Source organism: Bacteroides sp., from assembly GCF_030151085.1.
In the GTDB taxonomy this organism is placed as follows: Bacteria; Bacteroidota; Bacteroidia; order Bacteroidales; family Bacteroidaceae; genus Bacteroides.
In genome coordinates, this window is the sequence record NZ_JASLER010000018.1 from 1 (window position 1) to 57,671 (window position 57,671).

Sequence of the window (57,671 nt, forward strand, 5' to 3'; positions counted from 1 at the left end):
CCTGCGTGCGGGTAACAGTAGAAATGAGCAAGCCTAAAGCCAATGACACAAAGATGAAGAGCAACGACACAATGATAAGCCAGAACAAACTGCCCGCTACGGGAACATCGAGCACATAGACCGAAAGCAGCAATATAGTGACAAGATTGACAAACGACAATACAAAATAAGGTACCGCTTTGGCAAGAATAATGAAAATCGGTTTTACTGGAGATACCAGCAGGATTTCCATTGTTCCCGTCTCTTTTTCGCGCACAATGGAGATAGAAGTCATCATGGCACAAATCAGCATCAGTATCAAGCCCATGACGCCGGGCACGAAATTATAGGCACTCTTCATCTGAGGATTATAGAGCAGCTTGATTTGTGGTATGATTGTAGTTGCACGTACTCCCGGTGGAAGCATTTCCTGGCCGACCATAGAAATGATATTCGTGGCATATCCTGCCTGCATAGTAGCCATATTGGGATCGGTAGCATCTGAAATAACTTGCAGGGCAGCATCACCCGTATACAAATTGTCTGAAAAACGTTCGCTAAAGACAATTGCCATATCGACATCTCCTCGCTTGAAAGCATGTTCCACCTCATCCGGAGAATGCAGGCGACTGGCAATCGTAAAATATTCGCTGGCGTCCATACGATCTATGATCCGACGGGTAATCACATCGTTAGATGGGTCGAGAACGGCAACACGCACATTCTTGACTTCCGTAGTGATGGCAAAACCAAACAGGATGATCTGAACAATGGGCATACCCAAAAGGATCAGCATCGTGCGACGGTCGCGGAAGATGTGAAAGAATTCTTTTCGGACAAAAGCGATAAATTGTTTCATTTTTTCTTTATTTTAAACACAGATTACACGGATTACATGGATTCTTAGTCAGCTGTTCGCACTGCTTGGCGAGCTAGTTGTTGAAACACATCGTCCATTGTAGTAGCGTTAAATCGTTTTTTCAATGCTTCAGGGGTATCGAGGGCACGGATTACGCCGTCTACCATAATGGAAATACGGTCGCAATACTCCGCTTCATCCATGAAGTGGGTGGTGACAAAAACGGTGATACCCTGGTCGGCAGCCTGATAAATCAGTTCCCAGAACTGGCGGCGGGTAGCAGGATCGACCCCTCCGGTAGGTTCATCCAGAAAAACAATCTTAGGATGATGGAAGATGGAAACGGAAAAAGCTAGTTTCTGCTTCCAACCCAGTGGAAGACTTTTCACCAATGTATCACGTTCTTTATCTAATCCTAAACGAAGAAGCAGTTCATCTGTCTTAGGAGCTATTTCCGCTTCGGGCACACCATAGATTCCGGCAAAAAGGCGGATATTCTCCCAGACTTTAAGATCTTCATAGAGGGAGAACTTCTGACTCATGTAGCCGATATTCTTCTTCACTTCCTCGGTTTGGGTGGTAACATCGAATCCCGCTACATACGCCTTGCCTTCAGTGGGGTGACTTAATCCGGTGAGCATTCGCATAGCCGTAGTCTTACCGGCACCATTAGCACCCAGAAAACCAAAGATCTCACCTTTATGCACTTCAAAGGATACATGATCTACGGCAGTAAAATTTCCGAAACGCTTGGTCAGTCCTTCTACTTCGATCACATTGTTATCCCGGTTCTCAACTTTATCATGCTGCAAGCCCAGAGGACAAAGAATATCAGAGAATTGTTCCAGAATGCGGTCGGGACTATCAATCCCCAGTATTCGCCCTTCATTGATAAAAGCAATACGGTCGCACTGGCGGGCCTCGTCGATAATAGGAGTCGATGCAATGATAGTGATACCTTGTTCCCTCAGGCGACGAAGCATTCCCCAAAACTCTTTGCGGGAAACAGGATCCACACCCGTAGTAGGCTCGTCCAGAAAGAGCACATCCGGTTTATGGATAAGGGCACAACTAAGGGCAAGCTTCTGTTTCATACCACCCGACAATGCTCCGGCACGACGTTTGCGAAACGGTTCTATCTGTTGATAGATATCCTTCACCAAATCGTAATTCTCTTCGATGGTGGTATGGAATACGGTTGCGAAGAAGTTCAGATTCTCTTCCACCGTCAAATCCGGATAAAGGGAAAAACGACCGGGCATATACCCCACTCTGCAACGTATGGCTTTATAATCCTTCACTACATCCAGTCCGCAAACAGTAGCCGTGCCACTATCAGCCACCAGCAAAGTAGTAAGAATACGGAAAAGCGATGTCTTCCCTGCCCCATCTGGACCGATAATCCCAAAGAGCTCACCGGGGCGAACAGAAAAGGAAACTCCTTTCAGCGCTTCAACCTTGCCATAACACTTGAAGACATAATCTACTCTAACTGCATGTTCCATAAACAAATCACTTATCACTAATCACTAAAATCCGCTCCCCCATACATTCCTATCTTCAGCATACCATCGTTCTTAACGGCTATCTTCACGGCATACACCAAGTTGGCACGTTCATTCTTCGTCAGGATTGTTTTAGGAGTAAACTCGGAAGTCTCAGAAATCCACGTCACAACGCCGGGATATTCTTTACGTATATCATCACCATAATCGGCATAAACAGTCGCTTTCTGTCCTAATTTCACATTGGCCAGTTGCTCAGAGGTAATATACGCCCGCAAGTAGATTTGCTCCATATCGGCCACTTTGAAGAGAGGTGTTCCCGGTGCAGCAAGTTCACCGGCTTCGGCATACTTGGCAAGTACGGTTCCCGTTAGTGGTGAGGTAATGTGGCATTTACTCAACTGATCTTCAATCTGCGCTACTTGTATGCCTACAGAGGAGCTTTGCCACGTCAAGCTTTGGTCACTGTTCTTTAAAGTAGAATTCTGGGCTACAAGTTGCTTTTGAAGTACCTCAAGTAAAGACTCGGCATCATCAAGCTGTTTCTGATTGGCGGCACCTACCCGTAGGAGGTTGGCTACACGGTCACGTTCCCGTTTGGCCTGCACAATCTGTTCTTTAGTAGCGGCAACCTGCTTTATAATATCGGGACGCTGACCTTCGACCGATTTGACACTGGCCTCCAATTGAAGTTTCTTCAGATAGAGTTGAATAGTATCGATGATACCTACTTGTTGTCCGGCTTTCAATGCGGCACCTTCTTCGATATCGAAACTAAGCAGCTTGCCCGAAGCCTCAGCAGAAACAATCACATCGGTAGCTTCGAAAGTTCCTGTTGCATCGTATTTCGGAGTACCACTGGAGCAGGCGGTGAGTAACAACAAGAAAGGGAAAAATTTGATTGGCTTCATAATATCTATATTTAATATTTTCAATGACTTAATTCTTATTTGAAAGGTTCAATGTATTTTTCAACTGCTCTATGTTCATCAGCAATTGCACTTCGTGCAACGCTTTCGTTTGACGAGCCAAATTTTCATTCGTGATTTCACGCAGCATATCCGTAACAGTCAATGTTCCATTTTCAACCTTAGCCTCAGCAGCACGGCGGATATTCTCACGCAGACGAATGATCTCATCATCATCTTTCATTTGCCGGCGCATGGATACCACGCTTGCATCTTGTTGTGTAGCTTCCAATTGAGTATTAAAGAGGAATACATCCCGGTTCGTCTCCACCTTCCGGCGTGAATTGTCTATCCGGCGACGGTCGTTCTTAAATGTATATAAGCTGCCGAAGTTCCATGACATACGAACGCCTGCCAAATAGTAGGCACTGAATTCATCTTTCAGCATATTAAGTCCCGGATTACCGTATGCCCCTTGTACAAACAATCCAAAGCGGGGCATGAGCCTGGTATTCAACGTGCTTTCTTGTACTCTCAACTGCTCACCCTGAGCGTCGAACCAGCGAAGTTCCGGACGATTATTTCTTCCTTCGTTTACACTACTCACTTCTTCATCTATTGGTTTCAGTAAAACGGTTTCCTGAGAAATACCTTTGCCTACAAAAGCAGAAAGCATGTTCAGATATGCCTGCCGTGAGTTTTCCAGTTCAATGCGCTTCTGTTTGGTATTCAGCAATTCCACACTGACGGCATCAAGATCACTCTGGCTGGCTATACCATTGGTTATATAGTTGGAAACTTGTTGGTGAGTACGTCTCAGATCGTCTTGTAGCAATTGGTTCTGTTTTAGCTGCTCGTCCAGTAAGAGGATGCCGAAGAAGAGTTGATTCACCCGGTTATTCAAAGCATACATATCTACACTCTGTTTCTCTAGTTCCACATCCGAGGCTGCACGAGTCAGGCGTTTTTTAGAATGGATATCTCCACCATCCCATATCGTTTGCTGTAACTCAAGCATTACTTGATATTGATCTTTAGGAGCAGTTTTCACATCTACTCCCGGGATCTTTACAGGTAGTTCCGTAATGTCACTCTGATAAGTTGCTTTGCCCGATAGCGAGAATTGCGGCAGGTATCCTTTTCCGGCATTGGAAAGATCGTACTCTAGTGACTTTTCGATGAGTCCGTATTGACGTACCAGCGGATAATTTACTTTTGCCCTACTTTGGCACTCATCCAATGTAAGTTGAGCGTATGTCAATGTCGCTCCAAGAAGAAGGGTAAAAGAAAGAATAGTTCGTTTCATATCCCAAAAATTTCGTTATTTGATTAACACGATGCAAAGATAGAGCATAAAGCTACACAAATACTTTCTATTAATCGAATGAAATGTTCTATTTGTTCGATAAGCAAACTAAAAATAGTATAAACAGGTGAATTTTCTTATCTTTGCCACAGAATTACATCGTAAATAAGAAGCAAACAGATATGGCAAAAAGCAAACCACAAGAACTGGCTCTTGAATTTCTGAACGATCCTAAGGTTGTAGTCAACGCAGAATATCGATTCATCAATCATGAAATAGGAATCATAAATAATTTCTTTCTCATGAAAAGTGATTTCTTTAATTTAGGACAACCTTATCGTGCCAAAGAAGGCAGGATTATTCGTGGGTTAAGTGGCGAAGCCGTATTATCCATCAATCTGATAAAATATACCGTATCAGCTCAAATGATGGTTATCATCCCTCCCAACTCAATAATCGAGCTTATCAGCATAACACACGATTTCAATTTTCAGGCTATAGTGCCGGACAATAATTTCTTACCGGAACTGTATCGCAAATCTCTGGCAAACTCTTTTCCCAACCCTCACTTCATTATTCCCCTAACAGAGGAAGAATGGCTGCAGACCGGCCGATTCTTTTCACTGATATGGGAAGTAGCAAATTGTGTTCCCTTTCGTCGTGAAGCAGTACAGTATCTGATTACCGCATTGGTTGAAAACGTGTGGTTTATTCAAAACAACAAACAGAATTCCCCCTCGGTATCTCTCACCAGGCAAGAAGAAACCTTTCGTCGTTTCATTGCACTAGTGAACGAACATAGCAAACAAGAACGGAACATCAGCTTCTATGCCGATAAACTCTGTCTGACACCACACTATCTAAGTACGATTATCCGTGAAGTCAGCGGGCAAACTGTGATGCAATGGATCAACCAAGCTATTATACTCGAAGCAAAGGTATTGCTCAAACATAGTGATTTATTAGTCTTCCAGATATCAGATGAATTGGACTTTCCTAATCCTTCGTTCTTCTCGAAATTCTTCAAAAGAATGACGGGAATGACACCGGCAGAGTATCAGAAACGGAAATAAATACAATAGAATATAAAAAATAACGTACCTTTGTATCCTAATCTTATATGCTAATGGACTTACCCTCTTTAAAACAACTACTGAATTCAGTTACGAATAATACGCGCGATGCCAAAAATATACTTACCTATTGGGAAGTGTTGGAGTACTTTCAAGAAATTACCTTTCCCAATCTACCCCAAGGGAATAATGAGGAAAAAATAAAACCAAATGTCACCTCAGATAAAGAACTGAAAGATTTTGTCCAATCGGCGCGAAATGAAAAAGATATCATTCGTCTTTATATAGGTGCAGTACCTAAATATGATTTACTAAAAGAACTATATAAATGCGTTCCGGCCGATGAAGTAAATAAACGTTTCAGAAAACTTTTAGAGAGAGATTATAAAACCAGCGTACTTTATACTCTAGAAGTTACCCAGGATGGTAAATACGTTGAAGGATCATTTCAACTTTCTTCATATATCTGGGCTATCAGCTGTCTACTGTACAACTATACCATCAATGAAGACAATCTGGAACCTTTCTTGGAAGCAGGAAACGAGTTTTTTCAAGGAGATCTTTCTAACGGACTATACGGACGGTTATTGAAAAAGACTGATTTGCTATTAAAAGAACTTCGTATCTACAAGTTATTCGCTCCAACCAACGCCAACCAGCAAAAAAAACTGGAAAAAGTCTGTATACGCATATTTTCGGAGAATGAAACCGATCTGAATCAGAGTTTTTACACTAAAGATTTGAATCGCATACACAAAAGTTTGCAAAATGAGGGACCTACACGGTTGTTGCTTGATTACATCAACGCTCCTCTAAAAACCATTGAAGAACGCCGAAGCATCTGCTCAATAGATAATTATAAGAAATGGTTGCAACCGGACAAATATCCGATGGGGCGTTGGCCTTCGGAATTCCCCCCCGCCCTGATGCAACAAATGGCAATAAATATCGCCTTGGCGGATGAACGTCATGGCGGACGTGGCATATTCTCTGTAAATGGCCCTCCGGGAACCGGTAAAACAACATTGCTAAAAGATATTATTGCCGAATACATTGTGCGCCGGGCACACATTTTAGCCAATCTGAATGAACCGGACGACGCTTACGACAATAAACCTATTTACAGTAAACTAATTGAAGGTAACAGGTTCCCACAAAAAACACATTCTTTTAAAGAAGGATTAGGACTGGATGATTATGGCATTCTAGTAGCCTCTTGCAACAATACTGCGGTAGAAAATATAACCTTCGAACTTCCCGAAATGAGCAAACTGCCTAACGCCGAAGCCATGAAAAAGGCAGGACATACGCTACTGTTCAATGAAGAAAAAGAGCACTTCTTTGGAGAACTTGCCGCCAATATGTTGAACGACTCAATAGACCCCAATCAACATACTAAAAAGGCTTGGGGATTGATATCTGCACGTTTGGGCAAAAGTGACAACATCCGCTCTTTCAAAGAGAAGGTTCTTGATCAGTTTACCGATAAAATCAGCAGTAAATATGGTAATGAAAAGAACACTGCTAAATTCAAAGAACCTTTTAAAGATTTCAAAACGGCTAAAGACGAATTTTTGGCACAATATCAACTTGTAGAACAAATACGCAGGAAACTATCTTGCAATGAAGCTATTTTTGAAACCCTAAACGAAAAAATGCAATCAACCAATCCGTTGATAAATGCAGAGTTTGATAAAGCAAGAGAAGAATTATTTTATCTGGCACTCAAATTACATGGTTCGTTCTTATTCAGTTCCAATATTTGGAAACGTAACCTCTATTCATTGAAATATCTTTGGGAAGGAAAATACAACACTGAAGAAAAGAAATTGATTTTCCCCCACCTGCTTAACAGCCTCTTCTTTCTTGTCCCTGTAGTCTCCACCACCTTTGCTTCGGTACAGAAAATGCTGGAATATGTAGGTAAGGAACAATTAGGCTTACTGATAGTAGATGAAGCCGGACAAGCCTCTCCACAATATGCCGTCGGTGCCTTATGGAGAGCAAAGAAAGCAATCATTGTAGGCGATCCTAAACAAGTAGAACCGGTTGTGACAACGGATGAAACATTAATGAGTATCTATCAAAAGAAATGTAGAATCGACTCTTTAAAGGCATATATGTCTAAATCTCATTCCGTTCAAGGCTTTGCTGACTTGATTAATCCCTACGGGGCATGGATTGGGGATACATGGGTAGGATGCCCGTTGGTGGTTCATCGTCGTTGCATCAATCCTATGTTCGGCATTTCCAACCGTGTATCTTATGACGAGACCATGATCTTAGGAACAAAAGATGAAGTGAAAGAAGACGAACAAAAAGAATTATTATTCCGCCATTCACTTTGGATAGATGTGCCTGGAAATAAGAATATGCATGCACAGGGAAATAACCATTATTTACCCGAACAAGGAGAACTTTGCCTTCGAATTATCCTATCCTGGATGAAGAAGCATTACAAAAAAGGAGATAACCGGAAACTCTACGTCATTTCACCATTTACCACTGTAATCAGTGGAGTGAAAGATTCTGTAAAAAAGGCATTACAGGTAAAAGAGAATGAATATCTCCAATCCAAATATAAATCCTGGGCAAATACCAATTGTGGAACCGTCCATAAATTTCAGGGCAAAGAAGCGGAAGAAGTAATCTTTATATTGGGATGCCAGCCCTCTTCCGGAGGAGCTATTAGCTGGGTAAACAGTAATATTCTGAATGTAGCCGTAACCCGTGCCAAGAAAAGGGTTTATTTTATAGGTGACTACGAAGTATGGTCACAAAAGAATGGAAACTTTAATACTCATAACATCCAGTTCTCAGATGAAGATACCGGACTACATCGATTAAATTACACCGAGTTACCTACTTTTGAAGAGGAAACCGTAGAAACAAATACCGAATGTACAGATATGGAAGAACCAATCATTGAAGAACCTACTGTAGACGAATCGGATATAGATGTGGAGGAGGACTATACGGACAATCCGGAGCAGGAGATAAACCCCATTCCCAAGTATTCATTTCTGACCGGTCCCGGTTACCGTAGACGGCATAACGTGATTTACTCACACCCTTACCAATTGATTTATGAGGTTCTGACCAATGACCCTTCAGAATCAATCTCAGATTTACCCTACTCTCGTTATCAGAAGATATCGGATAATCCTGATTTATGGATATGCTTGATTTATCCTGCCAATACAGATTTCACGGAGGATGAACTGCGTACAGAACTGGATGAAGTAATAGAATGGTATATGAGTGAAGAGTAATGACGCAGCTTAATAAAGCAAATGACGCACCTCATTGTCCGTGAAATGCGTCATTTTATTTATTGAACTGTGTCATTGCAGACACTAAGCTACGTCATTTACTTTGCTTAGCTGCGTCATTGCAGACGCAATCTTCAGTCATTATCTAGCGAATCCTTTAAATACTCCGGCTTCACTGTAAGGCAATAGCTTTCCCCTCAACGTAATTCTGTTGGAATGGAAGTTCGGATTGACTTCTACAGATGCTTCGTTACTTCCTTTAAACAACGTAATGCGTACCGAAGCTGAGATACCTACTCCTGATACATGCATCGAGAAATATACAGTACCTTTCTTATCGGTTTTGATATTCATTCCCGAAGCACGTCCCTCAACAGTGATACCGCCTAGACCATTAGGTCCGCCACCTCTGTAAGACGCCACCTGTACTACAGCCATACCGTCCGACAAGGACACAAAGTTCGTTGAAGAAGAAACAAAGGCACTTCTGCCACGTTTAAACTGCAATTGGTCAGCCGCCAACACAAAATCCATATTCTCCAAAGCATATACAGCTTTCACATGATTGATGGAATCCTGAATGGCTTCCAAACGTTTCTGCTCCTTTCGCCGGGCATCTCTCTCCGCTTTCGTTTGTGCGCTGGCAGCTATAGCCACCAGCAGCACAGTCATTATAACAATAAGTCTGTTCATTTTCACGCTTTCTTAATTGGTTAATTTTATTCTTGTTCATTTTAGAATGCTTCAATATAACAGACTCAGGCAGAAGATGTTTAGTGAAATTATTATAATGTTATTTATATTCTGACCACGACTTAATAGCCAAATCATCGGGCGTCATCGTACAGAAGGCTTGGATAAAGGCACTCGCTAACCGGGCATTCGTTATCAACGGTATATTCAGGTCAATCGCAGCACGACGAATCTTATAACCGTTGCTCAATTCACCGGTAGTCAGGTTCTTAGGGATATTCACCACCATGTCTATTTCCTTATGGTGCAACATGTCAAGAGCTTGTGGAATAGACTCGGTTCCATCAGTCCCCACCTCACTAGGCCAAAGCACGCGGGTGCATTCGATACCGGCATCAGAAAGCGCCTTGTAGGTACCCCCTGTTGCAAATAGCTTATAATCTTTACGTACCAACATACGAGCTGCATCCATCATATCTACTTTCTGTTTCAATGAACCCGTAGAAAGCAAGATATTCTTCTTCGGAATGCGGTAGCCTACGGATAGCATAGCTTTCAGTACCGCACAGGAAGTATCACTGCCGATACAACCCACTTCACCCGTAGAAGCCATATCCACACCCAACACCGGGTCAGCCTTTTGCAGACGGTTGAAGGAGAATTGACTCGCCTTGATTCCTACATAATCCAAGTCGAAGAGGTTCTTATCCGGCTTTTGCACAGGGATGCCAAGCATTACTTTTGTGGCAAGCTCGATAAAGTTTATCTTCAATACTTTGCTGACGAAGGGGAAACTTCTTGATGCACGCAAGTTACACTCAATCACCTTGATATCGTTGTCTTTTGCCAGATATTGGATATTGAACGGACCGGAGATATTCAGCTCGCGGGCAATCTCGCGGCTGATACGTTTGATACGACGCACAGTTTCCACGTATAGTTTCTGCGGAGGGAATTGGATTGTAGCGTCACCGGAGTGTACACCCGCAAACTCTATGTGTTCACTGATAGCGTATGCAATGATTTCACCGTTTTGTGCTACCGCATCCATTTCCACCTCCTTGGCATGTTCGATGAACTGGCTTACAACTACAGGATGCTTCTTCGATACATTAGCTGCCAGTTCGAGGAAACGTTCCAGTTCTTCCTGATTGGAGCAAACATTCATAGCCGCACCACTCAATACATACGAAGGGCGAACCAACACAGGGAAGCCGACTTTGGCAACGAATGCATTGATATCTTTGAGTGAAGTAAGAGCACTCCATTCGGGTTGATCTACTCCGATACGGTCGAGCATAGCGGAGAACTTATCCCGGTCTTCGGCATTGTCAATACTCTTGGCACTTGTTCCCAGGATGGGCATGTTCTGTGCATCGAGGCGCAAAGCAAGATTATTCGGAATCTGACCTCCGGTTGATACAATTACGCCATGAGGATTCTCCAGTTCGAGGATATCCATGACACGCTCGAAGGTAAGTTCATCAAAGTAAAGACGGTCGCACATGTCATAATCGGTAGATACGGTTTCAGGGTTATAGTTTATCATAACACTACGATACCCCTCCTTGCGAATAGTATTCAAAGCTTGTACTCCACACCAGTCGAATTCTACAGAAGACCCGATACGGTATGCACCGGAACCGAGAACAACGATACTCTTCCTATCTCCCAGGTACTTCACGTCATTGGCAACGCCGTTATAGGTAAGATACAGGTAATTGGTTTGAGCGGGATATTCGGCGGCAAGCGTATCTATTTGCTTGACTACAGGCAGCATGCCTATGCTTTTGCGATGATTGCGAACATAGAGTATTCCATCTTCCATATCGCCTTCAAAACCGATGGCACGGGCTATCTGAAAGTCGGAGAACCCTTGGCATTTGGCTTTACGAAGAAGTTCGATAGGTATCTTAGCAATTTGTTTGTGGTTCTTGCTCCATTGTTTCAGTTCTTTGCTGGTGTGCATAATGTTCATCAGCTTTTCAAGGAACCATTTATCGATTTTGGTCAGCTCGTGTACCTGATCTACGGTATAACCGGCACGGAAAGCTTTAGAGATTACAAAGATACGCTTATCAGTAGGTTCGCGCAGGGCTTTGTCGATGTCGGCAATAACAAGTTCCTTATTTTCTACAAAGCCGTGCATGCCCTGACCTATCATGCGAAGTCCTTTTTGGATGGCTTCTTCAAAAGTACGACCGATAGCCATTACCTCTCCTACAGACTTCATGGAAGAACCGAGCTCTTTGTCTACCCCATGGAATTTGCCTAAATCCCAACGAGGAATTTTGCAGACTACATAGTCCAGTGCAGGTTCAAAGAAAGCGCTTGTAGTCTTGGTTACTGAGTTTTTCAAATCGAACAAGCCATAGCCCAAGCCTAGTTTTGCAGCAACAAATGCAAGTGGATAACCTGTTGCTTTAGAAGCTAATGCAGATGATCGGCTCAAGCGGGCATTTACTTCGATAACCCGGTAGTCTTCGCTCTCGGGGTCGTAAGCATACTGCACGTTACATTCACCTACAATACCGATGTGGCGAATAATACGGATGGCAAGTTCACGCAATTTATGATAATCGCGGTTACTCAAAGTTTGTGAAGGAGCAATAACGATGGACTCACCCGTATGGATGCCCAGCGGGTCGAAGTTCTCCATGTTACAAACGGTGATGCAGTTGTCGAAACGGTCGCGAACCACCTCGTATTCTACTTCCTTCCAACCTCGCAAGGACTTTTCCACCAATACTTGCGGAGAGAAAGCAAAGGCTTTTTCTACCAGCACGTTCAGTTCTTCTTCATTGTCGCAGAAGCCGGAACCCAGTCCGCCCAAAGCGTATGCGGCACGTACAATAACGGGATACCCCAGATGGGCAGCGGCACGACGTGCGTCCTCTACATTCTCTACGGCTTCACTTTGGATAGTCTTTACATCAATCTCATTCAGTTTATGGACGAATATCTCACGGTCTTCGGTGTCGATAATGGCCTGTACGGGAGTACCCAGAACTTTTACATTGTATTTTTCGAAGATACCTTCTTTGTAAAGTGCCACACCGCAGTTCAAAGCAGTCTGTCCACCAAAGGCGAGCATAATGCCGTCAGGTTGTTCCTTCTGGATTACCTTCTCTACAAAATAAGGGGTTACGGGCAGGAAGTATATCTGATCGGCCACTCCTTCCGAAGTCTGAACCGTAGCGATATTCGGATTGATAAGAATGGTTTGGATACCTTCCTCCTTCAATGCTTTCAGTGCCTGGCTACCTGAGTAATCAAACTCTCCTGCTTCACCGATCTTCAGTGCACCTGAACCTAGCAGCAGGACTTTCTTTATATTGTCTTCTTTCATCTGTTGTACTTTTAAATAGTTGATTACAGCAATTTCACGAACTCATCAAATAGAAATTCCGTATCTGTAGGTCCACTGGCAGCTTCCGGATGGAATTGTGCCGAGAACCAAGGATTGCGTTTATGCTTGATACCTTCATTCGATCCATCGTTCATATTGATGAACAGCGGTTCCCAATCTGCGGTCAGCGTATTGTTATCTACCGCATAACCATGATTCTGAGAGGTAATGAAACAACGTTCCGTACCTACCATACGTACCGGTTGGTTATGACTACGATGTCCGTATTTCAACTTATAAATCTTCGCCCCACCAGCTTTTGAAAGCAATTGATTGCCCATACAGATACCGAAGATAGGCAATTTGTCATTCGTCATTACCTTACGGATATTCTGTACTGCTACATCGCATGTGTCCGGGTCACCGGGACCGTTGGAGATGAAAAGACCATCAAACTCCAATCCACTATAATCATAATTCCAAGGTACACGAATCACTTCCACATCCCGTTTCAGCAGGCAGCGAATGATGTTGGTCTTTACACCGCAATCCACAAGTACTACTTTCTTTTTCCCTTCACCTTCATTGTAACGGATTACTTCTTTACAACTCACCTTATCCACATAATTCACACCCTCGTATATTGCTTCGGGAATATTGTCCGGTTCATCGTCAAAGATAATCTTACCCATCATTACACCATGTTCGCGCAACACTTTGGTCAATTCGCGTGTATCAATACCCGTAATACCCGGTACTTGTTCACGTTTCAACCAGTCGCTGAGACTCTCAGTAGCATTCCAATGGCTATAGTTCCCGGAATAATCACTTACGATAATCGCTTCTGCATGGATTTTTTCGCTCTCCATAAAAGTAGCCAAACCATTCGGTTCGATTGTGAAAGGAGGCACGCCATAATTGCCTACCAACGGGTAAGTCAGCGTCATTAACTGTCCGGCATACGAAGGGTCTGTCAAGCTCTCGGGATAACCCGTCATGGCTGTGTTGAAGACCACTTCCCCCGCTACCGGTTTCTCGTAACCAAACGACTTACCGTGAAAGCGGCTCCCGTCGTCGAGGAGTAATGTTACATTTCTCATAATAAAAAAAGCAGTAAAACTAGTAATGAATTATTAGTTATAACTAAAATTGATATCCTTGTTCTATAAAATCAATAAATGCTTTGTTCAATAACTTCACGCCACCCGGAGTGGGGTAATTGCCACTGAAATACCAGTCACCCTGATGTTTGGGGCAAGCTTCGCGTAAGCCCTCTAGAGGTTGATATACGATTTGTACCTTTGCCTTCGTTCCCTTGGGAGTAAGTAGTTCGACCATTTTGGCAGAAATTTCTTCAGCAGTAAAGGGAGCATATATGTCCTTTACATAATTCACCATTTCTTCTTTGGGCAATCTGACTTGTTCTTTGGATTTACGATAGGCAGCAGCAATTACATCCCGCATATCACGATCTTTCAGCAGTTCGATGGCGGCTTTGAAAGCGATGAATTCACTCATCTTTGACATGTCGATGCCGTAATAATCGGGATAACGTACCTGTGGAGAGGAACTTACAATAACTATTTTCTTCGGATTGAGACGGTCGAGGATGCCAATAATACTTTGTTTCAAGGTGGTACCACGCACAATGCTATCGTCGATGATGACGAGGTTATCCACACCCGGCATAAGGCTCCCATACGTGATGTCGTACACGTGGGCGGCAAGGTCGTTACGGCTATGGTCTTCGGCAATGAAAGTACGCAACTTGATATCTTTGATGGCTACTTTCTCGCTCCTGATCCTACGGGAGAGAATACGTTCCAGCTCCTCATGATTGGGATTATGACCTAAAGCAGCGATCTGCTGTATCTTCTCCTGATTGAGATAATCGTCCAAGCCTTGGAGCATTCCATAGAAGGCGACTTCGGCTGTATTGGGGATGAATGAAAACACGGTATGATCAATATCATTATCAATGGCTTTCAAGATGTTAGGCACTAACTTCTCACCTAATTGTTTACGTTCTTTGTAGATGTCCACATCACTGCCACGACTGAAGTAAATACGCTCGAAAGAACAAGGTTTCACTTCACGGGGCTTATTGATTTGTACGGTTCGAAGTTTTCCTGCCTTATTGATAAGCATCGCTTGTCCGGGCTGTAACTCCTTGATAGATTCGGCAGGGATGTTAAAGGCGGTTTGGATAACAGGACGTTCACTGGCAAGTACCGCCACTTCATCATCCTGATACCAGAAGGCAGGACGTATGCCCCACGGATCACGTACGGCAAAAGTCTCTCCGCTACCGGTCAGTCCGCACATTACATAACCTCCGTCCCACTCTTTGCTGGAGGTACGTAGCATGTTGGCTAGGTCAATATGATCTTCGATGTAATGCGTAATATCCATTCCGGTGAGTCCTTCGGCCTCAGCCAGATTGAATACCCGCTCTACTTCACGATCGAGGCGATGGCCCAGTTGTTCCAACATGATATAAGTATCGGCATACTTCCGGGGATGTTGTCCGATGGCAGTGATACGTGCGAAGATTTCATCTACATTCGTCATGTTGAAGTTACCACAGAGGGCAAGGTTCTTGGCACGCCAGTTATTCCGGCGGAGGAACGGATGCACGTATGAGATGCCGGACTTGCCGGTGGTGGAATAACGAAGATGCCCCATATAGACCTCTCCTGCAAAAGGCAATACTCGTTTGGCATATGCTGCGTCGTGCAATTGCTCCTTCGTCAAGTCCTTGTAGTTGCTTTGTATCGCACCGAATATCTCGGTGATAGCTTCCGAACCGAGCGCACGTTCACGGAACATATATTCTTCACCCGGATTGGCTTCCAGCTTTACGCAAGCCAGCCCGGCACCTTCTTGTCCACGATTATGCTGCTTTTCCATCAGTAGATAGAGCTTGTTCAGCCCATACATCCAAGTACCGTACTTTTCTTCATAGTACTCCAGTGGTTTCAACAGGCGTATCATCGCAACGCCACATTCATGCTTTAATTGTTCCATCTATTTATTATTCTACAGTTACCGATTTCGCAAGGTTTCTTGGCTGATCTACATCCATACCTTTGCATACTGCAATATGATAGGCAAGCAATTGCAAAGGTACCGTAGTTATTAACGGATCCAGGCATTCTATTGTTTCCGGCAACTCGATACAAGTATCAGCTATTTTACTGATAATCGTATCACCCTTCGTAACAATAGCGATTACTTTACCCTTGCGTGCTTTGATTTCCTGTATATTGCTCAGTACTTTTTCATATAGTCCGTTCTGCGTAGCGATGACTACCACCGGCATTTCAGCATCCACTAGCGCAATAGGTCCGTGCTTCATTTCGGCAGCTGGATAGCCTTCGGCATGGATATAGGAAATTTCTTTCAGCTTCAACGCACCCTCTAAAGCTACGGGGTAAGAATATCCGCGTCCCAGGTAGATGAAGTTATGAGCGTATGTGAATATCTTTGATAATTCGGCAATGCGGTTGTTCAATGTCAGCACTTCTTTCATTTTGTCGGGAATACGTCCCAACTCCTTGACAATTGCGAAATACCGCTCTTCATCAATTGTATTCTTTCCCCTGGCAAGGGTGAGTGCCAACATAGTAAGCACTGTAACCTGCCCCGTGAAAGCTTTGGTAGATGCTACGCCTATTTCGGGTCCTACATGGATATAAGAGCCTGTATGCGTGGCACGTGGTATGCTGGAACCAATCGCATTACATATACCATAAATAAATGCTCCTTTACTCTTGGCAAGTTCCACGGCAGCAAGCGTATCGGCAGTTTCGCCACTTTGCGAGATGGCAATCACCACGTCGTTGCTGTCAATCACCGGATCACGGTAACGGAATTCCGATGCATATTCTACTTCTACCGGAATACGGCAGAAACTTTCAATCAGATGCTTGCCGATAAGTGCCGCATGCCAGGACGTGCCGCATGCAACAATCACAAAACGCTTGGCAGCCAGCAAGCGCTCTTTATAATCAATCACTGCGGAAAGTACCACATTCGTACCCTCCACGTTGATGCGTCCACGCATGCAATCGTGTATGCAATCCGGTTGTTCGAAGATTTCTTTCAGCATGAAGTGAGGATAACCACCTTTCTCCAGCTGACCGAGATTGAGCGATACTGTCTTCACTTCATGCGGACACTCTACATTCTTCAAATTCACCACTTTCAGCTGTTCACCCCGATGAATCACAGCTATTTCTTCATCTTCCAGATACACCACCTTATCGGTATATTCCACAATCGGCGTTGCATCCGAAGCCAGAAAGAATTCATCTTCACCAATACCCACTACCAGCGGACTACTCTTGCGCGCTGCTATTATCTCGTCGGGATTATCCCGGTCGAGTACTGCAATAGCATACGCACCGATCACTTCCTGCAAAGCCAGCTGTACAGCAGTCAACAAATCGATATGATTCGTCACCTGAATGTATTCTATCAGTTGAATCAGTACCTCTGTATCAGTACTACTTTTAAATGTATAGCCTTTAGCTTGAAGTTTTTCTTTAAGAACGGCGTAGTTTTCGATGATGCCGTTATGGATGAGAGCGAGTCTTTCGGAAGAGGAATAATGAGGATGGGCATTTGCTGAACAAGGTTCTCCGTGAGTGGCCCAGCGGGTATGTGCAATACCTATGTTACCGGAAATATCTTTTTGAGTAACGAAAGTTTCCAGTTCCGAAACCTTGCCTTTCGCCTTATACACGTTCAGCTGCCGCTTGCCACTGATTAATGCTACCCCTGCACTATCATATCCACGGTACTCTAACCGCTTCAGACCTTTGATAAGGATGGGGTAGGCTTTTCTTTGACCAATATAGCCTACGATTCCACACATAATGTCTCTATTTTTATTTCGGCTGCAAATATACAAATTTATACGACATAAAGATACGTCTTACGTTTTTATTTTGACAAAAATATATTAAAATTTCATTTTTGCAGCAAAAAGACATTGTTACTACAAATATAACAGACAGATAAATAGAAATATACGGAATTGAAAGTTTTAAAGGCTAATTGTCGGATAGTCTTATCATCACCTATCCGGCATAAAACCCCATATATTAATTCTTGCTATTTTGTTTATACCATGTTTTATAATTTATTCCATTGGACTTCACCCAATTAACAAAAGCAGGATAATCTTCACTGATTACATGCTTCTCAGTAGGTGGAATAAATTGTTTGTAGGTAGCATCAAAAGGAATACTCAATGCAAACGGATATTGTATCGAGTTCTTATCCGGATCGGAAATATACCAAACAGTACTAGTCGAAGCATCATCCCCTTCCCCCAATCCTCCTGCCAAAGCAGTAGGTTTATATATCTTAGGTAAGTGTACTTCCAAACGTCCCTGACCTGAGTTTTCATTGCTCCGTGAAACTATAAACGGATTGTAAGGCGGGTACATCACCCCAGTGCCCAACTTGATAGCAGTTGTACTCTTTATTTTTATAGTTACTACTATTTCCTTATTCAACGCATCTTTATGATTGTTGAACAACATAATCACAGACTTATCCTTCTGACCCACTTCCAGTCCTTTACTATCTGTTACAAAACTTGAAGCAACACCTTTGCGATCTATCGTTATCGATTCTATAGCATCGGGCGAGATACCCAGTTCATATCCAAAACCATTGTCATAAGAAGCACCATTATTCACTACTGTAAAGTGGTCTACAAGTTGTGTTACATTATTCTGAGCATTTATAGTAACTTCACTTACATAGTTTACAATAACATCGTTCATATCATAATCCCCCTTCAGTGGCCAATTATCTTCAAAGGCCAATGCACCACTATACGTACTCTTCACTGGGTTCTCAACTGTCTGTTGCGTCACTGCCCATCCGGGATTGATAACTCCGGGTGTAGCTTCCACATAAAACAGCATGTCCTGATAGCTCCGCAAATCACCATCTTCAAAACCGATAACGATTGTATTGGAAGTCTCGTCATACAGAGTGATACAACCCGGAACCTTGTTCGTATTAAATTCTTCATTAGAAAAGACATAGGGCAAATGATTCGGATTTCCATAAATTGAATTAGGACGACCCATGGTATAACTGCCTCCCATATAAGTCTGATGGGTTTTGTTTCCCAAAACATCACTTTCAAGATAGCCATTGATATTGCTCTTTGTAAAACTACCTTTTTCAGCCGTATAGAATGCATCGGACATCATCATCCAACCTACTACTATATCTTTCGGAAAAACCGTGGTACCGGGTTGGTCATAATTAGGACCATAATACTTAAGTGCCACCGCAGAACCTTCCAACAATGGGATGCAACCATAATCGGGTCTATAGGCAGCATTTGCATTACCCGCATAGCGCTCGTCCCACGACACATTAGGAAAGACCAGGTACTTGGGTAATTGTTTGAATGTCGCTTCGGTCAATAGGGTATTTTTGGGATAATAGTAATATCCTAACACATTGTGATAACCTGCAAACTCCCAAAGGAACTTTACCTTCATTTCCGTACCTCCTTCTATTTGTCCGGTTGCAGGATTAAAAACTGTTTCTTTATAAGTAACCAGATTCGTAAACTCCTTTCCTTTAGCGAATGCTGAATTATTTCCGGTTGGTGGTGCTATTTTCTGCACTCGTGCCGTCAATCCTTGAATAACAGTACTTGTAGTCATAGCTTCTATTTTCCCTGTTGAATTCCACTTACCAAGAGGAGAACTTACATAATAAGGATTTGCAGCACTCCCGACCGGATAAGTAAAGTCAAACGAGTAACTGTCAGATCTGGTTTGGGCAGTAGTTGCAGAAAAATCTTGTGTCAGTGTAATTCCACCTACCGTCACGGGTACCTCATACACTGAAGGCATGCCAAAACCTTCGGTCAATACATAAACTTTATCGAGACCGGAAGGAACCTTAATATCACCTTCAAAATGACTGTCCCAATCTGTATATCCGGAGAATAAAGGGGCTACATCAGCAATTGTATAATGATAATCATCGACCATTGTCAACGGATTTATATCGTAAACCCCAAACTGCACACGATGATCTTTTACATTATAGTTTATGGTCAATGGATGAACATCGGAAGTAGCAAAGTCGAAGTAGTCCACAACAGGGTTATCAACTGGCGGGTCATTGGTTGGATCGTACACGCTTTTTTGACACCCCGACAAAACCAACATTGATAGAGTAAAAGCTACCAGCTTTCTTGTATCTTTCTTAAAAAAAAGAGTTGTTCTCATAATGAGGGACTTTAATATGTTTATATATAAAACGAAAGATAGCTCTCCTTGTTCATAAAAACTCTTGTTTTTTCATAAACCGGTGAACATTTTCATAGAAATAATTGTAAGTCTCGAATTCAAAACTATATTTTATCGAAACAAGATATATAAATTACAATTTATCACATAAAGCCTATATAAAAAATCAAAATAGTAATATACACAAGCAAATATATTACATTTTATCACTTCAGATCAGTTCATACTTATTTTGTGAAAAACAAACCATACAAAAATATATCATAATTAAAGTATTTGTCTACTTTTGTCGAACATTTTGCCACAAATATTCATTCATAAGCATAAATAAGAAAAACAACAATGAAGAAAACCAGTCTTTTTAACAGTGACAACGAAACAACCTCTTATCAACAGAAACTTAAAAAAGCAGGTCTGTATGATCCTTCTTATGAGCATGATGCTTGCGGAGTGGGTATGTTAGTAAATATTCATGGAGGGAAATCACACGAGCTAGTGGAATCAGCACTAAAAATCTTGGAAAACATGCGCCACCGTGGAGCTGAAGGTGCCGATAACAAGACTGGCGATGGTGCGGGGATTATGTTACAAATACCACATGAGTTCATTCTGTTACAAGGAATTCCTGTACCAGAAAAAGGGAAGTATGGTACAGGTCTGCTTTTCCTCCCCAAAGATAAGAAAGACCAAGCTGACACACTAAGTATTATCATCGAAGAGATTGAAAAGGAAGGACTCACTTTGATGCATATACGTAATGTGCCCACTTGCCCCGAAATACTTGGCGAAGCTGCACTTGCTGCCGAACCGAATATCAAACAAATCTTCATTACCGGATTTGCCGACAGTACGACTGCCGACCAAAAGCTCTATTTGATAAGAAAAAGAATAGAAAACAAAATACGCAAGTCTCCCATACCTAGTCATGAAGACTTCTATATTGTATCGCTCTCTACGAAGAATATTATATATAAAGGTATGCTTTCTTCGATACAACTGCGCAACTACTTTCCTGATTTGACAAACAACTATTTTACGAGTGGTCTGGCACTGGTACATTCTCGTTTTAGCACCAATACATTTCCCACATGGGGATTGGCACAGCCTTTTCGTCTATTGGCACATAATGGTGAGATCAATACCATACGTGGCAACCGTGGTTGGATGGAAGCTCGCGAAAGTGTACTATCCTCTCCCACTCTGGGTAATATAAAAGAGATAAGCCCCATTGTACAGCCGGGTATGAGCGACAGTGCTTCGCTGGATAATGTGCTGGAATTTCTTGTCATGTCCGGACTCAGTCTGCCACATGCCATGGCTATGCTTATACCGGAATCTTTCAACGAAAAGAACCCTATCAGTGAAGACCTGAAAGCTTTCTATGAATACCATTCTATCCTGATGGAACCGTGGGATGGTCCGGCCGCCCTATTGTTTAGTGACGGACGCTTTGCAGGAGGAATGCTCGATCGTAACGGTTTACGTCCGGCACGCTATCTCATTACCCACAATGACATAATGATAGTAGCAAGTGAAGTTGGCGTTTTAGACTTCGAACCGGGAGATATCAAAGAGAAAGGACGGCTGCAACCCGGAAAGATACTATTCATTGATACCGAAAAAGGTAAAATCTACTACGACGGAGAATTGAAACACCAAATGGCCGAAGCTAAACCTTACCGTACATGGCTTGCTACCAATCGTATAGAACTGGACGAACTGAAAAGCGGACGCAAAGTGTCACAAAGTGTCGAGAACTATCATTGTATGCTTCGTACCTTTGGTTATTCAAAAGAAGATATAGAGCGACTGATAATTCCGATGTGTACCACTGGTGCCGAACCCATTCATTCAATGGGTAATGACACTCCATTGGCTATCCTCTCTGATAAGCCTCAACTTCTCTATAATTACTTCCGCCAACAGTTTGCCCAAGTTACCAATCCGCCCATCGATCCGATACGTGAAGAGTTAGTGATGTCGCTGACTGAATACATCGGTGCTGTGGGCATGAACATCCTTACACCCAGCGAAGACCATTGCAAAATGGTACGCCTCAATCATCCAATTCTCAGTAATACACAATTGGATATCTTGTGTAATATCCGCTATAAAGGCTTCAAAACAGTAAAGCTATCCATGCTTTTCGAAGCAAAAAAAGGGCATACCGGTCTGAAGGAATCTTTGGCCAATCTTTGCAAGCAAGCAGAAGAATCGGTTAATGAAGGAGTGAACTACATTGTCCTCTCCGACAAAGGTGTGAATGCCACACATGCAGCTATCCCGTCATTGCTTGCCGTGAGTGCGGTACATCATCATCTTATCGCAGTAGGCAAACGCGTGCAAACAGCATTAGTCGTAGAAAGTGGTGAAATACGCGAAGTGATGCACGCTGCCCTATTGCTGGGCTTCGGTGCCAGTGCCCTGAACCCTTACATGGCATTTGCCATCATCGACAAGCTGGTAGCCGCTAAAGAAATTCAGCTGGACTACGCCACTGCCGAAAAGAAGTATATCAAATCCATCTGCAAAGGTCTGTTCAAGGTTATGAGCAAAATGGGTATCTCCACTATTCGCTCCTATCGGGGTGCCAAGATATTCGAGGCGATAGGTCTAAGCGAAGAACTGAGCAATGCTTACTTCGGTGGATTAAGTTCGCGAATCGGCGGTATTCGCCTGGATGAAGTGGCACACGATGCCATCGCCTTCCATAACAACGGATTCAATGCTCCGTCCGAAGATGAATTGCTACCCAACAACGGGCTATACGCGTACCGCAAAGACGGCGAGCAGCACGCTTGGAATCCCGAAACCATCAGTACCCTGCAACTGGCTACACGACTAGGCAGTTATAAAAAGTTCAAGGAATATACCTCATTGATAGATGGCAAAGCGTCCCCTATCTTCCTGCGTGATTTCCTCGATTTCCGCCGCTCGCCTATTAATATAGATAAGGTGGAACCGGTTGAGAACATCCTTCACCGTTTTGTGACGGGTGCCATGAGCTATGGCTCCATCAGCAAGGAGGCTCACGAGGCAATGGCCATCGCCATGAATAAGATTCACGGACGTAGCAACACCGGTGAAGGTGGTGAGGACAGCGCACGCTTCACGCCTCTTGAAGACGGGACATCCATGCGTAGCGCCATCAAGCAAGTAGCTTCGGGACGTTTCGGCGTGACTGCCGAATACTTGGTCAATGCCGATGAGATACAAATCAAGGTTGCCCAGGGTGCAAAGCCGGGTGAAGGCGGTCAGTTGCCCGGCTTCAAGGTAGACCAGGTCATTGCCAAAACACGCCATTCCATTCCGGGCATCTCGCTGATTTCTCCTCCGCCTCATCATGACATCTACTCCATAGAGGATTTGGCACAGCTCATCTTCGACCTGAAGAACGTGAACCCACATGCCAAAATCAGCGTAAAACTGGTAGCCGAAAGTGGTGTAGGAACCATTGCCGCAGGTGTGGCTAAAGCCAAAGCCGACCTGATCGTCATCTCCGGAGCCGAAGGGGGTACGGGCGCCTCTCCTGCCAGTTCCATCCGCTACGCGGGCATATCTCCCGAACTGGGTCTGAGCGAAACTCAACAAACTTTAGTGTTGAACGGGCTACGCGGGCAAGTTATGCTGCAAGTGGACGGTCAGCTGAAAACCGGACGGGACATCGTGCTCATGGCTATGCTGGGTGCCGAAGAATTCGGCTTCGCTACTAGTGCACTGATCGTTTTAGGATGTGTCATGATGCGTAAATGCCATCAAAATACATGTCCCGTAGGAGTAGCCACTCAGAATACAGAACTACGCAAGCGTTTCCACGGACGCAGTGAGTATCTCGTAAATTTCTTCACATTCCTCGCACAGGAAGTACGTGAGTATCTGGCAGAGATTGGGGTCGAGAAGTTAGATGATATTGTAGGACGTACAGACCTTATTCTTCGTAAATCAAAGAACAGCTATCCCAAACATGCCTTGATTTCCTTTGATAAGATATTGGCACGCGTCAACACCGAAGCCGCCATTCGGCACACCATCGACCAGCTACATGGCATTGATCAGGTGAAAGACGTTGCCTTGCTGAATGCTGCCGCCGAAGCCATAGAAAACCAGAAAGAGATTTCTCTTGAATATACCATCGCCAATACCGACCGTGCTTGCGGCGCTATGCTTTCGGGTGCCATCGCCTCGAAATATGGTGAGAAAGGTTTGCCGGAACACACACTGAACGTCAAGTTCAAAGGTTCTGCCGGACAAAGCTTCGGCGCATTCCTCGTATCCGGAGTCAACTTCAAGCTGGAAGGGGAAGCCAATGACTACTTGGGCAAAGGTCTTTCGGGCGGACGCATCGCCGTATTGCCTCCGGTGCGCTCCAATTTTGAAGCCGAAAAGAATACCATTGCCGGCAACACACTGCTTTACGGCGCCACCAGCGGCGAAGTTTACATCAACGGACGTGTAGGCGAGCGTTTTGCCGTCCGCAACTCCGGTGCCATTGCCGTGGTAGAGGGTGTAGGCGACCATTGCTGCGAATACATGACGGGCGGTCGTGTAGTGGTTCTTGGTTCTACGGGACGTAACTTCGCAGCGGGTATGTCCGGCGGTGTAGCGTACGTCTGGAACCGGGATGGTAACTTCGACTACTTCTGCAATATGGAGATGGTAGAATTAAGCCTCATCGAAGAGGCAAGTTATCGCAAAGAACTGCACGAGCTCATCCGTCAGCATTACCTCTACACCGGCTCCAAACTTGCCCGCACCATGCTCGACAACTGGAATCACTATGTGGATGAGTTCATCCAGATAGTTCCCATCGAGTACAAAAAGGTACTGCAAGAAGAACAAATGCAGAAACTGCAACAGAAAATTGCGGAGATGCAACGCGATTACTAATCACTAATCACTAACTATCATGGGCGATCCTAAAGCATTTCTCCATATTCCCCGTCAAGAAGCGGGTTACCGTCCGATACACGAACGTATCACAGATTTCAGTCAGGTTGAACAAACGCTGAACAGTCATGAACGCAAACTCCAGGCATCACGCTGCATGGATTGCGGAGTACCTTTTTGCCATTGGGCATGTCCGCTGGGAAATAAAGATCCTGAATTTCAGGATGCTCTTTATAAAGGTCATTGGCGCGAAGCCTACCGTATTTTGACAAGCACAAATGACTTTCCCGAATTTACAGGACGTATCTGCCCTGCCCTTTGCGAAAAGTCTTGTGTGTTGAAACTCTCATGCAATGAGCCTGTCACTATCCGTGAGAATGAGGCGGCAATTGTCGAGGCAGCTTTCCGTGAAGGGTATGTCGTTCCCGTGCAGCCCCGACGTAACGGGAAGAGAGTAGCCGTTATCGGTGCAGGGCCGGCAGGATTGAGCGTTGCCGTGCGCTTGAATGCCAAAGGGTATGAAGTGACAATCTTTGACGGCAAACCTATGCCGGGCGGCTTGCTCCGTTACGGCATCCCCAATTTCAAATTGGATAAAGCTGTCATAGACCGACGCATGAAGGTACTTGAAGCCGAAGGTATCAAATTCGAGATGGGCGTTTATGTCAATGTACAGAAGCTACCCGCCGGATTTGATGCGTATGCCGTCTGCACCGGCACTCCGACGGCACGCGACCTAAGCATCCCCGGTCGTGAACTGAAAGGCATTCATTTCGCTCTCGATATGCTGGCTCAGCAAAACCATATACTGGATGGAGAGACTTTCCCCAAAGACCAACTCGTCAATGCCAAAGGGAAACGGGTGCTCGTCATCGGGGGTGGTGATACAGGCTCCGATTGTATCGGTACCAGCATCCGTCAGGGAGCTGTCAGCGTAACACAGATTGAAATAATGCCGCAACCTCCTGTAGAGCACAACCATGCTACTCCCTGGCCGCAGTGGCCCATAGTATTAAAAACGACCTCCAGTCACGAAGAGGGCTGTACCCGCCGTTGGTCGTTGGCATCCAACCAATTCTTAGGCAAGAATGGAAAGGTCACCGGCGTAGAAGTGGAAGAAGTGGAATGGCTTCCTGCAAAAGACGGAAATCGCCCCACGATGCAACCTACCGGTAGAAAGGAAATTATCAATGCCGATATGGTGCTTCTCGCTATGGGCTTTCTGAAACCGGAACAACCTGATTTCTCTGAAAATGTATTCATTGCCGGAGATGCCGCCACCGGCGCCAGTCTTGTGGTACGTGCACTCGCCAACGGAAGAAAAGTAGCACAGCAAATAGATGAATTACTAACCCTTAATCACTAAACATCATGTGTGGAATAGCAGGAATTTTCAACATACAGACTCAAACCCCGGAATTGAGAAACAAAGCGCTAAAAATGGCACAGAAAATCCGTCATCGCGGACCGGACTGGAGTGGTATTTACGTTGGCGCCACCGCCATCCTTGCCCATGAACGCCTTTCCATCGTCGACCCGGAATCGGGCGGACAACCCTTGTATTCACCCGACCGTAAGCAAGTGCTTGCCGTGAATGGCGAAATATACAATCATCGTGATATCCGTAACCGCTACGCCAACCTCTATAACTTCCAGACCGGTTCGGATTGTGAAGTAATCCTCGCTCTTTACAAGAATAAAGGTATTAATTTTCTTGAAGAGCTTAACGGCATCTTTGCTTTTGCCCTCTATGATGAAGAGACGAATGACTACCTCATTGCCCGCGACCCTATCGGTGTTATACCTTTATATATAGGAAAAGACAAAGAAGGACATATCTACGTAGCCAGCGAACTGAAAGGTTTGGAGGGTTTCTGTGACGAATACGAGCCCTTCCCTCCCGGTCATTTCTTATGGGGACGAGATGGTAAAATCCGTCCTTGGTACACCCGTACCTGGACATCATACGAAGCCGTGAAAGATAACTATACCCCCGCAGCCGACCGCAACAATCTTCATACTCCTGTAGATCGCAAAGCCTATACCATGCAGGTAAACGTTCTGCGGGAAGCCCTTGAAGCCGCCGTACAACGTCAACTCATGTCCGACGTTCCCTACGGCGTTCTTCTCTCCGGCGGACTGGATAGCTCCGTCATTTCAGCAATCGCCAAGAAGTATGCTTCCAAGCGGATTGAAACTGATAATACAGCCGATGCCTGGTGGCCGCAACTCCACTCTTTCGCCATCGGCCTAAAAGGTTCGCCCGATTTGCTTAAAGCCCGTGAGGTAGCCCAATACATCGGCACCATCCATCACGAAATAAATTATACCATTCAGGAAGGACTCGATGCGATACGCGACGTTATCTACTTTATTGAAACCTACGACGTGACTACCGTTCGCGCCTCCACCCCCATGTATCTGCTGGCACGTGTCATCAAAAGCATGGGCATCAAGATGGTACTTAGCGGCGAAGGTGCCGACGAAGTATTTGGGGGCTACCTCTATTTCCACAAGGCTCCCACTCCACAGGCTTTCCATGAAGAAACCGTACGCAAGCTCTCTAAACTTCACCTTTACGACTGCCTGCGCGCCAACAAAAGCCTCGCTGCCTGGGGAGTGGAAGGTCGCGTACCTTTCCTCGACAAAGAATTTCTGGAGGTGGCCATGCAGCTCAATCCCTCGGTGAAGATGTGCCCCGGCAATGTCATAGAAAAGAAGATAGTCCGCGAAGCATTCGCCGATATGCTACCCGAAAAGATTGTCTGGCGTCAGAAAGAACAGTTCTCCGACGGCGTAGGCTACAACTGGATTGATACCCTGAAAAACATCACGTCCGCCGCCGTCAGCGACGAACAGATGGCGCAAGCTGCCGAACGTTTTCCCATCAACACCCCGATGAACAAGGAGGAGTACTACTACCGCACCATCTTCGAGGAGCATTTCCCCAGTGCAAGTGCGGCAAAGAGTGTACCCAGTGTGCCCAGTGTGGCTTGTTCTACCGCCGAAGCTCTTGCATGGGATGCCTCGTTCAAGGGAAAGAACGATCCGAGCGGCCGTGCAGTAGCAGGAGTGCATGAAGAAGCATATCATTGAATTTTAATATCTATTTCTTCAATTTCCGGATATAATCAACTACTTTTGCAGAGTACTAAATTTGAAAAAATATGATTAGATTAAACGTTTTTATCCAAGTAACTGAAGCCAACCGTGCCTCTGTACTTGAATCAGCAAAGGAACTGGTTGCATCATCTTTGAAAGATAATGGTTGTATTGCATACGACATCTTCGAAAGTTCCACCCGCAAAGAAGTCTTGATGATTTGTGAGACATGGCTCAATGAGGAATCGCTTTCCGCACATGAGCAAACACCTCATTTTATCACTTTAGTTCCCCAAATACAAAAACTGGGTAGCATGAAGATCGAGAAATTTGAATGGGCCTAGAAACTTGAAATTCCCTCTAAGACAATGAATCTAAAAAGTATCACTCTTGCCTCTGCTCTACTGCTTTCAGCATGTGGAGCAATGCAGGCACAGAAAACCCAAGTTATTGCACACCGTGGTTATTGGAAAACAGACGGTTCTGCACAAAATTCCATCGCCGCACTCGTAAAAGCGGATTCCATCAACTGCTACGGTTCTGAATTCGACGTATGGCTCACTACAGACAATAAACTGGTAGTGAACCACGACGAAACATTTAAAGGAGTAACCATGCAAAATGCCACTTCAAAAGTATGTACTGCTGTAGAACTGGATAATGGTGAACAACTCCCCACCCTGCAACAATACCTGGATAAAGCCCAAAACTTAAAAACCCGCCTCATCCTGGAATTGAAAGCCCACAAAACGCCGGAACAAGAAACACGTGCTGTAGAAGGTATCGTGAAAATGATTAAAGATATGGGGTTGGAGAAACGTACGGAGTACATAACTTTCTCTAAACATGCCCTTAAAGAATTTATTCGTCTGGCACCTAAGGGTACTCCCGTCTACTACCTGACCGGAGACGCTACTCCTGCTGAATTAAAAGAATGGGGATGCGCCGGTCCGGACTACCACTTCAGCGTGTTCCAGAAAAACCCCGAATGGATCAAAGAGTGTCATAAGCTTGGTATGAAAGTAAACGCCTGGACAGTGAATGAACCCAAAGATATGGAATGGCTCATCGCTCAAGGGGCAGATTTCATTACGACTAATGAACCTGTAGTATTAGAAGAAATTCTAAAGAAGAAATAGACAATCTATATACATATAGATACTAAACAAACAAAAACCGCTTCATTTTGAAAACAATGAAGCGGTTTTATTGTTTAAAAAGAAAGCAATCAATCTGATAAATAATCATTTTTATTATTCAAAAGTCAAATAATACTTCATATTGATTACAATTATTGCGATTATAATCTTCCATACTTATAATTTGAAAGCAGAATAAGTTATATTTGTACAGAATGTAAGTTCTATCAAAAAACAATAGAGAATAGATATATCATCCGATTAATTATCAAACAAAACGTTATATATTTGCAGTGGAATAAAACAAAAAGAGATACCAATCAATAAATATAGTACAAAATGACAAAGACTATAGAATTCACAAAGATGCACGGTACTGGGAACGACTACATCTATGTAGATACTACTAAATACCCCATCGAAAGTCCGGAAGAACTTGCGAAGAAATGGAGTGCACCGCACACAGGAATTGGTAGTGACGGTCTGGTGCTAATCGGTCTCTCTGAAAAAGCGGATTTCAGCATGCGCATCTTCAATGCCGATGGCTCAGAAGCCATGATGTGCGGCAATGCCAGCCGTTGTATCGGTAAATATCTTTATGAACATGGGCTAACCCGGAAAACTGAAATCACCCTCGACACCCTATCAGGTATCAAGATTCTAAAGCTGCACTTGGCTGCTGCAAAGGTCAACTCTACTGACGTAAAGGTCAACTCTGTGACCGTAGACATGGGCGTCCCTGCCGATGAACCGGCAGACTACGACGGAAAAGGTGCCAAGCCGATGAAGGAACAGCCTATCAGTGTAGAGGGAAAGCGCTATGTAGGAACTACCGTATCAATGGGAAATCCGCATCTGGTAATCTTTGTCAATGACATTAAAGAGATAGATCTTCCCGCTATAGGACCCAAATTAGAAAACCATCCCCTCTTCCCCGGACGCATCAATGTAGAATTTGCACAAGTGCTAGGAGAAGGCCAAATACGAATGCGCGTCTGGGAACGCGGATCGGGCATCACTCAAGCCTGCGGCACAGGAGCTTGTGCCACTGCCGTAGCCGCTTTCCGTACCGGACGTGCCGGAAGAAAATCAATCATCATCATGGATGGAGGTCCACTTACCATCGAATGGGATAACACGACCAATCATGTATTCATGACGGGAGAAGCCACAAAGGTATTCGACGGGAAAGTGGAGATTGAAGAGTAGAGCCGAACATCGGGCATCAGTAAAAAGTAGAACTTAAAACAAAAGCAAAGATATGGCATTAGTGAACGAACATTTTTTAAAGCTACCGGGCAGTTACTTATTCTCGGACATAGCTAAAAAGATAAATACTTTCAGGATAACACACCCCAAACAAGATGTCATCCGTCTGGGTATAGGAGACGTTACCCGGCCACTGCCACCGGTCTGCATCGAAGCGATGCACAAGGCAGTGGAAGAGATGGCTGATGCAAAAACATTCCACGGCTACGGTCCCGAACAAGGCTATGACTTTTTGATTGAGGCTATCGTCAAACATGATTACGTTCCGCGCGGCATCCATTTCGCTCCAACGGAAATTTTCATAAACGACGGAGCCAAAAGTGATACGGGCAACATCGGTGACATTCTCCGCCACGACAACAGCGTAGGCGTGACCGACCCGATATATCCGGTGTACATAGACAGCAATGTGATGTGCGGACGAGCCGGCGTACTGGAAGAAAATGGCAAATGGAGCAATGTAACTTACATGCCCTGTACCGCCGAAAACCATTTTATTCCCCGGATTCCGGACAAACGCATCGACATCGTCTACCTCTGCTACCCCAACAATCCTACGGGTACTACCCTAACCAAACCCGAACTGAAAAAATGGGTGGATTATGCACTTGCCAACGATACGCTCATTCTGTTTGACGCCGCATACGAAGCTTTTATTCAAGAAGAAGATGTGCCCCACTCCATTTACGAAATTAAAGGTGCCAAAAAATGCGCCATCGAATTCCGTAGTTTTTCGAAGACCGCCGGATTTACAGGAGTACGTTGCGGCTATACCGTAGTACCGAAGGAGCTCACCGCCGCCACACTGGAAGGTGAACGCATCTCACTGAACAAACTGTGGAACCGTCGCCAGTGCACCAAGTTCAACGGCACCAGTTACATCACTCAACGGGCGGCAGAAGCCATCTATACTCCCGAAGGAAGACAACAAATAAAAGAGACGATTGATTACTATATGACCAATGCCCGCACCATGAAGGAGGGCCTCGAAGCAACCGGACTGCAAGTGTACGGCGGCGTGAATGCTCCTTACATCTGGCTGAAAACTCCGAACGGCACAAGTTCCTGGCGTTTTTTTGAACAAATGCTATACGAAGCCAACGTTGTCGGCACTCCGGGCGTCGGATTCGGACCCAGTGGCGAGGGCTACATACGGTTGACCGCTTTCGGCAAACACGAAGATTGCGTGGAAGCGATGAGACGTATTCGTAACTGGTTGAAATAAATAAATAAAGCAAACTACTATAGTTTAAGCGCTATACTATAACACGTGCCGGATTGATCATCCGCAATTTTTTAAACTTAAAGATTAAAGGTATATGAGTACAAGAAGTGTAAAATTAGGGGTAATAGCAATCACGTTATTATCAATGGCAATGCCTTTCACGGCGAAAGCACAAGATAAAGTAGAAGCATCGGTAGGCGCCAACCTAGTTAGCGGATACATCTGGCGTGGTCAGGATTTGGGAGGCGTAAGCATCCAGCCCAGTGCATCCGTCTCTTTCAGAGGTTTCTCTCTGGAAGCATGGGGTTCCGTAGGGTTTGAAAGTAAAGACGATAAAGAGTTTGACCTTACACTAGGCTATTCCACCGGAGGTTTCAGTGTATCGGTTACGGATTATTGGTTCAACAGCGGTCCCGGCTACTTCCAATACGGTGCACGCAACACGGCGCATGTATTCGAAGGGCAAATCGGTTATGATTTCGGTCCGCTTGCCGTAAACTGGTACACCAATTTTGCCGGAGCCGACGGATTGGATAAAGAGGGTGACCGCGCCTATTCATCTTACCTTTCTCTTGCCGCTCCATTCAAGTTAGGAGGTTTGGACTGGACAGCAGAAATAGGAGCCACTCCCTGGGCCACTGATTTCTACGGAGCTAATGGCTTTGCCGTATGCGACGTCAGTTTGGGAGTAAGCAAAGATATTAAGATCACCGACTCATTCTCCCTTCCCTTGTTTGCCAAAGCCACTTGGAATCCCAGATCGGAAGGAGCCTATTTCGTTGTCGGATTGAGTTTTTAGGGAATTATACATATAAATTGTTTAAGGTATGAAAAAGATTGAAGCTATTATCCGCAAAACAAAATTCGAGGAAGTGAAAGACGCACTCCTCGAAGCGGACATTGAATGGTTCTCTTACTACGAAGTAAGAGGCATCGGGAAGTCCAGGCAAGCCCGTATCTACCGTGGTGTACTGTATGACACCAGTTCTATCGAACGAATCCTTATCTCCATCGTGGTGCGCGACAAGAATACGGAAAAGACCGTACAAGCCATCATCAAATCCGCACAAACCGGCGAGATAGGCGACGGACGTATCTTCGTCATTCCCATTGAAGATGCCATCCGCATCCGTACTGCCGAGAGAGGCGACATCGCACTCTATAATGCCGAACAAGAAAGATAAGCCGGCAGCAACAAATCGCATTTAAGAAAATACAATACAACTTAAAGTCTAAAGAGATTATGGACAAATATAAAGTATGCAGTCATGCCCGACTGTGTATAGCCACCGCTATATTCATGGCTTTCTGCTTCACCACCGATACTTTCGCACAAGAACCCGCAGTAGCGGACAGTGCAATGACCGCAACAGCGGATAGTGCAATAACAGACGAATTGGCTAACGGACTGAACACCGTATGGATGCTGCTCGCGGCGATGCTGGTATTCTTCATGCAGCCGGGCTTCGCATTGGTAGAAGCCGGTTTCACAAGAGTAAAAAATACCGCCAACATCTTGATGAAGAACCTTGTGGATTTCATGTTCGGTTCCCTGCTCTACTGTTTCATCGGTTTCGGACTGATGTTCGGAGCAGGTGGATTCATCGGGATGCCCCACTTCTTCGACCTCTCGTTCTATGACGGCGGCGGACTTCCTTCCGAAGGATTCCTCGTATTCCAGACGGTATTCTGTGCCACGGCTGCCACCATCGTGTCAGGAGCTATGGCAGAACGTACCAAGTTCTCCATGTATCTGGTTTACACCATCTTCATCAGTGTACTGATTTATCCCATTTCCGGTCACTGGACTTGGGGCGGCGGTTGGCTGATGAACGGCGAAGCAGGTTCTTTTATGATGGATACGTTCGGAGCAACTTTCCATGACTTCGCAGGTTCTACCATCGTTCATTCCGTAGGTGGTTGGATCGCTTTGGTAGGCGCCGCCATCCTCGGCCCGCGTATCGGTAAATACGGAAAAGAAGGCAGATCGAAAGCTATCCCCGGACATAACCTGACCATCGCCGCACTCGGTGTATTCATCCTCTGGTTCGGATGGTTCGGATTCAATCCCGGTTCACAGTTGGCAGCGGCTACCACAGCCGACCAGGAAGCTATCTCACACGTATTCCTGACAACTAACTTGGCAGCTTGTGCAGGCGGTTTCTTCGCATTGGTAGTCAGCTGGATGAAGTATAGCAAACCGTCCTTGTCACTGACGCTGAACGGCATTCTGGCTGGTTTGGTAGGTATCACGGCAGGTTGCGACGCAGTTTCTCCGGTGGGAGCAGTCATTATCGGCACCGTCTGCGGCATCCTGATGATTTACTCAGTAGAGTTCATCGACCGCGTGCTGAAGATTGACGACCCCGTAGGCGCAAGTTCCGTACATGGTGTCTGCGGTTTCACAGGAACCGTCCTTACAGGTTTGTTCTCTACCAGCGAAGGTTTGTTCTACGGTGCAGGCTGGGGCTTCCTCGGTGCACAGTTATTCGGTGCACTCGTAGTAGGCTGCTGGGCAGCAGGCATGGGTTACATCATCTTCAAGAGCCTCGACAAGATTCACGGTCTCCGCGTCTCCAAACGAGTGGAAGAAGAAGGCCTCGACATCTACGAACACGGAGAATCAGCATACAACTGATAATTACAATCCCGGGCAGGTTTGATCGCCTTCCCGGGAACCAAAGTTTTTTTACTCTAACATAATTTTAAACCAACAATTACAACTCTAAAGTATTATGTCAAAATTGAGATTCAGAGTAGTAGAGACGGCTTTCAAGAAGAAACCCGTTGCAGTGGCAGCTCCGGCGGAATGTCCGTCCGTGTATTTTGCCAAGTATGTGTTCAACAAAGAGAAGATGTTCAGGTATCTGCCCAGTAAGGTTTATGCCAAACTAACTGATGTGATTGAAAATGGCGCACAGCTAGATCGTAGCATTGCTGACGAAGTAGCTGCGGGTATGAAGAAGTGGGCTATTGAAATGGGAGCAACCCACTATACGCACTGGTTCCACCCGTTGACTGAAGGCACTGCCGAAAAGCATGACGCTTTTGTAGAGCATGACGGCAAAGGCGGTATGATGGAAGAATTTACCGGAAAACTGCTCGTACAGCAGGAACCGGATGCTTCCAGTTTTCCAAACGGTGGTATTCGCAATACATTCGAAGCTCGTGGTTACTCTGCATGGGACCCTTCTTCTCCCGCCTTTATTGTGGACGACACACTCTGTATCCCAACTATTTTTATTGCCTATACCGGTGAATCCCTGGACTACAAAGCTCCGTTACTGAAAGCTCTGCAAGCTGTAGATAAAGCAGCCGTCGATGTTTGCCACTATTTCAATCCGGATGTAAGGAAGGTATATGCTTATCTGGGCTGGGAACAGGAATACTTCCTGGTCGATGAAGGGTTGTATGCAGCACGTCCCGACTTACTAATGACCGGACGTACCCTGATGGGGCATGAAAGTGCCAAGAACCAGCAACTGGAAGATCACTATTTCGGAGCAATCCCTACACGTGTAGCTGAGTTTATGAAGGAACTGGAAATAGAAGCACTCAAACTGGGCATTCCGGTCAAGACCCGTCACAACGAGGTAGCGCCCAACCAGTTCGAACTGGCCCCTATCTTCGAGGAATGCAATCTGGCGGTCGACCACAACATGCTCCTCATGTCTCTGATGCGTAAAGTGGCTCGTAATCACGGCTTCCGTGTACTATTGCACGAGAAACCCTTCAAAGGAGTAAATGGTAGCGGCAAACATAATAACTGGTCATTGGGTACCGATACCGGCATTCTGCTACATGCTCCCGGCAAGTTTCCCGAAGATAATTTGCGCTTCATCACCTTCGTAGTGAATACCTTGATGGCCGTTTACAAGCACAACGGATTGCTGAAAGCCAGCATTTCCAGTGCAACGAATGCTCACCGTCTAGGTGCTAACGAAGCACCTCCTGCCATCATCTCTTCCTTCTTGGGAAAACAGTTGTCTCAAGTGCTGGAACATATCGAAGAGAGTACCAAAGACGATCTTGTAAGCCTCAGCGGCAAGCAGGGCATGAAGCTGGATATTCCGCAAATTCCGGAACTGATGATTGACAATACCGACCGTAACCGCACCAGTCCTTTCGCCTTCACCGGCAACCGCTTCGAGTTCCGCGCCGTAGGTTCGGAAGCGAACTGTGCCTGTGCCATGATTGCCCTCAACTCCGCTATTGCCGAGCAGTTGGCAGAATTCAAAAAAGACGTGGACGCGCTTATCGAAAAAGGCGAGCCGAAGATTCCGGCTATTCTCGAAGTGATCCGCCATTACATCAAGGTTTGCAAGCCTATCCATTTCGATGGCAACGGCTACAGCGATGAATGGAAAGCAGAAGCCGCCCGTCGTGGTCTGGATTGCGAAACCAGCGTTCCCGTTATCTTTGACAATTACCTGAAACCTGAAAGCATCAAGATGTTCGAGTCCATCGGTGTTATGACCCGAAAGGAACTCGAAGCCCGTAACGAAGTAAAATGGGAAACGTACACCAAGAAAATCCAAATAGAAGCCCGTGTTCTCGGAGACTTAGTAATGAACCACATCATCCCCGTTGCTACAAAGTATCAAACGGATTTGGTCGACAACGTTTATAAGATGAAGGACTTGTTCCCCGCAGAGAAAGCTGCAAAACTATCTGCCAAGAACCTGGAACTCATTGAAGAGATTGCAGACCGCACCGCTTTCATCAAAGAGCATGTAGATGCTATGATCGAAGCCCGTAAGGTTGCCAACAAGATTGAATGCGAACGTGAAAAAGCCATCACCTACCATGACAAAATCGTGCCGATGATGGAAGAGATACGTTATCATATAGATAAGTTGGAACTCATCGTTGACGACCAGATGTGGACATTACCTAAGTACAGGGAATTGCTGTTTATCAGATGAAAAACCACTAAACACTAATTATTATTTCTTTTGTTGGTTGTTTTAAGTTTGCAGGAGAAGAGGTGCCGTGAGGTAGTTCTTCTTCCTTTTTTTTTGTCCGGTTGATAGTGCCGATAGCAACAAAATAGGTTATCTTTGCCTTCATATAAAACAACTATGAATATTATGAAGAATCTACGAACCTGTTATGCAGCGATTCTGCTGTTTGCACTTCTATTTACATCGGCATCTCTATCCGCACAAACGGAGTTGCAGCAAAAGTTAAGTAAGATTTCCGCCATTACGGAAACCAAACCCTCGGAATCTACTGAATTTACCGAGAAGTATGTAACCTATTTCACTCAACCGCTGGATCACCGTCATCCCGAAAAAGGTAGTTTCAGTCAGCGGGTCATCGTTTCCCATGTGGGCTTCGACCGTCCTACAGTGCTTGTGACCGAAGGTTATGGCGCCGCATACGCTCTTAATCCAAAGTATCGTGAAGAACTTTCCAAACTGCTCAATGCTAATATGATATTCGTTGAGTACCGCTATTTTCTCGAATCCACTCCCGAACCCAAAGACTGGCAATACCTGACAGCTGAAAGCTCTGCTGACGACCTGCATGCTGTGACCACTGCTTTCAAAGGCATCTATCCCGGCAAATGGATTGCAACAGGTATCAGCAAAGGCGGACAAACATGCATGCTCTACCGTACTTTTTATCCGGACGATGTAGATATCTCCGTGCCTTATGTTGCTCCTCTTTGTTATGCTGCCGAAGACGGTCGTCACGAACCTTTCCTCCGGAAAGTGTCTACCGCCGAAAACCGCAAAAAGATTGAAGACTTCCAGCTGGAAGTACTGAAACGTAAAGCCACATTACTTCCCCGCTTCGAAAAATATTGTGAAGAGAAAGGACTTAAATTCCATGCCCCTCTTGAAGAGATTTACGATTACTCGGTACTGGAATACTCCTTCGCCCTATGGCAATGGGGAACTCCCATCAGCAGCATTCCGGCAGTAACCGCATCGGATGATGAAATCTTCGCCCATCTGCTCGACATCAGTAATCCTGAATACTTTATTGCAGATAGCCCTACGGCTTCGTTCTTTGTACAGGCTGCGCGCGAACTGGGTTATTATGGTTACGACATCCGCCCTTTCAAGAAATATCTTTCTATCAAATCGAGCAAAGATTACCTGCATCGCCTGATGCTACCCGAAGAACTGAAAGACATGCCTTTCGACAAAACCTTGGGCAAGAAGATAACGAAGTTCCTGAAAGAAAACGATCCGAAAATGATCTTCATCTACGGTCAGAACGACCCATGGACGGCAGCTGGAGTAACTTGGTTGAAGGGAAAAGAAAATATACATGTATTCATCGAACCTAACGGAAGCCATCGTGCCCGTATCAGCACCCTACCAGAAGTTCAAAAGCAAGAAGCCATCTCACTGATAAATAAGTGGTTGCAAGAATAAAAAAATAGATGGTCTGTTTGACTAAAACAGACCATCTATTCAATGCAAACAGACCATGCGTTTAGGGTAAACAGACCATCTGTTTCCAACCAACGCATGGTCTGTTTTTTTATTCTATGATTTCAGCATCTTCAATGTTATTGATTTCTTTGGAAGAAGCATCCTTTGCTCCCGGTGTTTTCGGACGAAGGCGTGTAAATTTAAACCAGTTCAGCAATTCCGAAGCTGCATAAATCAAACTACTGATACCAATAATGATGAATGCTGTAGAGCGTACTCCCGTAGGATTGAACAGCGCAATCAGTCCGGCAAGCAAAATCAGCACCGGAATGATATAAAATCCGGTGGGAACCGAAGTCCAGCGACGTGCTGCTGAAAGTGAGGCTATTTGTTGTACCCCTCCCATCACCAGGATAAATCCCAATACAAACGTCAGCAGATCGGCAAAGAAACCGGGCATAATGATTAACCACAAGCCAAACAGCAAACTACCCACTCCCTCGATAGGAAAGCGGCGGCGCATTTCGGCACTTTGCGCAAAATATCCTATAATACTGATGAGTGAAGGCACCAAGAAGATGACACCTATAGTAATCACAAAATAATCACCTGCTTGGTCGGGAAACATCACCAATACCAAACCGATTACGAGCGCACAAATCACTCGCAGAAATGAGTAACTTAATCCTTTCATGAGTCTATGATTTTTTGCGAAGATACATTATTATTTTAACAACTCCTCGCGAATGCCCTTAAAAATCAATTCGTAGTGAGCCATGCATTAATATCTTCAGCTATAAAAAGCCAATACAATAATAAAAGTATCGCGATGACCACACCAATGGCTACTAATTGTTTTCTTTTCATTGTTCGTTCCTTTCTTTATAAGTATATTGTTCACTTTATTTCTTTTTATAGAACAATATTTTAAGAAAAATGTTCTAACAAGAAAAAAAAGTAAGTTTTATTTTGGTGTTTCAGACAAAGTGCTTATATTTGTCCCCGTTAAAACAAAAAAAGACAATGAAAACAATGTTCGTAAATACATATTGGTGGTGGCACTCTTTACAACTCCGACAGTCGTAAGGGAGCAGCGCTCGTATGTATATATGTAATATATAAATAGAAAAAGAAAGAGCCCTGTCGCAACCTGCGACAGGGCTCTTTTCTTTTTATCGGCGCATCAAAGCGAATACTAACTTCAATCGTAAATCGTAAATAATTAAATCGTAAATAAAATGAGTTACTTAGTTGACAAAGAAGGTTATTACGGAGAATTCGGTGGGGCTTACGTTCCCGAAATCCTCCACAAGTGTGTAGAAGAATTGCAGAACATCTACCTCGACGTACTGCAAAGTGAAGACTTTAAGCGTGAGTTCGACCAGTTGTTGCGCGACTACGTTGGCCGCCCCTCCCCACTCTATCTGGCACATCGCCTCTCCGAGCATTACGGTTGCAAAATCTATCTGAAACGCGAGGACTTGAACCACACAGGTGCCCATAAAATCAACAACACCATCGGACAAATCCTCTTGGCTCGTCGCATGGGCAAACGTCGCATCATCGCCGAAACCGGAGCCGGACAACACGGTGTTGCCACCGCTACTGTTTGTGCACTGATGAACATGGAATGCATTGTCTATATGGGCAAGACCGATGTGGAGCGTCAGCACATCAACGTAGAGAAAATGAAAATGCTCGGTGCAACGGTAGTTCCCGTCACCAGTGGTAACATGACCTTGAAGGATGCCACCAACGAAGCTATCCGTGACTGGTGTTGTCATCCGGCGGATACTTATTATATAATAGGTTCTACCGTTGGTCCACATCCCTATCCCGATATGGTGGCACGTCTGCAATCGGTCATCAGCGAAGAAATCAAAAAGCAACTGCTGGAACACGAAGGACGTGATTGTCCCGATTACCTCATTGCCTGCGTAGGCGGAGGAAGTAACGCTGCCGGAACTATCTACCATTATATCGACGACGCCCGCGTACAAATCGTCCTCGCCGAAGCCGGAGGTAAAGGTGTGGAAACAGGCATGACCGCCGCTACTATCGCTCTTGGCAAACTAGGCATTATCCATGGCTCACGCACTTACGTCATTCAAGATGAAGACGGGCAGATTGAGGAACCTTATTCCATCTCAGCCGGATTGGATTATCCGGGCATCGGCCCCATGCATGCCAATCTTGCCGCACAGAAACGTGCACTTGTTCTTTCGGTTAATGACGATGAAGCCATCCGTGCTGCTTACGAACTGACCAGACTCGAAGGTATCATCCCCGCCCTTGAAAGTGCCCATGCCTTGGGAGCTTTGGAAAAGATGACGTTTAAACCGAGCGATGTGGTCGTATTGACCGTGTCTGGCAGAGGAGACAAAGACATCGAAACCTATCTAAGTTATAACTAAAAAAGTTTCTTCATCATGAATACATTCAACTTTACCACCGTCAGCCGTACCGTACTCGGCGACCTGCACACTCCGGTAAGTACCTACCTGAAAGTACGCGATATCTTCCCTCAAAGCGCTCTTATGGAGAGCTCCGACTATCATGGCAGTGAAAACAACCGCTCCTTTATCGGCCTTTGTCCCGTAGCAAGTGTCAGCATAGACCATGGCACAGCTGTTTTCCGACTCCCCGATGGCACACGCGAAGAACGCAACGTGAACGAAGAATATCGTGTGGAAAATGCTCTGAAAGATTTTCTTAACTGCTTCAAGGTAGAGGGCGAATACAGTGAATATTGCGGGCTTTACGGTTATACTTCCTTCAACGCCGTACGCTATTTCGAGAACATTCCTATTAAAGACAGCCGGGAAGCTACTAATGATGCACCCGATATGCTATACATATTATATAAGTATCTCATAGTCTTTAACGACTTCAAGAACGAGATGCTTCTGCTCGAAATGCTTGCCGATGGCGAAACCAGCGAACTGGACAAAGTGCAGAAGGCCATCCACAACCGCAACTACACCGCCTACGACTTCCGTGCCGTTGGCGAAACCACTTCTCCGCTTACCGATGAGCAGCACAAGGCGAATATCCGCCAAGGTATCAACCACTGCCTGCGTGGCGATGTGTTCCAAATCGTCCTCTCCCGCCGCTTCGAACAACGCTTCGTGGGCGATGACTTCAAACTGTATCGTGCCCTGCGCAGTATCAATCCTTCGCCCTATCTGTTCTATTTCGACTTTGGCGGTTTTCGCATCTTCGGCTCTTCGCCTGAGACACATTGTCGCATCGAAGGCCGTCACGCCTACATCGATCCCATTGCCGGAACCACTAAACGCACAGGCGATGCCAAGCAAGATGCCATCAATGCCCAATACCTGCACGATGATCCCAAGGAGAATGCCGAACACGTGATGCTGGTAGACCTTGCCCGCAATGACCTCAGTCGTAACTGCCACGATGTAAAAGTAGATTTTTACAAGGATATGCAGTATTACAGTCATGTCATTCATCTTGTCAGTCGTGTAAGCGGTACGCTCAACGAAGATGCCGATCCGATAAAGTCGTTCATCGACACCTTCCCTGCCGGCACACTGAGTGGTGCACCCAAGGTACGCGCCATGCAGATCATCAGCGAATTGGAACCGCATAACCGTGGCGCTTACGGCGGCTGCATCGGCTTCATCGGACTGAACGGCTCACTGAACCAAGCTATCACTATCCGCACTTTCGTCAGTCGTAACGGAGTACTTTGGTTCCAGGCAGGCGGCGGCATCGTAGCCAAAAGTAATGAAGAATATGAATTGCAGGAAGTGAACAACAAACTTGGTGCACTGAAAAAAGCAATCGTCATGGCAGAAAAAATGTAAAAATAGTTATGAGTTATAACTAAAAATAATTAGAAATGAAAACAGTAATCATAGATAACTACGACTCTTTCACCTACAACCTTTCTCATCTGGTGAAAGAACTCGGTGCAGAAGTAGAGGTATTGCGCAACGACCAATTCGAACTTGAAGATTTGGAGCAATACGATAAAATCATTCTCTCACCCGGTCCCGGTATTCCCGAAGAAGCGGGCTTGCTACTGGATGTCATTCGCGCTTATGCCGGAAAGAAGCCTATACTCGGTGTTTGTCTCGGCGAACAAGCTATCGGACAAGTATTCGGTGGAAAACTGACCAATCTGAGTGAGGTCTTCCACGGAGTACAAACAGAGGTCTATCTGAATGATGAATTAAGAATGAAGAATGAAGAATGTTCTGTAAAACCAACGCTGGAAGAAGATTATATCTTTGAAGGATTATCCACAAAGTTTCCTGTGGGGCGTTATCACTCCTGGGTAGTCGATACGGAAGGATTCCCGGAAATTCTAGCTATCACTGCTATCAGCCCTGAAGGGCAAGTCATGGCATTGAAACACCGGGAATACGATATCCACGGCATTCAGTTCCATCCCGAATCGGTACTGACTCCTGACGGAAAAGTGATTGTTAGAAACTGGCTTTTCAAATGACAGCCATTTTAATTTATAATCGATAATATATAATTTATGAAACAGATACTATCCCGCCTCTTCAACCACGAGGAGCTCACTTCGGAGGAAACCAAACAGATCCTCCTCAATATAACCAAAGAAATGTATCCGGAAGCACAAATAGCTGCCCTGCTCACTGCCTTCCAGATGCGTGGTATCACCGTTGACGAACTTGTCGGTTTTCGTGAAGCGCTCATGGAAACCCGTATCCCTATTGATTTCTCCCCTTACCGCCCCATCGACATCGTAGGTACGGGTGGTGATGGCAAGAACACTTTCAATATCTCTACCTGCGCTTGCTTCGTTGTAGCCGGAGCCGGTTACAAAGTTGCCAAGCATGGTAATTACGGTGCTACCTCCGTCAGTGGAGCCAGTAACGTCATCGAGCAACATGGAGTTCGCTTCACCAATAATCCCGATGTCTTGAAACGCAGTATGGAAGAGTGCAACATTGCTTACTTGCATGCACAGTTGTTCAATCCTGCCATGAAGTTCGTCGGTCCGGTTCGCAAGGCACTGGGAGTACGTACATTGTTCAATCTACTAGGTCCCTTGGTCAATCCTTGCAAACCAACTTACCAATTGCTCGGCGTTGCAGACCTCTCACAGATGCGTCTTTACACCAACGTGTTCTACAAACTCGGCATCGATTTCGCTGTAGTAAACAGCCTCGACAGTTACGACGAAATCTCCTTAACTGACGAGTTCAAAGTGATGACTCGCAACTACGAACGTATCTACCGCCCGCAAGCCCTTGGCTTCAAGGACGCACACCCCGAAGAACTTTTTGGTGGTGCCTGCCAAGAAGATGCAGCACGCATTTTCGACAATATCCTCCGCGGCCAGGCCACCCCTGCACAGATGCAATGTGTCATTGTCAACGCTGCCTTTGCTATCCAAATCATGGAACCGCAAAAAGAGATTGAAGAGTGCATCGCCATTGCCCGCGAATCACTTGATAGCGGACGAGCACTGAATACATTGAAAAAATTTATAAACTTAAATGAAAAATGAAAAGGATCAACTTATGAAAGATATTTTATCCGAAATCATTGCTCACAAGCAAATAGAGATAGAATTGCAGAAGCAAACCATCTCTCTCGAACATCTGGAAGAGCAGGCTGAGAGCATGCTACAAGCTGGCACTACAGCCGACGGTTCACACTGCTGCCGTAGTATGAAGTATTCACTCGCATGCTCTGCTACAGGCATTATCTCCGAGTTCAAACGCCGTTCCCCTTCCAAAGGATGGATAAACGAAACTGCCCAAGCAGAGATTATTCCCGCTGCATACGAAGCTGCCGGCGCTGCCGCCCTCTCCATCCTGACCGATGAGAAATTCTTCGGCGGTTCACTCCGTGATATTCGCACTGCACGCCCACTCGTCAACATTCCTATCCTGCGTAAAGACTTTATCATCGACGAATACCAGCTTCTTCAGGCACGTATCGTCGGCGCTGATGCTGTGCTACTCATTGCAGCCTGCCTCACACCGGAACAATGCAGCACCCTCACCGCAAAAGCCCATGTCCTCGGACTGGAAGTATTGCTCGAGATCCACAGCCCGTCCGAACTTGCATACGTTACTAATGAAGTCGACATGGTAGGCGTGAACAACCGCAATCTCGGCTCTTTCGTCACCGATATAGAAAATTCCTTCCGCTTGGCAGAACAACTTTGCAAAGTCACCGACGGATCGAAATCCCCGTTGCTTGTCTCCGAAAGTGGCATCTCGGATCCCGAAACCATCCGCCGCCTGCGTACTGCCGGCTACCGTGGTTTCCTCATCGGAGAAACTTTCATGAAGACCGCCTCTCCCGGCAAAACCCTTCAAAACATGATAACAACGATTAATGATAAATCACTAATCACTAACCACTAATCACTATTTACATGTTTCCCATTATCAAAGTATGCGGAATGACAGAAGCAAACAACATCCGCGATATCGAACAGCTGGGAGTAGATATGATAGGTTTTATCTTCTATCCCAAATCTCCTCGTTGCATGTGTGAGATACCCGAGTATCTGCCCGTTCGAGCCAAACGTGTCGGCGTCTTTGTCAATGAGAGCAAAGAAGACATCCTGATGTATGCCGATCGTTTCGGTCTGAGTTACATCCAGCTGCATGGTAATGAATCTCCCGATTATTGCCGTACGTTGCAAAGCAATGGATTGCGTCTCATCAAGGCATTCTCCATTTCTCTCCCCAAGGATTTGTTTGATGTCTCCACTTACGACGGTCTATGTGATTATTATCTGTTTGATACCAAGACTCCGCAATTCGGTGGTTCCGGCAATCAATTCGACTGGAACATTTTGCATCGTTATAACGGTTCCACTCCATTTTTGCTCAGTGGCGGCATCAATCCTTATAGTGCAAAAGCTATCAAAGAGTTCCACCATCCGCGTCTTGCAGGAATCGACCTCAACAGCCGTTTCGAAACAGCACCGGGCTTGAAGGATGTAGAACGCATCGAAATATTTTTAGAAGAATTGAGAAAATTATAAATTACGAATTATAAAATACAAATTATATCATGTCAAATCGCATTAACCAACTCTTTCAGGACAATCCTCAGAACGTGTTGTCCATCTACTTCTGTGCCGGTTCCCCTACCCTCGACGGTACTGCCGATGTAATCCGTGCTCTCGAAAAGAACGGTGTCAATATGATCGAAATCGGCATCCCTTTCAGCGACCCAATGGCAGACGGACTTGTCATTCAAAATGCTGCCACCCATGCCCTTCGCAATGGTATGTCCCTTCGCATTCTGTTCGAACAACTCCGTGATATCCGTAAAGATGTCCGCATTCCCCTCATCCTCATGGGCTACCTTAACCCTATTATGCAATTTGGTTTCGAAACCTTCTGCCAACGCTGTGAAGAATGTGGTATCGATGGTGTCATCATCCCCGATCTTCCTTTCAAAGATTTTCTGGCCAACTATAAAGCCATTGCCGAAGCACACAACGTAAAAGTCATCATGCTCATCACTCCAGAAACCAGCGAAGCCCGTGTCCGCGAAATCGACGCCCATACAGACGGTTTCATCTACATGGTTTCCAGCGCTGCTACCACCGGTGCCCAACAAGACTTCGACGCCCAAAAGCAAGCCTACTTCAAAAAGATAGAAGACCTGCAATTACGCAATCCCCGTATGGTAGGTTTCGGCATCAGCAACAAACAAACATTTAATGCAGCTTGTGCCAACTCTTCAGGAGCCATCATCGGTAGCCGCTTCGTCGCCCTGCTCAATGAAGCCGAAGGAGATGCAGAAAAGGCGATCAGGCAGTTGAAAGAAGACTTGAGGTAGTGATTAGTGATGAGTGATGAGTGATTTGTTGGTATTGTAACTGTTCTCTTCTGATCATTGAAAACACAAACAAATCACTAATCACTCATCACTAATCACTATTTTTCCCTATCTTTGTGCCCGAAAAACAATCTAAAAGAGATATTTATGAAAGTCGATTGCCCTTCTGTGTTGTTAATTTACACGGGTGGAACTATCGGAATGATAGAAAACCCGGAGACTGGCGCCCTTGAAAACTTCAACTTCGATCAATTGCTAAAGCATGTTCCCGAGTTGAAGCGTTTCAATTACCGAATCTCCTCTTATCAGTTCGATCCTCCTATTGACTCTTCTGATATGGAGCCTTCGTTTTGGGCAAAGATTGTCAAGATTATCAACTATAACTATGACAACTATGACGGCTTTGTTATCCTACATGGAACAGACACAATGGCATACACAGCCTCCGCTCTTAGTTTCATGCTCGAAAATCTCTCTAAGCCCGTTATACTTACGGGTTCACAGCTACCCATCGGTACTTTGCGCACCGACGGAAAGGAGAATCTTATTACCGCAATTGAAATTGCCGCAGCAAAAAATCCTGACGGCACTCCTGTTGTTCCCGAAGTCTGCATTTTTTTCGAGAATGAACTGATGCGTGGTAACCGTACTACTAAAATCAATGTGGAAAACTTCAACGCCTTCCGATCATTCAATTACACCGCATTGGCAAAAGCCGGCATCTATATCCGCTACAACGAACATCTTATACGGCGTCCCGATCTTTCACGCCCTATGAAACCGCATTACCTCTTTGATACCAACGTTGTAGTGCTTACCCTTTTCCCAGGCATTCAGGAGACAATTATCGATTCTGTGCTACACGTTCCCGGGCTTAAAGCAGTGGTACTCAAAACCTTCGGTTCAGGAAACGCCCCTCAGAAAGAATGGTTTATCCGTCAATTGAAAGATGCTACCAATCGTGGTATTGTCATTGTCAACATCACCCAATGCCAAAGTGGTACAGTAGAAATGGCACGTTATGGAACCGGGCTACAACTTATTCAAGCAGGTGTAGTCAGCGGTTACGACAGTACGCCCGAATGCGCCGTAACCAAACTCATGTTCCTACTTGGACATGGACTGAACCAAGAAGAAATTCGTCGCCTCATGAACTCCGATTTAGCAGGTGAAATTACTAAACAGTAGATCTATGATCAAGAAAAATTGACGATTTCAAGTATTGAGTTGTATCATCTGTTCTTAGACAATTCTTAAAAAGATTTAATTTATATATTTTTCTTTCACTTATCAGAGCAAACATATATAAAATAAGCGTATTTTTGTTTGTTATCAATTCAAAAACGAATTAAATGGTAAGAAACATCATTATTAACCGCATCCTGTTGCTGGCAGTACTTTTGGGAAGTGCTATCCTCAGCAGTTGTAAAAATGATGTTTTCAACTCTGAAAAAGTTAAAGCAACTTACCAAGATAAATTTCCTGTAAAAGATATTGATCCTACAATGGATTGGAAAATGACGAAGCAAGTAAAAGTCGCAGTGTCTGTTAACGAAGACGCAATGACCAACTATACTATCCGCATTTATGATGCGGATCCGTTATCGGACAATTCAACCGCAAAAGTCTTAGCAACAGGTGTAGCAAGCAATACCCAATCCTTCAATACTGTTATGGATTGCCCCACTGTAGTGAACAGTGTTTTCGTATGCCGCACAGACGCCCATAAACGTAATGTAGTAAAACACGTCCCTATCGTTAACGACCAAATAGACACTATGTTCGGGGGAACTATCATAACACGTTCTACACGTGCTAATGATGTAGATATAAAAATTGAACAATATACCCCGGTCAATTCTCTGGATAAAGTAAAAAGTATGCTCCTTAAAGCTAAAGAGCTTCAATCGAACACTCAATTTTCTGCCGGATCGATATATAAAATTTCAGAAGACAAAGAATTTTCCGCACCTTTAAAAGGTGATATATGGGGTTCATCTCGTGGTACCCTTATCATCTGTGGTAAATGGGAACCGAATGGCAACAATCTGAAAATTCCTAATGGAATTAATATCTATGTAATGAATGAAGGGGAAATCATCATACCCCAAAACAAATCATTGACTTTCGATCAGCAAGGTTACTTGGGCATTTTCCCCGGAGGTAAAATATCAGGAGATGATAATAGCAGCTTAGCATTGCCTGCACAAAGTGGAGATGATAAATACTTCTATAATGCAGGAGAGATTGAAGATATAAACTTTTCTACTGCGAATAATAACTCAACCACAATCTACAATTGTGGTGAAATGAATGTCAAAACAATCAAGTGCTTACATTTCATAAACCAAGGTCATGTAAAATGTGATGAGATCGGAAGTGTCAACGGTGCAAACCTTACTATAGACAACGGATGCTATTTAGAAGCAGAGATGAGTAATGGAGACCTGAATTGCGGTACCGGCTCTCGTACTGAAATAGGCCAATTCAATCTGGAAAGAGCAGGTTGGGGAACTACTACCCAAATAGGTTCAAATGCATTGTTACAGATAGAAGAAGGATCGTTCACCGGAAATGTGAAAGCTCCTTCCTCCCATTTTGCTTTGATCCGGATTAAAAAGATAAAAGACATCTCTAATTTCAAAACCCAAGGTAAGATCTATTACGAAATAGAAAAAGCCGTCTCTTTCGATGATTGGCGACAGGAATTCCTTGAAGCTCTAAAAAATGGTGACGGAAGTTACTCCAAATGGGGCGAATCTCCTATTATTATACCCAGTGGAGACTGCACAGGCGACGGTTACAAGCCGGATGAAGATGGCTCCGACGTATCTACCGATCCCATACCTTATACCTATGTTTTCGAAGACAATTTCCCATTAGTAGGCGATTACGATTTTAATGATGTCGTATTGGACGTGAAGATCAGCAACCTGTGTGAAGAAAAAAGCAATCACATCAAACAGATTCAGCTTGACGTCACTCTGACCGCGCTCGGAGCTACCAAAATGTTAGGTGCCGGATTGCGTATTGTCAATACGCCTAAATCTGCTATCAGATCCATAACCCCTGCCGGAGATTATAATCGTTTTCATAATACGCTGACATCCAGTACATTTTTCAAATTCAATGCAGGTAGCTACATGGAAGATGGAGATAATAATATCGTCATACCTCTCTTTGGCAATGCCCATCAAGTATTTGATGGTGTTCAGCAAGGTCAAATGATCAATACTGATCCGGCAGGTATCACCAGCAAACCCTTTACTTATAAGATTATCATAGAGTTGGCCGATCAAACCAAGGAGGAACCGATTATTTCAAAAGATGACCTTGATTTTTTCATTTGCTACCAATATAAAAACATGCAAAAGCGTATGGAAGTACACCTGTATGAATTCAGGGACTACGGTGCAACAGCTGCGGGTACTATCCAGCAAGAAAATCTCGATTTAGCCGGTAATAACACTTGGGCAATATGTGTTCCAGAATTCAGATATCCCAAAGAAAGGATTAACATTAGTAATCAGAAGGACAACAACGATTGTGCATACCCCAAATTTCTAGACTGGGCACGCAATCGTAACACAAATACTGATTGGTATAAGGATCCTTATATAAACGCAAACAACGTATATAGATAACAAACAATAACATTAATATAGCAGATAAACAAGCATAGAAATGAAGAAAATATTATTTGTAGATGACAAACCTGCCATTGGTAAGGTACTCTCAGTGTATTTAGGCCAAGAAAATGAATTAGTGTATTTCGAAGATCCTATCCGGGCTATTGAGTGGCTAAATGAAGGAAACAATCCTGCTCTCATTATCTCAGACATCCGCATGCCCAAAATGACAGGCGGTGAATTTTTACATTTTCTGAAAAGCAATGCACTTTTTAGACACATTCCTGTAGTAATGCTTTCCAGTGAAGAAAGTACCACAGAGCGTATCAATCTACTTAATGCAGGTGCAGAAGATTATATTCTGAAACCCTTCAACCCCATGGAATTGAAAGCTCGTATCAAGAAATACCTTTAATTCATATAATAATAGGATATGTTATATTATATCTACATAGGAAACAACCGCACCATTATAGATCACCTAAGTAAAGTAACGGGTGGTATGTTTATGGCTGTTTCCTCGTGCAATAAAGCAGTAAAGGTAATAGACAGCATTCGCGAACGATATAACACATCCATTCTATACGAGCGAAACGACGTAGAGAAAGATTGCCAGGATATCGCCTTCCTGCACAAGCGTTTTCCACGTGTATACATGATTCTTGTCGCCGACGAACTGCCCAGTGAAGAAGTCAGACTTTATCTGCAATCAGGAGTTAACAACACACTGACTCCTTTTGCTAATGAAGAGAGCATTCAGGAGATGACAAAATTTCTCAAACTACGTAAAGAACACAGACTACAAGAATTTAGCCAAACACATCGAAAAGTACTCAATACGTTCCAGTTGCCTACATGGAAACGTGTATTTGATGTTCTTTTTGCTTCTGCGGTACTCATTGTATTATCGCCGATACTTATTGCTACGGCAATAGCCATACGATTGGAAAGTAAAGGCAAAATAATATACAAATCACAGCGCGTAGGAAGCAATTATAAGATATTCAATTTTCTCAAGTTCCGCTCTATGTACACTAATGCGGATAAACGTTTGAAAGAATTGAATTCTCTCAACCAATATAAAATAGAAGAAGAAATTCCTGACGAGCAACCTGATATTCGGTTTGACGACTTAGTCGGTACCCCCGAAGAGGAAGCCACTCTGCTGATTTCAGATGATTTTGTTATCTCCGAAGAAGATTTCCACAAAAAGAAATCCCTAGAGCAGCAGAATACATTCATCAAGATAGAAAATGATCCCCGCGTTACCCGCGTAGGGCATTTCATTCGTAAATATAGCATTGATGAGCTACCCCAACTTATCAACGTTCTGATGGGTGACATGAGTATAGTCGGTAATCGTCCCCTCCCCCTCTACGAAGCGGAGATGTTAACCAGCGATACTTACATAGAGCGCTTCATGGCCCCTGCCGGATTAACCGGATTGTGGCAAGTTGAAAAACGTGGAGGTGCCGGCAAAATGTCAGCAGAGGAACGAAAACAATTGGATATTAAGTACGCCAGAGATTTTTCTTTCTGGCTGGATATGAAGATATTGCTCAAAACGGTGACGGCGTTTGTGCAGAAGGAGAATGTATAATATTAAGACTTAAGATACTGAAACGATCAAATGAAGAGAGGATATTTAAAAAACATAGCATACAATGCAATTCTTTTAGGATTGTTCATTATACCACTTTCTGCATCTGCACAAGAGATGACACGTGAGGAGCGAGTTAAAGCATTGGAAATGCTGAAGGCGGAAGATGAAAAAATGGAGGTAAATACGATGGAATTTGCATCTCAAAATTCTTCGATTGAAGTTGAAAAATTACAATTACCTCCCTTATCTATTTTCCTTGATGCTGTGACTGAAAATGCAACGGTAAAGCGCGCTCAATCGCAGGTGGAACAAGTGAAAAATAGGTATCGGCTGGAAAAACGTAATTGGTGGAATTACTTACGATTAAATAGCACTTATTCCTATGGACGTTATAATATTGTTGGTAATTCAAGTGATGAATTCACTCCTATGTATCAAACTACTACAGCTAGTGCACAAAATAATTATAATATAGGTGCAAGCCTTGGAGTCAGTGTAGGAGATTTAGTAAACCGTCCTATAAAGTTAAAAGACTATCGCTACCAAATAGAACAATTGCAATATATGCAGGAAGAAGTAATGGAAGAAAGACGATTAAAAGTTCTGGAAGCCTATAACGCTGTAACAGAACAGTTAGCAACCATAAGTGCTAAAGCGGAGACAGCTGCTTTATACAACGCACAAATGAAAATTTGTGAATACAATTTTATAAACGGTACAATGGGGATTACTGCTCTTTCTTTGGAACGTTCCCGGCGTACAGGAGCAGTAACTACATATGCACAAGCTCGTGTAACCTTGCACAATTCTATTATTCTCTTAGAGATGCTCACCAATGTAAAAATTATCAAGGAAAAGTAAATTAGATATATGAATATAATACAATTTTTATCCGGCTTCTTTTACCGCATTCGCTATTGGTTGTTGTGGGGCAGTTTATTTACAGTAGCCATGGTAGTCTATTTTACACAGTTCTTGCCATTTAGCTATACAGTAAGTAGTAGCTTGTATGCAGGTGTAACCAATACCACCAATATAGATGGAACCCAAGTAGTTAATATTAATAGTACTTTCGACAACATTATCAATATTGCCCGCTCCAAGAATACTTTGTCCAAAGTATCTATCCGGCTACTTGCCACTAACCTTGTACATGGTAATGAATGGAAAGATAATATGTACATTCAAGCCAAGCATTACCGCCAACTCGTTCAGTCCGCCCCTAAAGAAGTACTTGCTTTGGTCGATCGTTCTTCACTTGAAAAAACAATCGAAAACTTAACAAATTACCGAAAAGAAAATAGTAACAACTTTGTCTATTCCATATTCAACCGTCCTTCTCCTTTTTATAGTTCCAGTGCATTAGAAGCAATCAGTATTAAACGTTTGGGGACCAGTGATATCATTGAATTAGTTTACACATCATCTGACCCAGGAATAACACAGAATACCCTCAAAATTTTGGAAGACGAATTGCTGAAAGCTTATGAAGTATTACGTTTCAGCGCAACCAACAATGCCATTGCCTACTTTGAGGAACAAGTCAAGTTATCAAAGCAACTCTTAACAAAAGAAGAAGATGACTTGACTAATTACAGTGTTGAAGAACAAGTTATCAACTACCCAGAACAATCTAAAGCGTTGGCTCTGACCAAATACTCAGCAGACGACCGCATGGAAGAAATACAACGAAACTATGAAAGTGCCACCGCTTTACGCCAAATGCTTGAAAATAAAATGGATATACGTGCTAAGATAATCCGTACAAATACCAATCTGTTGCAAGAGTTGGAAAAGGTCAGTACCTTAAACCAAAGCATTATGGAGCAGGAAATTTTCAATACAGACCCAAATCAGCGCAAAGAGAATAAACTTTCACAAGAAAAGGACGCTTTACAGAAAGCAGAAAGCAGAATTGGTCATCTTTCTGACAATCTGAATGAATATGGGATTTCTAAGGAAGGGGTTGGTATTCAAGAGATGATAACAGAATGGTTATCAGCCTGTATTAATGAAGCTAAAGCCCAAGCAGAAGTAAATGTTCTTATAGATCGTCAGTCTAGTATTGTCGACCAATACAAAAATTTCTCCCCTATTGGTACTCAGGTAAAACGAAAAGAACGTGCCGTAGGTATTGCAGAAGATACTTACCGGCAACAATTAGGTGGCTTGGCTGAAGCCCACCTCCGTTTGCAAAATATTAAGATGTCTACTGCCAATCTACAGATTATTGCCCAACCGGAATATCCGTTGTCTGATAACGGTCGAAAAAGAATTATCTACATTCTACTTTCACTCATCGGTAGTATCGTGTTTATCAGTGGCTACTTCTTGTTTATCGAATTGATAGACCGCACACTTCGCGATCCAGATCGCAGCAAGCGTTTGACAGGACTACCTGTCATTGCGGCGTTCAACGGCATCAGCAATTTAAAGTATCGTGGCTTCCTGAAGGCATGCAACCGGCTTGCAGCTGCATATTGTTGTCGCCAACTCAATAACTATCTACACCCACAACGTCCTACGGTTATCAACCTGCTTAGTATGGAAGCGCGGGAAGGTAAATCATTCCTTGCTAAATATTTCATAGACTACTGGGAAACAGAAAATTTACGCGTACGTTTTGTACAATACAATGTCGATTTTGATATTACAAGTAAGAGTTATGTACTGGCACAAGAACTCTCTGATTTTTGGGTATTGAATGATGCTGAAGAAGTACCGGATATTATACTGGTTGAATACCCTGCTGTATCCACAGCATCATTACCTATGCCGGTTCTCCAAAAGGCTGATTTTAATTTATTAATTGCTAATGCTGCCCGCCTGTGGGGCAAAGACGATGATACCCGGTTGAAGCCATTAGTCAATGAACTGGAGGAAACTCCATTGTTCCTTTACCTGAACAATGCCGATCGTGAAGTAGTAGAAAGCTTTACCGGAGAATTGCCTCCGCAAACTCCAGTACATAGCTTCTTTAGCCGGATCTCACAATTAGGATTAACAGCAAAGTCAGCCGCAGTTAAGTAATTAACAAATACCAAAAACGAAAAAGAGAGATAAATGGGAATAAAAGGATATACAATATCTCCCCTAGTGGCAACCATATCCATACTTATCATTGGTTTAGGGGCAGTAGCCTATAGCATTCTATTCAGTGCATGGGATGTGATAATGTATGTTTGCTCCATTCCTTTTTTTCTTGTTATACTTGTGCAATCTTTCCGGAATCCCTTTACAGGCACCTGTTTTTTATTTACCTTTAACTACTTCTTTTTGGCTTGGATTAGATATACCGAAAGAACGGGACTTAGTGTATGGTATGACATTGCAAATGTATTGATGCTCATTATATTAATTGTATATTCGGGTAAACAAAGTGAAATTTCATGGAAAAAGGCGCAGAATATTTTAACAATAGGCGGTTTGGCATGGGGTATATATACTGTTGCCGAAATTGCCAATCCTACAGCCGTAACTGAAGCATGGGTTTATTCACGAGGTACTATATACAGTACATGTCTTATTTCCTTAATCAGTGTTTTGGTAATGACTTCCTATAAACGCGTGCGCACTATTATGCTTATGCTTTCTATATTCACTCTAATTGCTATAACCAAGGCTGTTTATCAAAAATATGTCGGTTTTGATAATATAGAAATGGAAATGCTTATTGAGACCGATATGTATAGGACTCATTTATTGAATGATGTCACCCGGTATTTTTCATTTTTCACAGATGCCGGAAATTTTGGCTCTAATATGGGATTTGCTAGTATCCTATTTGGCATCTCTGCAGTTTTCATAAAAAAGAAAGCAACAAAAATATATTATATTATAGTCTCAGTCCTATCAATGTATGCTCTTTTCATATCCGGTACTCGTGGATCGCTATTCGTTCCAATTGGTGGGGTAATATTGTTCACTTTCCTCAGTAAAAAACCTAAATTAATGGGAGCCACTACTATCTTTGGTCTGTGTGTTTATCTTTTCTTTGCACATACATACATTGGTGAAAGTAATGCGTCTATCAGGCGCATGCGTACAGCTTTCAACCCGACAAAAGATGCATCCTATCGTGTTCGCCAAGAAAACAAAAAGATTCTAGCAAACTATCTGAGGCACAAGCCTTTCGGAGAAGGCCTTGGTTTGGGAGGGGTGGAAAACATAAAATACGGTAGCCGCCTCACCACAACTACCGCACACGACTCTTTTTACGTTAAGGTTTGGATGGAGACAGGAATTGTAGGATTAATACTCTATCTCACAATCTACTTATCCACCTTGTTGTGGGGATGTTATCTTATCATGTTTCGCATTAAAAATGAAGAACTACGAGGGATACTCACTGCTATTGCGTGCGGTATATTTGGCCTTATGGTGAGTGCCTATGGAAATGCCTTTTTCGGTCAATTTCCTACAGTATTCATTGTCATTATCTTTCTCTCTGTCTTGCTTAATGGCAAGTATATAGATCAACAATTAACAGAAATGTTGAAACCGGCAAATAAAATACTAAATATAAACAAAAATAACAGAAAATACTAATATGAACGACTTTTTTTCCATATTCAATCCTGACTGGTGGATGGATGAGAACAACAACGCCTTGCAAATGGCAGATGCTATTCTCTTCCTATTGTTAGCTATACCTGTAGCTTATCTATTTGTATATGCAATGGCATCGCTGCGAAAATATAAGAACCCCTATCCAACTGCTAAGAAACAGCACCGTTTCCTAATACTTTTTGTTGTACTAGAAAATGGTAAAGAAGTGATTGAATCTATTAATCACTTTCTTGATACCCAATTGTACCCAAGAGAGAAATACGACATTGCCGTTGCTGCTACTCGGCTGCCTGAAGAAGATTTGATTGCATTACTGCAAATGCCGGTAAATATTGTTGTACCCGACAAAGAAGAATGTACCAAAATTTATGCTATTCAGCAAGTTATGGAACGTTACTCTTCCAAGGAATACGATGCCATTGCTATATTTAATTCAGACAACAAAGTTGTTCCCAATGCATTAGAACTTTTCAACAATGCTTATTATTCCGGCTGTGATGCCATACAAGCACACCGAATGACTGAAAACCTGAATACTAGTATTGCTGTATTAAATGCAACGAGTGAAGAAATTAACAATAATCTTTTCCGCAAAGCTCATACAACACTAGGATTCTCTTCTGCTCTCATTGGTTCTGGTATGATGTTCGATTTTGAAATTTTCCAAAATATTGCTCCACGACTATCAGGTAGTGATTTGGCAAAAGCCACAGAAATGGAACTTTTGAAAGAGAATATTTACACAGAGTATATGGAAGAAATTGTCTGCTATTGTAAAAAAACAAACGATGCAACAGGTTACAGTCAAGAGCGTCAACGTTGGTTAAGTGCAGAATATCGGAGTACTATGCTGGCGATTGTCCAATTTCCTTTAGCTTTCCTGCAAGGAAAGTGGGACTTATGCGAAAAGTTCCTGCAATGGTTACTTCCGTCGCGTTTCTTGCTAATCGCCTATATAGTTCTCTGTGCTGTAGCTATTACATTACTCAACTGGCCGCTCGCAATTAAATGGTATGTACTCCTATTATGTCTGTTTATTTCATTCTTCATGGCCATGCCTGATGGAGAGATAAGCCGTAAATTCAGACATTCATTCTGGTCTTTACCTATTTTGGTTGTTACATCTCTGCTTAGCCATGTAACTAGAATATTCAAAAGAAAAGAGAACAAATCGTAATCTATGAAGATAGCAATCGAAGCCCAGCGTATCTTTCGTTGCGATAAGCACGGAATGGATTTTGTTATTCTGGAAGTCTTACGGGAACTACAGAAGCGAAAAGATGGCAACTTGTACTATGTGCTTGTTGCCCCGGGTGAAGATCACTGTCTTGAAGAGACAAACAATCTGAAAATCATAGAGTTGCATTGCCCTACATATCCGTTGTGGGAACAAGTAGCCCTGCCGCAGGCTGTGAGCCGTTTGAAGGTCGATTTGTTGCACTGTACCTCAAACACTGCTCCGCTTTGGTGCAACGCACCTTTGGTGCTAACGTTGCACGATATTATTTATCTGGAGCCCCGGCAACACCGCAGTCCGTCACTCTATCAAGAAATGGGGTGGCATTACCGAAAAATGGTAGTTCCTCGCATTCTAAAGAAATGCAAGAGAATTATTACTGTTTCCCATTTTGAATGTACACGTATCCGTGAAGCGCTATACCTTCCGAATGAGCAAATTACTGCTGTATACAACGGGTACAACACGCATTTTAATAAAAAAGAAACACTAGACCAGAACATTATCCAGAAATATATTCCCAATGAAAGTTTTCTTTTCTTTTTGGGAAACACAGATCCCAAAAAGA

At 43.9% G+C, this 57,671-nt stretch carries 41 protein-coding genes (1 of these 41 running past the window's edge); 30 read left to right on the top strand and 11 right to left on the bottom strand.

Annotated elements, in window-relative coordinates; all coding sequences use genetic code 11:
- From Q1W14_RS03660 to Q1W14_RS03675, 4 genes are all read right to left on the bottom strand, one after another.
- Window positions 1-838: ABC transporter permease (locus Q1W14_RS03660; protein WP_300699373.1), on the bottom strand; the 838-nt coding region annotated here is incomplete at its 3' end.
- A gap of 44 nt (window positions 839-882) precedes the next feature.
- Window positions 883-2,343: an ATP-binding cassette domain-containing protein gene (locus Q1W14_RS03665; RefSeq protein WP_300699374.1), complete on the bottom strand. Its 1,461-nt coding sequence runs from the start codon at window positions 2,341-2,343 to the stop codon at window positions 883-885.
- Window positions 2,344-2,360: 17 nt separating this feature from the next.
- Window positions 2,361-3,254, bottom strand: coding sequence for an HlyD family efflux transporter periplasmic adaptor subunit (locus tag Q1W14_RS03670; RefSeq protein ID WP_300699376.1), 894 nt, complete (start codon window positions 3,252-3,254; stop codon window positions 2,361-2,363).
- A 28-nt stretch (window positions 3,255-3,282) separates the two neighbouring features.
- A complete protein-coding gene (locus tag Q1W14_RS03675) occupies window positions 3,283-4,557 on the bottom strand; it encodes a TolC family protein (RefSeq protein WP_300699378.1) in 1,275 nt (424 codons plus the stop codon).
- A gap of 182 nt (window positions 4,558-4,739) precedes the next feature.
- Here Q1W14_RS03675 and Q1W14_RS03680 point away from each other — a divergent pair, with 182 nt between their 5' ends.
- Together Q1W14_RS03680 and Q1W14_RS03685 are read left to right on the top strand one after the other, a co-directional pair.
- A complete protein-coding gene (locus Q1W14_RS03680; protein WP_300699380.1) occupies window positions 4,740-5,630 on the top strand; it encodes an AraC family transcriptional regulator in 891 nt (296 codons plus the stop codon).
- Window positions 5,631-5,683: 53 nt separating this feature from the next.
- Window positions 5,684-8,902, top strand: coding sequence for an AAA domain-containing protein (locus Q1W14_RS03685; RefSeq protein WP_300699382.1), 3,219 nt, complete (start codon window positions 5,684-5,686; stop codon window positions 8,900-8,902).
- Window positions 8,903-9,043: 141 nt separating this feature from the next.
- On the opposite strand, the gene Q1W14_RS03690 is transcribed toward Q1W14_RS03685, so the two are convergent.
- From Q1W14_RS03690 to Q1W14_RS03715, 6 genes are all read right to left on the bottom strand, one after another.
- Entirely contained in the window at window positions 9,044-9,595 is a 552-nt protein-coding gene (locus Q1W14_RS03690; protein ID WP_300699383.1) for a DUF4251 domain-containing protein, read from the bottom strand.
- 100 nt (window positions 9,596-9,695) lie between these two features.
- On the bottom strand, window positions 9,696-12,944 hold the full coding sequence (gene carB, locus Q1W14_RS03695) for a carbamoyl-phosphate synthase (glutamine-hydrolyzing) large subunit (RefSeq protein ID WP_300699385.1): 3,249 nt from the start codon (window positions 12,942-12,944) through the stop codon (window positions 9,696-9,698).
- Window positions 12,945-12,967: 23 nt separating this feature from the next.
- Window positions 12,968-14,044, bottom strand: coding sequence for a glutamine-hydrolyzing carbamoyl-phosphate synthase small subunit (gene carA / locus Q1W14_RS03700; protein ID WP_300699386.1), 1,077 nt, complete (start codon window positions 14,042-14,044; stop codon window positions 12,968-12,970).
- Between the two features lie 43 nt (window positions 14,045-14,087).
- Window positions 14,088-15,971: an amidophosphoribosyltransferase gene (locus Q1W14_RS03705; RefSeq protein WP_300699387.1), complete on the bottom strand. Its 1,884-nt coding sequence runs from the start codon at window positions 15,969-15,971 to the stop codon at window positions 14,088-14,090.
- Window positions 15,972-15,978: 7 nt separating this feature from the next.
- Window positions 15,979-17,823, bottom strand: a complete 1,845-nt coding sequence (glmS, locus tag Q1W14_RS03710) for a glutamine--fructose-6-phosphate transaminase (isomerizing) (RefSeq protein ID WP_300699389.1) — start codon at window positions 17,821-17,823, stop codon at window positions 15,979-15,981.
- 229 nt (window positions 17,824-18,052) lie between these two features.
- The gene (locus tag Q1W14_RS03715) at window positions 18,053-20,218 is read right to left on the bottom strand and encodes an LruC domain-containing protein (protein WP_300699391.1); all 2,166 of its coding nucleotides are present in this window, start codon (window positions 20,216-20,218) and stop codon (window positions 18,053-18,055) included.
- A 363-nt stretch (window positions 20,219-20,581) separates the two neighbouring features.
- Here Q1W14_RS03715 and gltB point away from each other — a divergent pair, with 363 nt between their 5' ends.
- The 12 genes from gltB to Q1W14_RS03775 all read left to right on the top strand — a co-directional run bounded on the left by gltB (window position 20,582) and on the right by Q1W14_RS03775 (window position 38,250).
- Entirely contained in the window at window positions 20,582-25,126 is a 4,545-nt protein-coding gene (gltB, locus tag Q1W14_RS03720) for a glutamate synthase large subunit (protein WP_300699393.1), read from the top strand.
- A gap of 19 nt (window positions 25,127-25,145) precedes the next feature.
- Entirely contained in the window at window positions 25,146-26,492 is a 1,347-nt protein-coding gene (locus tag Q1W14_RS03725) for a glutamate synthase subunit beta (protein ID WP_300699395.1), read from the top strand.
- A 5-nt stretch (window positions 26,493-26,497) separates the two neighbouring features.
- Window positions 26,498-28,222, top strand: coding sequence for an asparagine synthase B (gene asnB, locus Q1W14_RS03730; protein WP_300699397.1), 1,725 nt, complete (start codon window positions 26,498-26,500; stop codon window positions 28,220-28,222).
- 71 nt (window positions 28,223-28,293) lie between these two features.
- Window positions 28,294-28,572: a putative quinol monooxygenase gene (locus tag Q1W14_RS03735; protein ID WP_300699399.1), complete on the top strand. Its 279-nt coding sequence runs from the start codon at window positions 28,294-28,296 to the stop codon at window positions 28,570-28,572.
- A gap of 24 nt (window positions 28,573-28,596) precedes the next feature.
- A complete protein-coding gene (locus Q1W14_RS03740; RefSeq protein ID WP_300699401.1) occupies window positions 28,597-29,367 on the top strand; it encodes a glycerophosphodiester phosphodiesterase family protein in 771 nt (256 codons plus the stop codon).
- Between the two features lie 339 nt (window positions 29,368-29,706).
- Window positions 29,707-30,576, top strand: a complete 870-nt coding sequence (gene dapF, locus Q1W14_RS03745) for a diaminopimelate epimerase (protein WP_300699403.1) — start codon at window positions 29,707-29,709, stop codon at window positions 30,574-30,576.
- A gap of 52 nt (window positions 30,577-30,628) precedes the next feature.
- Window positions 30,629-31,861, top strand: a complete 1,233-nt coding sequence (locus tag Q1W14_RS03750; protein ID WP_300699406.1) for an LL-diaminopimelate aminotransferase — start codon at window positions 30,629-30,631, stop codon at window positions 31,859-31,861.
- Between the two features lie 94 nt (window positions 31,862-31,955).
- Window positions 31,956-32,660, top strand: coding sequence for a hypothetical protein (locus tag Q1W14_RS03755; RefSeq protein WP_300699408.1), 705 nt, complete (start codon window positions 31,956-31,958; stop codon window positions 32,658-32,660).
- 28 nt (window positions 32,661-32,688) lie between these two features.
- The gene (locus Q1W14_RS03760) at window positions 32,689-33,045 is read left to right on the top strand and encodes a P-II family nitrogen regulator (protein WP_300699410.1); all 357 of its coding nucleotides are present in this window, start codon (window positions 32,689-32,691) and stop codon (window positions 33,043-33,045) included.
- A gap of 59 nt (window positions 33,046-33,104) precedes the next feature.
- Window positions 33,105-34,499 (top strand): ammonium transporter, encoded by a 1,395-nt coding sequence (locus tag Q1W14_RS03765; RefSeq protein WP_300699412.1) that lies wholly within the window; start codon window positions 33,105-33,107, stop codon window positions 34,497-34,499.
- A gap of 97 nt (window positions 34,500-34,596) precedes the next feature.
- Window positions 34,597-36,786 (top strand): glutamine synthetase III, encoded by a 2,190-nt coding sequence (locus Q1W14_RS03770; RefSeq protein WP_300699414.1) that lies wholly within the window; start codon window positions 34,597-34,599, stop codon window positions 36,784-36,786.
- A gap of 165 nt (window positions 36,787-36,951) precedes the next feature.
- Complete coding sequence (locus tag Q1W14_RS03775; protein ID WP_300699416.1) at window positions 36,952-38,250, top strand: S28 family serine protease; 1,299 nt, start codon at window positions 36,952-36,954, stop codon at window positions 38,248-38,250.
- A gap of 109 nt (window positions 38,251-38,359) precedes the next feature.
- On the opposite strand, the gene Q1W14_RS03780 is transcribed toward Q1W14_RS03775, so the two are convergent.
- A complete protein-coding gene (locus tag Q1W14_RS03780) occupies window positions 38,360-38,944 on the bottom strand; it encodes an HdeD family acid-resistance protein (RefSeq protein ID WP_300699418.1) in 585 nt (194 codons plus the stop codon).
- A 544-nt stretch (window positions 38,945-39,488) separates the two neighbouring features.
- Between Q1W14_RS03780 and trpB the strand changes: the two genes are divergently transcribed.
- The 16 genes from trpB to Q1W14_RS03860 form a co-directional block, all read left to right on the top strand.
- Window positions 39,489-40,664, top strand: coding sequence for a tryptophan synthase subunit beta (gene trpB, locus Q1W14_RS03785; protein WP_300699420.1), 1,176 nt, complete (start codon window positions 39,489-39,491; stop codon window positions 40,662-40,664).
- A 15-nt stretch (window positions 40,665-40,679) separates the two neighbouring features.
- Entirely contained in the window at window positions 40,680-42,080 is a 1,401-nt protein-coding gene (locus tag Q1W14_RS03790) for an anthranilate synthase component I family protein (protein ID WP_300699421.1), read from the top strand.
- Between the two features lie 35 nt (window positions 42,081-42,115).
- Complete coding sequence (locus Q1W14_RS03795; RefSeq protein WP_300699422.1) at window positions 42,116-42,727, top strand: aminodeoxychorismate/anthranilate synthase component II; 612 nt, start codon at window positions 42,116-42,118, stop codon at window positions 42,725-42,727.
- A 36-nt stretch (window positions 42,728-42,763) separates the two neighbouring features.
- Window positions 42,764-43,762 (top strand): anthranilate phosphoribosyltransferase, encoded by a 999-nt coding sequence (gene trpD, locus Q1W14_RS03800; protein ID WP_300699423.1) that lies wholly within the window; start codon window positions 42,764-42,766, stop codon window positions 43,760-43,762.
- A gap of 13 nt (window positions 43,763-43,775) precedes the next feature.
- On the top strand, window positions 43,776-44,630 hold the full coding sequence (gene trpC / locus Q1W14_RS03805) for an indole-3-glycerol phosphate synthase TrpC (protein WP_300699424.1): 855 nt from the start codon (window positions 43,776-43,778) through the stop codon (window positions 44,628-44,630).
- Window positions 44,631-44,641: 11 nt separating this feature from the next.
- Window positions 44,642-45,259: a phosphoribosylanthranilate isomerase gene (locus tag Q1W14_RS03810; RefSeq protein ID WP_300699426.1), complete on the top strand. Its 618-nt coding sequence runs from the start codon at window positions 44,642-44,644 to the stop codon at window positions 45,257-45,259.
- A gap of 29 nt (window positions 45,260-45,288) precedes the next feature.
- The gene (gene trpA / locus Q1W14_RS03815) at window positions 45,289-46,065 is read left to right on the top strand and encodes a tryptophan synthase subunit alpha (protein WP_300699427.1); all 777 of its coding nucleotides are present in this window, start codon (window positions 45,289-45,291) and stop codon (window positions 46,063-46,065) included.
- 147 nt (window positions 46,066-46,212) lie between these two features.
- Complete coding sequence (locus Q1W14_RS03820) at window positions 46,213-47,253, top strand: asparaginase (protein WP_300699428.1); 1,041 nt, start codon at window positions 46,213-46,215, stop codon at window positions 47,251-47,253.
- A 164-nt stretch (window positions 47,254-47,417) separates the two neighbouring features.
- Window positions 47,418-49,709 carry an LruC domain-containing protein gene (locus Q1W14_RS03825; RefSeq protein ID WP_300699429.1) on the top strand — a complete coding sequence of 764 codons (2,292 nt, stop codon included), beginning with the start codon at window positions 47,418-47,420 and terminating at the stop codon, window positions 49,707-49,709.
- 40 nt (window positions 49,710-49,749) lie between these two features.
- Entirely contained in the window at window positions 49,750-50,109 is a 360-nt protein-coding gene (locus Q1W14_RS03830) for a response regulator (RefSeq protein ID WP_300699430.1), read from the top strand.
- A gap of 18 nt (window positions 50,110-50,127) precedes the next feature.
- Entirely contained in the window at window positions 50,128-51,294 is a 1,167-nt protein-coding gene (locus Q1W14_RS03835; RefSeq protein ID WP_300699432.1) for a sugar transferase, read from the top strand.
- A 30-nt stretch (window positions 51,295-51,324) separates the two neighbouring features.
- Window positions 51,325-52,158, top strand: a complete 834-nt coding sequence (locus tag Q1W14_RS03840) for a TolC family protein (RefSeq protein ID WP_300699434.1) — start codon at window positions 51,325-51,327, stop codon at window positions 52,156-52,158.
- Window positions 52,159-52,167: 9 nt separating this feature from the next.
- Window positions 52,168-54,327, top strand: coding sequence for a hypothetical protein (locus tag Q1W14_RS03845; RefSeq protein ID WP_300699436.1), 2,160 nt, complete (start codon window positions 52,168-52,170; stop codon window positions 54,325-54,327).
- A 33-nt stretch (window positions 54,328-54,360) separates the two neighbouring features.
- Window positions 54,361-55,845, top strand: coding sequence for an O-antigen ligase (locus Q1W14_RS03850; RefSeq protein ID WP_300699438.1), 1,485 nt, complete (start codon window positions 54,361-54,363; stop codon window positions 55,843-55,845).
- A 1-nt stretch (window position 55,846) separates the two neighbouring features.
- Window positions 55,847-57,043: a glycosyltransferase family 2 protein gene (locus Q1W14_RS03855; RefSeq protein ID WP_300699440.1), complete on the top strand. Its 1,197-nt coding sequence runs from the start codon at window positions 55,847-55,849 to the stop codon at window positions 57,041-57,043.
- Window positions 57,044-57,046: 3 nt separating this feature from the next.
- Window positions 57,047-57,671, top strand: the 5' portion of a protein-coding gene (locus Q1W14_RS03860) for a glycosyltransferase family 1 protein (RefSeq protein WP_300699441.1). 503 nt of this gene lie beyond the right edge of the window; the window shows 625 of its 1,128 coding nt (coding positions 1-625); the start codon lies at window positions 57,047-57,049; its stop codon lies off the right edge, out of view.

What these genes read in the sequence shown, in the direction of transcription:
- Q1W14_RS03690 (WP_300699383.1), bottom strand. Translation starts at nt 9,595, where the DNA reads ATGAACAGACTTATTGTTATAATGACTGTGCTGCTGGTGGCTATAGCT.
- Q1W14_RS03705 (WP_300699387.1), bottom strand. Translation starts at nt 15,971, where the DNA reads ATGGAACAATTAAAGCATGAATGTGGCGTTGCGATGATACGCCTGTTG.
- gltB (WP_300699393.1), top strand. Translation starts at nt 20,582, where the DNA reads ATGAAGAAAACCAGTCTTTTTAACAGTGACAACGAAACAACCTCTTAT.
- Q1W14_RS03820 (WP_300699428.1), top strand. Translation starts at nt 46,213, where the DNA reads ATGAAAGTCGATTGCCCTTCTGTGTTGTTAATTTACACGGGTGGAACT.
- Q1W14_RS03725 (WP_300699395.1), top strand. Translation starts at nt 25,146, where the DNA reads ATGGGCGATCCTAAAGCATTTCTCCATATTCCCCGTCAAGAAGCGGGT.
- Q1W14_RS03755 (WP_300699408.1), top strand. Translation starts at nt 31,956, where the DNA reads ATGAGTACAAGAAGTGTAAAATTAGGGGTAATAGCAATCACGTTATTA.
- Q1W14_RS03825 (WP_300699429.1), top strand. Translation starts at nt 47,418, where the DNA reads ATGGTAAGAAACATCATTATTAACCGCATCCTGTTGCTGGCAGTACTT.
- Q1W14_RS03680 (WP_300699380.1), top strand. Translation starts at nt 4,740, where the DNA reads ATGGCAAAAAGCAAACCACAAGAACTGGCTCTTGAATTTCTGAACGAT.
- asnB (WP_300699397.1), top strand. Translation starts at nt 26,498, where the DNA reads ATGTGTGGAATAGCAGGAATTTTCAACATACAGACTCAAACCCCGGAA.
- trpC (WP_300699424.1), top strand. Translation starts at nt 43,776, where the DNA reads ATGAAAGATATTTTATCCGAAATCATTGCTCACAAGCAAATAGAGATA.
- dapF (WP_300699403.1), top strand. Translation starts at nt 29,707, where the DNA reads ATGACAAAGACTATAGAATTCACAAAGATGCACGGTACTGGGAACGAC.
- Q1W14_RS03685 (WP_300699382.1), top strand. Translation starts at nt 5,684, where the DNA reads ATGGACTTACCCTCTTTAAAACAACTACTGAATTCAGTTACGAATAAT.
- Q1W14_RS03765 (WP_300699412.1), top strand. Translation starts at nt 33,105, where the DNA reads ATGGACAAATATAAAGTATGCAGTCATGCCCGACTGTGTATAGCCACC.
- Q1W14_RS03855 (WP_300699440.1), top strand. Translation starts at nt 55,847, where the DNA reads ATGAACGACTTTTTTTCCATATTCAATCCTGACTGGTGGATGGATGAG.
- trpB (WP_300699420.1), top strand. Translation starts at nt 39,489, where the DNA reads ATGAGTTACTTAGTTGACAAAGAAGGTTATTACGGAGAATTCGGTGGG.
- trpD (WP_300699423.1), top strand. Translation starts at nt 42,764, where the DNA reads ATGAAACAGATACTATCCCGCCTCTTCAACCACGAGGAGCTCACTTCG.
- Q1W14_RS03750 (WP_300699406.1), top strand. Translation starts at nt 30,629, where the DNA reads ATGGCATTAGTGAACGAACATTTTTTAAAGCTACCGGGCAGTTACTTA.
- trpA (WP_300699427.1), top strand. Translation starts at nt 45,289, where the DNA reads ATGTCAAATCGCATTAACCAACTCTTTCAGGACAATCCTCAGAACGTG.
- Q1W14_RS03795 (WP_300699422.1), top strand. Translation starts at nt 42,116, where the DNA reads ATGAAAACAGTAATCATAGATAACTACGACTCTTTCACCTACAACCTT.
- Q1W14_RS03850 (WP_300699438.1), top strand. Translation starts at nt 54,361, where the DNA reads ATGGGAATAAAAGGATATACAATATCTCCCCTAGTGGCAACCATATCC.
- Q1W14_RS03675 (WP_300699378.1), bottom strand. Translation starts at nt 4,557, where the DNA reads ATGAAACGAACTATTCTTTCTTTTACCCTTCTTCTTGGAGCGACATTG.
- Q1W14_RS03780 (WP_300699418.1), bottom strand. Translation starts at nt 38,944, where the DNA reads ATGAAAGGATTAAGTTACTCATTTCTGCGAGTGATTTGTGCGCTCGTA.
- carA (WP_300699386.1), bottom strand. Translation starts at nt 14,044, where the DNA reads ATGAGAAATGTAACATTACTCCTCGACGACGGGAGCCGCTTTCACGGT.
- Q1W14_RS03740 (WP_300699401.1), top strand. Translation starts at nt 28,597, where the DNA reads ATGAATCTAAAAAGTATCACTCTTGCCTCTGCTCTACTGCTTTCAGCA.
- Q1W14_RS03770 (WP_300699414.1), top strand. Translation starts at nt 34,597, where the DNA reads ATGTCAAAATTGAGATTCAGAGTAGTAGAGACGGCTTTCAAGAAGAAA.
- Q1W14_RS03840 (WP_300699434.1), top strand. Translation starts at nt 51,325, where the DNA reads ATGAAGAGAGGATATTTAAAAAACATAGCATACAATGCAATTCTTTTA.
- Q1W14_RS03760 (WP_300699410.1), top strand. Translation starts at nt 32,689, where the DNA reads ATGAAAAAGATTGAAGCTATTATCCGCAAAACAAAATTCGAGGAAGTG.
- Q1W14_RS03845 (WP_300699436.1), top strand. Translation starts at nt 52,168, where the DNA reads ATGAATATAATACAATTTTTATCCGGCTTCTTTTACCGCATTCGCTAT.
- Q1W14_RS03715 (WP_300699391.1), bottom strand. Translation starts at nt 20,218, where the DNA reads ATGAGAACAACTCTTTTTTTTAAGAAAGATACAAGAAAGCTGGTAGCT.
- Q1W14_RS03790 (WP_300699421.1), top strand. Translation starts at nt 40,680, where the DNA reads ATGAATACATTCAACTTTACCACCGTCAGCCGTACCGTACTCGGCGAC.
- carB (WP_300699385.1), bottom strand. Translation starts at nt 12,944, where the DNA reads ATGAAAGAAGACAATATAAAGAAAGTCCTGCTGCTAGGTTCAGGTGCA.
- glmS (WP_300699389.1), bottom strand. Translation starts at nt 17,823, where the DNA reads ATGTGTGGAATCGTAGGCTATATTGGTCAAAGAAAAGCCTACCCCATC.
- Q1W14_RS03775 (WP_300699416.1), top strand. Translation starts at nt 36,952, where the DNA reads ATGAAGAATCTACGAACCTGTTATGCAGCGATTCTGCTGTTTGCACTT.
- Q1W14_RS03810 (WP_300699426.1), top strand. Translation starts at nt 44,642, where the DNA reads ATGTTTCCCATTATCAAAGTATGCGGAATGACAGAAGCAAACAACATC.
- Q1W14_RS03835 (WP_300699432.1), top strand. Translation starts at nt 50,128, where the DNA reads ATGTTATATTATATCTACATAGGAAACAACCGCACCATTATAGATCAC.
- Q1W14_RS03670 (WP_300699376.1), bottom strand. Translation starts at nt 3,254, where the DNA reads ATGAAGCCAATCAAATTTTTCCCTTTCTTGTTGTTACTCACCGCCTGC.
- Q1W14_RS03830 (WP_300699430.1), top strand. Translation starts at nt 49,750, where the DNA reads ATGAAGAAAATATTATTTGTAGATGACAAACCTGCCATTGGTAAGGTA.
- Q1W14_RS03665 (WP_300699374.1), bottom strand. Translation starts at nt 2,343, where the DNA reads ATGGAACATGCAGTTAGAGTAGATTATGTCTTCAAGTGTTATGGCAAG.
- Q1W14_RS03735 (WP_300699399.1), top strand. Translation starts at nt 28,294, where the DNA reads ATGATTAGATTAAACGTTTTTATCCAAGTAACTGAAGCCAACCGTGCC.